49 protein-coding genes and 1 tRNA gene (1 of these 50 only partly in view) are annotated in these 57,236 nt (G+C 65.2%); 25 read left to right on the top strand and 25 right to left on the bottom strand.

From position 1 onward, the window contains the following. Nucleotides 1-38: 38 nt before the first annotated feature. The gene (locus ACH0CP_RS10240; protein ID WP_294441778.1) at nucleotides 39-410 is read right to left on the bottom strand and encodes a dihydroneopterin aldolase; all 372 of its coding nucleotides are present in this window, start codon (nucleotides 408-410) and stop codon (nucleotides 39-41) included. Nucleotides 411-514: 104 nt separating this feature from the next. Between ACH0CP_RS10240 and ACH0CP_RS10235 the strand changes: the two genes are divergently transcribed. From ACH0CP_RS10235 to ACH0CP_RS10220, 4 genes are read left to right on the top strand one after another with little or no spacing between them, the layout of a single operon-like run. After that, the gene (locus ACH0CP_RS10235) at nucleotides 515-1,015 is read left to right on the top strand and encodes a GNAT family N-acetyltransferase (RefSeq protein WP_294441777.1); all 501 of its coding nucleotides are present in this window, start codon (nucleotides 515-517) and stop codon (nucleotides 1,013-1,015) included. A 49-nt stretch (nucleotides 1,016-1,064) separates the two neighbouring features. Continuing rightward, nucleotides 1,065-1,625, top strand: a complete 561-nt coding sequence (locus ACH0CP_RS10230; protein ID WP_294441776.1) for a DUF1285 domain-containing protein — start codon at nucleotides 1,065-1,067, stop codon at nucleotides 1,623-1,625. Then, nucleotides 1,622-2,224: a CoA pyrophosphatase gene (locus ACH0CP_RS10225; protein WP_294441775.1), complete on the top strand. Its 603-nt coding sequence runs from the start codon at nucleotides 1,622-1,624 to the stop codon at nucleotides 2,222-2,224. The genes ACH0CP_RS10230 and ACH0CP_RS10225 overlap by 4 nt, the downstream gene beginning before the upstream one ends. Then, nucleotides 2,212-3,402, top strand: a complete 1,191-nt coding sequence (locus ACH0CP_RS10220) for a CCA tRNA nucleotidyltransferase (RefSeq protein ID WP_294441774.1) — start codon at nucleotides 2,212-2,214, stop codon at nucleotides 3,400-3,402. The genes ACH0CP_RS10225 and ACH0CP_RS10220 overlap by 13 nt, the downstream gene beginning before the upstream one ends. On the opposite strand, the gene ACH0CP_RS10215 is transcribed toward ACH0CP_RS10220, so the two are convergent. Genes ACH0CP_RS10215 through gcvA form a run of 3 tightly spaced genes read right to left on the bottom strand, consistent with a single transcriptional unit; the run spans nucleotide 3,372 to nucleotide 8,273 of the window. Next, nucleotides 3,372-5,057 (bottom strand): putative bifunctional diguanylate cyclase/phosphodiesterase, encoded by a 1,686-nt coding sequence (locus ACH0CP_RS10215; protein ID WP_406875617.1) that lies wholly within the window; start codon nucleotides 5,055-5,057, stop codon nucleotides 3,372-3,374. The two genes, ACH0CP_RS10220 and ACH0CP_RS10215, sit on opposite strands and share 31 nt — an antisense overlap. 53 nt (nucleotides 5,058-5,110) lie before the next feature. Then, nucleotides 5,111-7,351, bottom strand: coding sequence for a DNA topoisomerase IV subunit A (gene parC / locus ACH0CP_RS10210; protein WP_294441772.1), 2,241 nt, complete (start codon nucleotides 7,349-7,351; stop codon nucleotides 5,111-5,113). A 34-nt stretch (nucleotides 7,352-7,385) separates the two neighbouring features. After that, nucleotides 7,386-8,273 (bottom strand): transcriptional regulator GcvA, encoded by an 888-nt coding sequence (gene gcvA, locus ACH0CP_RS10205; protein WP_294441771.1) that lies wholly within the window; start codon nucleotides 8,271-8,273, stop codon nucleotides 7,386-7,388. Between the two features lie 101 nt (nucleotides 8,274-8,374). Here gcvA and ACH0CP_RS10200 point away from each other — a divergent pair, with 101 nt between their 5' ends. From ACH0CP_RS10200 to ACH0CP_RS10175, 6 genes are all read left to right on the top strand, one after another. Then, nucleotides 8,375-8,536, top strand: a complete 162-nt coding sequence (locus ACH0CP_RS10200; protein WP_294441770.1) for a hypothetical protein — start codon at nucleotides 8,375-8,377, stop codon at nucleotides 8,534-8,536. Nucleotides 8,537-8,712: 176 nt separating this feature from the next. Then, a complete protein-coding gene (locus ACH0CP_RS10195) occupies nucleotides 8,713-9,606 on the top strand; it encodes an alpha/beta hydrolase (protein ID WP_294441769.1) in 894 nt (297 codons plus the stop codon). Nucleotides 9,607-9,724: 118 nt separating this feature from the next. After that, complete coding sequence (gene purC / locus ACH0CP_RS10190) at nucleotides 9,725-10,504, top strand: phosphoribosylaminoimidazolesuccinocarboxamide synthase (RefSeq protein WP_294441768.1); 780 nt, start codon at nucleotides 9,725-9,727, stop codon at nucleotides 10,502-10,504. Between the two features lie 80 nt (nucleotides 10,505-10,584). Beyond that, nucleotides 10,585-10,815: a phosphoribosylformylglycinamidine synthase subunit PurS gene (gene purS, locus ACH0CP_RS10185; protein ID WP_294441767.1), complete on the top strand. Its 231-nt coding sequence runs from the start codon at nucleotides 10,585-10,587 to the stop codon at nucleotides 10,813-10,815. Beyond that, entirely contained in the window at nucleotides 10,812-11,477 is a 666-nt protein-coding gene (purQ, locus tag ACH0CP_RS10180) for a phosphoribosylformylglycinamidine synthase subunit PurQ (RefSeq protein WP_294441766.1), read from the top strand. The genes purS and purQ overlap by 4 nt, the downstream gene beginning before the upstream one ends. Next, nucleotides 11,434-12,534: a sulfotransferase gene (locus ACH0CP_RS10175; RefSeq protein WP_294441765.1), complete on the top strand. Its 1,101-nt coding sequence runs from the start codon at nucleotides 11,434-11,436 to the stop codon at nucleotides 12,532-12,534. Before purQ ends, ACH0CP_RS10175 begins: the two co-directional genes overlap by 44 nt. 3 nt (nucleotides 12,535-12,537) lie before the next feature. On the opposite strand, the gene ACH0CP_RS10170 is transcribed toward ACH0CP_RS10175, so the two are convergent. Next, nucleotides 12,538-13,281: a queuosine precursor transporter gene (locus ACH0CP_RS10170; protein WP_294441764.1), complete on the bottom strand. Its 744-nt coding sequence runs from the start codon at nucleotides 13,279-13,281 to the stop codon at nucleotides 12,538-12,540. A gap of 60 nt (nucleotides 13,282-13,341) precedes the next feature. Between ACH0CP_RS10170 and ACH0CP_RS10165 the strand changes: the two genes are divergently transcribed. Beyond that, nucleotides 13,342-13,418 (top strand) — tRNA-Arg (locus ACH0CP_RS10165). 124 nt (nucleotides 13,419-13,542) lie between these two features. After that, nucleotides 13,543-13,971: a response regulator gene (locus ACH0CP_RS10160; RefSeq protein ID WP_294441763.1), complete on the top strand. Its 429-nt coding sequence runs from the start codon at nucleotides 13,543-13,545 to the stop codon at nucleotides 13,969-13,971. Nucleotides 13,972-13,990: 19 nt separating this feature from the next. Here ACH0CP_RS10160 and ACH0CP_RS10155 read toward each other — a convergent pair whose 3' ends face one another. Continuing rightward, nucleotides 13,991-14,260 (bottom strand): hypothetical protein, encoded by a 270-nt coding sequence (locus ACH0CP_RS10155; protein WP_294441762.1) that lies wholly within the window; start codon nucleotides 14,258-14,260, stop codon nucleotides 13,991-13,993. A 248-nt stretch (nucleotides 14,261-14,508) separates the two neighbouring features. On the opposite strand from ACH0CP_RS10155, the gene ACH0CP_RS10150 reads away from it, so the two are divergent. From ACH0CP_RS10150 to ACH0CP_RS10135, 4 genes are read left to right on the top strand one after another with little or no spacing between them, the layout of a single operon-like run. Then, nucleotides 14,509-15,738, top strand: coding sequence for an NAD(P)/FAD-dependent oxidoreductase (locus ACH0CP_RS10150; RefSeq protein WP_294441761.1), 1,230 nt, complete (start codon nucleotides 14,509-14,511; stop codon nucleotides 15,736-15,738). A 3-nt stretch (nucleotides 15,739-15,741) separates the two neighbouring features. Beyond that, nucleotides 15,742-16,089, top strand: a complete 348-nt coding sequence (locus ACH0CP_RS10145) for a nuclear transport factor 2 family protein (RefSeq protein ID WP_294441760.1) — start codon at nucleotides 15,742-15,744, stop codon at nucleotides 16,087-16,089. 11 nt (nucleotides 16,090-16,100) lie between these two features. Next, a complete protein-coding gene (locus ACH0CP_RS10140; RefSeq protein WP_294441759.1) occupies nucleotides 16,101-17,216 on the top strand; it encodes an acyl-CoA dehydrogenase family protein in 1,116 nt (371 codons plus the stop codon). A gap of 48 nt (nucleotides 17,217-17,264) precedes the next feature. Continuing rightward, nucleotides 17,265-18,512: an acyl-CoA dehydrogenase gene (locus tag ACH0CP_RS10135; RefSeq protein ID WP_294441758.1), complete on the top strand. Its 1,248-nt coding sequence runs from the start codon at nucleotides 17,265-17,267 to the stop codon at nucleotides 18,510-18,512. A gap of 24 nt (nucleotides 18,513-18,536) precedes the next feature. Here ACH0CP_RS10135 and ACH0CP_RS10130 read toward each other — a convergent pair whose 3' ends face one another. Beyond that, the gene (locus tag ACH0CP_RS10130) at nucleotides 18,537-18,818 is read right to left on the bottom strand and encodes a hypothetical protein (RefSeq protein WP_406875618.1); all 282 of its coding nucleotides are present in this window, start codon (nucleotides 18,816-18,818) and stop codon (nucleotides 18,537-18,539) included. 395 nt (nucleotides 18,819-19,213) lie between these two features. Here ACH0CP_RS10130 and ACH0CP_RS10125 point away from each other — a divergent pair, with 395 nt between their 5' ends. The 4 genes from ACH0CP_RS10125 to ACH0CP_RS10110 all read left to right on the top strand — a co-directional run bounded on the left by ACH0CP_RS10125 (nucleotide 19,214) and on the right by ACH0CP_RS10110 (nucleotide 23,058). Further along, nucleotides 19,214-20,218: a 2-hydroxyacid dehydrogenase gene (locus ACH0CP_RS10125; RefSeq protein ID WP_294441756.1), complete on the top strand. Its 1,005-nt coding sequence runs from the start codon at nucleotides 19,214-19,216 to the stop codon at nucleotides 20,216-20,218. A 106-nt stretch (nucleotides 20,219-20,324) separates the two neighbouring features. Beyond that, on the top strand, nucleotides 20,325-20,819 hold the full coding sequence (locus ACH0CP_RS10120; protein WP_406875619.1) for an Hsp20 family protein: 495 nt from the start codon (nucleotides 20,325-20,327) through the stop codon (nucleotides 20,817-20,819). A gap of 107 nt (nucleotides 20,820-20,926) precedes the next feature. After that, nucleotides 20,927-21,883 carry a bifunctional enoyl-CoA hydratase/phosphate acetyltransferase gene (locus ACH0CP_RS10115; RefSeq protein ID WP_294445160.1) on the top strand — a complete coding sequence of 319 codons (957 nt, stop codon included), beginning with the start codon at nucleotides 20,927-20,929 and terminating at the stop codon, nucleotides 21,881-21,883. Continuing rightward, nucleotides 21,880-23,058, top strand: a complete 1,179-nt coding sequence (locus ACH0CP_RS10110; RefSeq protein ID WP_294445161.1) for an acetate/propionate family kinase — start codon at nucleotides 21,880-21,882, stop codon at nucleotides 23,056-23,058. Before ACH0CP_RS10115 ends, ACH0CP_RS10110 begins: the two co-directional genes overlap by 4 nt. Nucleotides 23,059-23,130: 72 nt before the next feature. Here ACH0CP_RS10110 and ACH0CP_RS10105 read toward each other — a convergent pair whose 3' ends face one another. From ACH0CP_RS10105 to ACH0CP_RS10085, 5 genes are all read right to left on the bottom strand, one after another. Next, nucleotides 23,131-23,703 (bottom strand): CC0125/CC1285 family lipoprotein, encoded by a 573-nt coding sequence (locus ACH0CP_RS10105; RefSeq protein ID WP_294445162.1) that lies wholly within the window; start codon nucleotides 23,701-23,703, stop codon nucleotides 23,131-23,133. A gap of 161 nt (nucleotides 23,704-23,864) precedes the next feature. Beyond that, nucleotides 23,865-24,671: a universal stress protein gene (locus tag ACH0CP_RS10100; protein ID WP_294445163.1), complete on the bottom strand. Its 807-nt coding sequence runs from the start codon at nucleotides 24,669-24,671 to the stop codon at nucleotides 23,865-23,867. A 124-nt stretch (nucleotides 24,672-24,795) separates the two neighbouring features. Then, the gene (locus tag ACH0CP_RS10095; RefSeq protein WP_406889714.1) at nucleotides 24,796-25,413 is read right to left on the bottom strand and encodes a response regulator transcription factor; all 618 of its coding nucleotides are present in this window, start codon (nucleotides 25,411-25,413) and stop codon (nucleotides 24,796-24,798) included. A 753-nt stretch (nucleotides 25,414-26,166) separates the two neighbouring features. After that, on the bottom strand, nucleotides 26,167-28,827 hold the full coding sequence (locus ACH0CP_RS10090) for a cation-transporting P-type ATPase (RefSeq protein ID WP_294444905.1): 2,661 nt from the start codon (nucleotides 28,825-28,827) through the stop codon (nucleotides 26,167-26,169). 217 nt (nucleotides 28,828-29,044) lie between these two features. Then, entirely contained in the window at nucleotides 29,045-29,341 is a 297-nt protein-coding gene (locus ACH0CP_RS10085; RefSeq protein ID WP_406875621.1) for a hypothetical protein, read from the bottom strand. A gap of 340 nt (nucleotides 29,342-29,681) precedes the next feature. On the opposite strand from ACH0CP_RS10085, the gene ACH0CP_RS10080 reads away from it, so the two are divergent. Further along, complete coding sequence (locus ACH0CP_RS10080; RefSeq protein ID WP_294444907.1) at nucleotides 29,682-30,086, top strand: DUF2147 domain-containing protein; 405 nt, start codon at nucleotides 29,682-29,684, stop codon at nucleotides 30,084-30,086. Nucleotides 30,087-30,096: 10 nt separating this feature from the next. On the opposite strand, the gene ACH0CP_RS10075 is transcribed toward ACH0CP_RS10080, so the two are convergent. The 13 genes from ACH0CP_RS10075 to ACH0CP_RS10015 form a co-directional block, all read right to left on the bottom strand. Continuing rightward, complete coding sequence (locus ACH0CP_RS10075) at nucleotides 30,097-31,206, bottom strand: ABC transporter permease (RefSeq protein WP_294444908.1); 1,110 nt, start codon at nucleotides 31,204-31,206, stop codon at nucleotides 30,097-30,099. After that, nucleotides 31,203-32,330, bottom strand: coding sequence for an ABC transporter permease (locus ACH0CP_RS10070; RefSeq protein ID WP_294444909.1), 1,128 nt, complete (start codon nucleotides 32,328-32,330; stop codon nucleotides 31,203-31,205). Before ACH0CP_RS10070 ends, ACH0CP_RS10075 begins: the two co-directional genes overlap by 4 nt. Continuing rightward, nucleotides 32,327-33,355, bottom strand: coding sequence for an HlyD family secretion protein (locus ACH0CP_RS10065; protein WP_406889712.1), 1,029 nt, complete (start codon nucleotides 33,353-33,355; stop codon nucleotides 32,327-32,329). Before ACH0CP_RS10065 ends, ACH0CP_RS10070 begins: the two co-directional genes overlap by 4 nt. Then, a complete protein-coding gene (locus ACH0CP_RS10060) occupies nucleotides 33,352-34,809 on the bottom strand; it encodes a TolC family protein (RefSeq protein WP_294444912.1) in 1,458 nt (485 codons plus the stop codon). The genes ACH0CP_RS10065 and ACH0CP_RS10060 overlap by 4 nt, the downstream gene beginning before the upstream one ends. Nucleotides 34,810-35,075: 266 nt before the next feature. Further along, the gene (locus ACH0CP_RS10055) at nucleotides 35,076-35,636 is read right to left on the bottom strand and encodes a DUF1269 domain-containing protein (RefSeq protein ID WP_294444911.1); all 561 of its coding nucleotides are present in this window, start codon (nucleotides 35,634-35,636) and stop codon (nucleotides 35,076-35,078) included. A 476-nt stretch (nucleotides 35,637-36,112) separates the two neighbouring features. Beyond that, nucleotides 36,113-37,237 carry an ABC transporter permease gene (locus ACH0CP_RS10050; protein WP_294444794.1) on the bottom strand — a complete coding sequence of 375 codons (1,125 nt, stop codon included), beginning with the start codon at nucleotides 37,235-37,237 and terminating at the stop codon, nucleotides 36,113-36,115. A gap of 3 nt (nucleotides 37,238-37,240) precedes the next feature. Next, a complete protein-coding gene (rbbA, locus tag ACH0CP_RS10045) occupies nucleotides 37,241-40,021 on the bottom strand; it encodes a ribosome-associated ATPase/putative transporter RbbA (protein WP_294444793.1) in 2,781 nt (926 codons plus the stop codon). A 5-nt stretch (nucleotides 40,022-40,026) separates the two neighbouring features. Continuing rightward, nucleotides 40,027-41,103 (bottom strand): HlyD family secretion protein, encoded by a 1,077-nt coding sequence (locus ACH0CP_RS10040; protein ID WP_294444792.1) that lies wholly within the window; start codon nucleotides 41,101-41,103, stop codon nucleotides 40,027-40,029. Continuing rightward, nucleotides 41,100-42,524, bottom strand: a complete 1,425-nt coding sequence (locus ACH0CP_RS10035; RefSeq protein WP_294444791.1) for an efflux transporter outer membrane subunit — start codon at nucleotides 42,522-42,524, stop codon at nucleotides 41,100-41,102. Before ACH0CP_RS10035 ends, ACH0CP_RS10040 begins: the two co-directional genes overlap by 4 nt. Before the next feature lie 126 nt (nucleotides 42,525-42,650). Continuing rightward, nucleotides 42,651-43,550, bottom strand: coding sequence for a hypothetical protein (locus ACH0CP_RS10030; RefSeq protein ID WP_294444789.1), 900 nt, complete (start codon nucleotides 43,548-43,550; stop codon nucleotides 42,651-42,653). Next, complete coding sequence (locus tag ACH0CP_RS10025) at nucleotides 43,547-45,337, bottom strand: glycosyltransferase family 2 protein (RefSeq protein WP_294444788.1); 1,791 nt, start codon at nucleotides 45,335-45,337, stop codon at nucleotides 43,547-43,549. Before ACH0CP_RS10025 ends, ACH0CP_RS10030 begins: the two co-directional genes overlap by 4 nt. Nucleotides 45,338-45,392: 55 nt before the next feature. Further along, the gene (locus ACH0CP_RS10020) at nucleotides 45,393-46,997 is read right to left on the bottom strand and encodes a hypothetical protein (protein WP_294444787.1); all 1,605 of its coding nucleotides are present in this window, start codon (nucleotides 46,995-46,997) and stop codon (nucleotides 45,393-45,395) included. Then, nucleotides 46,994-48,229 carry an NAD-dependent epimerase/dehydratase family protein gene (locus tag ACH0CP_RS10015; protein ID WP_294444786.1) on the bottom strand — a complete coding sequence of 412 codons (1,236 nt, stop codon included), beginning with the start codon at nucleotides 48,227-48,229 and terminating at the stop codon, nucleotides 46,994-46,996. The genes ACH0CP_RS10020 and ACH0CP_RS10015 overlap by 4 nt, the downstream gene beginning before the upstream one ends. 390 nt (nucleotides 48,230-48,619) lie before the next feature. On the opposite strand from ACH0CP_RS10015, the gene ACH0CP_RS10010 reads away from it, so the two are divergent. The 4 genes in view from ACH0CP_RS10010 to narJ are tightly spaced (each overlapping or abutting the next) and all read left to right on the top strand, a layout consistent with a single transcriptional unit that may run on beyond the window. Further along, nucleotides 48,620-51,373, top strand: a complete 2,754-nt coding sequence (locus tag ACH0CP_RS10010) for an MFS transporter (RefSeq protein WP_294444619.1) — start codon at nucleotides 48,620-48,622, stop codon at nucleotides 51,371-51,373. Further along, nucleotides 51,370-55,152, top strand: a complete 3,783-nt coding sequence (locus tag ACH0CP_RS10005; protein WP_294444620.1) for a nitrate reductase subunit alpha — start codon at nucleotides 51,370-51,372, stop codon at nucleotides 55,150-55,152. Before ACH0CP_RS10010 ends, ACH0CP_RS10005 begins: the two co-directional genes overlap by 4 nt. Beyond that, on the top strand, nucleotides 55,149-56,675 hold the full coding sequence (narH, locus tag ACH0CP_RS10000) for a nitrate reductase subunit beta (RefSeq protein ID WP_136451915.1): 1,527 nt from the start codon (nucleotides 55,149-55,151) through the stop codon (nucleotides 56,673-56,675). The genes ACH0CP_RS10005 and narH overlap by 4 nt, the downstream gene beginning before the upstream one ends. After that, nucleotides 56,672-57,236: the 5' portion of a nitrate reductase molybdenum cofactor assembly chaperone gene (gene narJ, locus ACH0CP_RS09995; protein ID WP_294444621.1), read on the top strand. 134 nt of this gene lie beyond the right edge of the window; the window shows 565 of its 699 coding nt (coding positions 1-565); its start codon is at nucleotides 56,672-56,674; its stop codon lies beyond the right edge, outside the window. Before narH ends, narJ begins: the two co-directional genes overlap by 4 nt.

The following is a 57,236-nucleotide window of genomic DNA, read 5'->3' as shown; positions in this document are numbered from 1 at the left end:
CTGCGCCATCGCCGGGCGAGGCGGATACCCGCCGCGCCTTAACGGCGGTGGCGGACCAGCGTGATCCCGATCGATTCGCCCGCCTCGGCGATCGCCAGCTTGACGATCTTCACCTTCACCCGCCGCACCCGCTTGTCCTGCAGGAACAATGTCTCGGCGATATGATCGGCAACGCCCTCGATCAGCGTGAAATGCACACCCGGCGGCAATGCGTCGGTCGCGGCATGCTTCAGGTCGAGATAGTTCTTCGATGCCGTCAGCGGCGTATCCGGCGCGAAATGCGGCAGGGCATCCAGCAGCACCGTCAACGATATCCGCAGCGGCTGCGGCAGGTGCGTCTCCTCTGAATAGACGCCGGTCAGCACCGGCACTTCCAGATCGTGCACTTCGAGTTCGAGCGTGTCTTCCACCCCCGCGCGCTTAGCGGCACTTTCGCCGCGGCGCCATTCCGCTTGCGTTCAGGCCTGCAGGGTCTAAGGCGCGCCACCCCCTGATTCTGGGGCGGGAGGCAGGCATGATCGAGCTCGTGGGGCTGGAAACGGTGGAATCGCAGGCGGTGGAGCAATTGCTCGATCGTGCCTTCGGCGCCGACCGCCACGGCCGCACCGCCTATCGCCTTCGCGACGGAGTCGCCGCCCTCACCGGCCCCAGCCTTGCTGCGGTTGACGATGGCGCGTTGGTCGGCTCGATCCAGCTCTGGCCGGTGCAATTCACCGGCGATGACGGGCGCTGCGTGCCCATGGCGCTGGTCGGCCCGGTGGCGGTGGAGCCCGCCCGGCAACGTGACGGCATCGGCCGGATGCTGGTCGCCGCGGCGCTGGAACGGATGGGTGATGCGCCGCTGATGCTCATCGGCGATCCCGAATATTACGGCCGCTTTTTCGGCTTCTCCGCCGATCGCACCGGCGAATGGCGCCTGCCCGGCCCGTTCGAGCAGCGGCGCCTCCTCGCCCGCGGCGCCGGGGTGCCTGCGGGCGCCGGGACGATCGGCCCGCGCGTCGCGGCGCTGGCGTGATCGTGGGCGGCATCTTTACCCGGATGCCGCGCTTCCCTACCTCGGGCTCATGCCAATGGCGCCTCCCCCCGAATTCAGCACGCTGACGATCGCCGACATCGCGCGGCTGACCGAAGCGGATCGTCTGCCGCCCGTCGATCTGTGGAACCCGGCGCATTGCGGGCACAGCGATATGCGGATCGCGCGTGACGGCACCTGGTTTCACGAAGGCTCTCCGATCGGCCGCATGGCGATGGTGCGCGCGTTCAGCCGCATCCTGCGCCGCGAGCCCGATGGCGGCTATGTCCTCGTCACCCCGGTCGAGAAGCTCGATATCGAGGTGGAGGACGCGCCCTTCGTCGCGGTGGAGATGAAGACCGAGGGCGAAGGCCGCGAGTCGCAGATCGCCTTCCGGCTCAACACGGGTGAGATGGTGACGGTATCGGCCGATCATCCGCTGCGCTTCGAAGAACGCGAGGACGGCCCCCACCCTTACGTCCACGTGCGGGGCGGGCTGGAGGCGCTGATCTCGCGGCCGCTCTTTTACGAGCTTGCGGAACGCGCCCTGTCGGGTGACGACGAGCCGCCCGGCATCTGGAGCGGCGGGGCCTTCTTCCCGATCGAATCATGACCGCACTCATTGACCGGCTCGGCCGCGCGCTCACCGCCGGCATGGGCCAGGAGACGGTCCTCTTGGCCGGCGACCATGTCGATCTGCCGCGCGCGTCGGACGGCAGCCTCAAGCCCGCCGCCGTGCTGGTGCCAGTGACCGATCGGGCCCGCCCCGGCGTGATCCTCACCCAGCGCACCGAGACACTGCGCAGCCACGCCGGCCAGGTGGCGTTCCCCGGCGGTCGGCTTGATCCGGGCGAAGATGCCGTCACCGCTGCATTGCGCGAGGCGGACGAAGAAATCGCGCTGCCGCCGAGCGCCGTGACCGTGCTTGGCGAGGCCGATCGCTACCGCACCGTCACCGGCTATGCCGTGACGCCCATCGTCGGCGTGGTGCCGCCCGATCTGCCGCTCCGCCCCTCGGAGGCGGAGGTCGCCAGCGTGTTCGAAGTGCCGCTCGATTTCCTCCTCGATCCCAAGAATCAGATCGAGGCGAGCGTTGAGTGGAATGGCCGCCAGCGGCGCTATTACGAGATCCTCTGGGAGGATCGCCGAATTTGGGGAGCGACTGCCGCCATGATCGTCAACCTGTCGCGGCGGCTGCGATGGACCGCGTGATGCTGCCCGACGCCGCCTGGCGTCATCGCGCTGGCCTTGGTCGTCTCGCTGAGGCGCTGGACGCGGCCGACGGCGGCGCGCGCTATGTCGGCGGCGCGGTACGCGACACCCTGCTCGGACATGACGTGTCCGATCTCGATCTTGCGACCCCGCATTCGCCGCAGGACGTGATCGCACGGCTGGAGGGTGCCGGGATAAAGGCAATCCCGACTGGTATCGCCCACGGCACTGTCACCGCCGTGTCGCAAGGCACGGTGGTGGAGGTGACGACGCTGCGGCGCGACGTCTCCACCGATGGCCGGCACGCCGTGGTCGCCTTCACCGATGACTGGCGCGAGGATGCGGCGCGGCGCGATTTCACCATGAACGCGCTTTACGCCGATCCGGTCTCCGGCGAGGTGTTCGACTGGTTCGACGGGCTCGCCGATCTTCAGGCGCGGCACGTGCGCTTCATCGGCGATCCCTATCGTCGAATCGCGGAGGATCATTTGCGGATCCTGCGCTTCTTCCGTTTTCACGCGCGCTTCGGCGACGTGATCGACTCCTCCGGGCTCGATGCCTGCACCGATCGCGCCAACGATCTCATGGCCTTGTCGCGCGAGCGAATCGCGGCAGAATTGCTGAAGCTCCTCGTCGCGCCGCGCGCCGTGCCGGTCGTGCGCCTGATGGTAGAGCGCGGCATCTTCCGCCCCGTCCTCCCTGAGATCGCCGATGTGACGGCGCTCGAGGATCTCGCCGCCGCCGAAGCCGCTGCTGGCCTCGCCCCCGATCCGATCCGCCGCCTCGCCGCGCTCATCCCCGCCGCCAGCGCCGAGTCGGTCGGTGCGCGGCTTCGCCTGTCCAACGCCGATCGCAAGCGCCTGATCGCGGCCAGCGACGGCCCCGGCAGCGAAGGCCCGCGCGGGCTCGCCTTCCGCGTCGGTCGCGAGATCGCGATCGATCGCCTGCTGCTTGCCGGCCAAAGCATCGATGCGCTGGCGGACTGGACGCCCCCGCGGCTCCCGATCTCCGGCGGCGATCTCGTCGCGCGCGGCATTGCCCGCGGCCCTGAAGTCGCCCGTGCGCTGCGCCAGGTCGAAAGCCAGTGGATTGCTGAAGGCTTTCCGGATGCCACCCGCGTCGCCGAGATCGCTGACGCGGTGACGGCTCAGCTGTTGGTCGACACCAGCAGCCGGTAAGCTTCCTCCGCCGGCAGCGGTCGCGAATAGGCGTAGCCTTGGCCGTAGGTGCAGCCGAGCGCGGCCAGCGTCTGCCCCAGTTCCTGTCCCTCGATCCCTTCCGCGATCGTCTCCATGCCCAGCGCCTGGGCGAGGCTCAGGATCGCGCGGACGATGGCGATCTTGTCGCGGTCGCCCAGCATCCCGGTCACGAAGCTGCGGTCGATCTTCAATATGTCGATCGGCAGCCGCTGGAGATAGGCGAGGTTGGAATAGCCGGTGCCGAAATCGTCCATCGCGATCGTCGCGCCCGTCGCCTTCAGCGCGCGCAGGATCTCGGCATTGCCGTCCGGATCGGCGATCAGCGCGCTTTCGGTCAGCTCCAGCTTCAGCCGGTCGCCGCTCAGCCGATGCTGCGCCAGCGCCTCGGCCACCACGGGTGCGATCCGGTCGCGCTGCAGCTGGATCGGCGACAGGTTCACCGCCACCTTGACGCCGCATGTTCCGCCCGACCGCTGGTCCCATTGCGCCAGCGTGCGGATCGCCTCGTCGATCGCCCACCGGCCCAGCGGCACGATCAGGCCCGATTCCTCGGCGACGGGGATGAAATCGTTGGGCGGTATGTCGACGCCGTTCTCGCCCGGCCAGCGCGCCAGCGATTCGAACGCCACGATCCGCCCGGTGCCCAGGTCGCAGATCGGCTGGTAATGAAGCTCCAGCCGGTTCGCCTCGATCGCACGGCGAAGCGCGGTCTCCATCACGAATTGCTCGCGTGCCCGGTCCAGGGCCCGCGTCTGATAGGCTTCGGCCTGCCCCGTCTCCTTGGATCGGCGCACGGCGAATTGCGCATGGCGGATCACGTCCTCCGCATCGCCCGTAGCCTCGCTGCCGAAGGCAATACCGATCGCGCAGGAAATGCGGATCTCCAGTTCACTCAGCCGGAACGGCGTCGACAGCACCGCCCTGATCCGCTGCGCCGCCCGGTCGGTTTCGCTCCGATCCGAATCGATCGCCAGCAGGATGCCGAATTCGTCCCCGCCGATCCGGCCGAGCACGTCGTTCGTCCGCAGCGCACCCTTGATCCGCCTTGCGACGGTGATGAGCAATTCGTCACCCGCCATGCTGCCAAGGCAGGAATTCACGCGGCCGAAGCGGTCGAGATCGATCACCAGCACCGCGTAATCGCGCGCTCCGGCCTCGATCATCGCCTCCAGCCGGTCACTGAACCCGGCGCGGTTCGGCAGCCCGGTCAGGCTGTCGGTGCTCATCTCGCGCCGCAGGCTCAGCTCCGTGCGCACTTCGCCGGTATGATCGATCAGCGTGACGAGGCAGCGCGCCCGCGTGCCATCATCGAGCCGCGCCAGCGTCACGTCGAAATGGCGCTGCTCCACCGCATTGCCCGTCCGCCACGGCAGCTGGTCGCGTACCGCGCCACCGCCGAGGAAAGCGATGATCCGCCCACCCAGATCGCGCGCCAATGGGGAGGTGACCGGGTCCATGCCGAGGCCCAGGCTGCGGAATACCGCATTGGGCAGGTCGAAGGTCAGTTTGCCCTCGACCAGCGTCGCCACCACCGCCGCGATCGGCAGCAGCTCTAGCGCGCGTTCGGACGCCGAGAGCCCGTCGGGCGTGGCGAACGCGTCATGGTCCGGTCGTGCTGCGGCGGTGAAGCGCATCGGCCGACGCCTAAGGCTCTGCGGTAAAGTTTGGCTTAACCGCGAAAAGCTTGTCAGGCGAAGCGGTTGTCGCGCGGGAAGCCGGTCGGCGGCATCCGCCCGGCCGCGCCGCGCGCGGTGCGCCATGGCGACAGGTCCGCCTCGGTCCGCGTCCGCCCGCTGTCGCCGCCCATCGGCCAGCTCAGCCCGTCGCTGAACTTGAACGTGATGGCGTCGCTCAGGCCACCGTCGCGATAGCGCTGCAGCTGCGATCCCTGCCCGCGCGTCATCTCGGCCAGCTCCGCCAGCGGGAAGACGACCATCTTGCGATTGTCACCGATCGCAGCGACGTAATCGTCGTCCTTCGCCACCGGCCGCACCACCGCCAGCTTCGCGCCGGTGCGCGGCGTCACCACCGTCTTGCCCTTGCGAGTCTCGGCCAGCACCTCGTTCACCGGCACGATGAAGCCGCGCCCGTCGCTCGCCGCTACCAGCAGCTTGCCGTCGCGCTCCGCCTTCAGCAGCCGAACGATGCCGATCCCGCCATCGAGGTCGATCGTCGCGCGCACCGGCTCGCCGAAGCCGCGTCCGCCCGGCAGCTTGTCCGCCGCCAGCGTGTAGAAACGCCCGTTCTCCGCCGCGAGCAGCAGCTTGTCCGTCGTCTGCGCGTGGAAGGCAAAGGCGGGTCCATCGCCTTCCTTGAACTTCAGCGTCTCGGCGGAGGCCAGCTCGACATGCCCCTTCATCGCCCGGATCCAGCCGCGCTGCGACAGGATGACGGTGATCGGCTCGCGCTCGATCATCGCCTCCAGCGGGATGTCGCGCGCCGGCGCGGCTTCCTCGATCGTCGTGCGCCGTTTGCCCAGCGCTGTCTCCGGGCCATAGCGGTCGCGGATCTTCTCCAGATCCTTCTTCATCCGCGTCCGCTGGCGCGCGTCCGATCCCAGCAGCAGCTGAAGGCTCGCCTGCTCCTTCTCCAGGGCCACCTGTTCGCGCTTCAGCTCCATTTCCTCAAGCTTGCGCAAGCTGCGCAGCCGCATGTTGAGGATCGCCTCGGCCTGCCGGTCGGTCAGGTCGAACTCAGCGATCATCACCGCCTTGGGCTCGTCCTCGGTGCGGATGATCTCGATCACCCGGTCGAGGTTGAGGAAGGCGGTGATATAGCCCTTCACCAGCTCAAGCCGGTCGGCGATCTTGTTCAGCCGATGCTCGGTGCGGCGGCGAAGCACGATGAACTGATGTTCCAGCCACGACGCCAGCGCCTGCGCCAGGCTCATCACCCGCGGCGTGCGCTGCGCATCCAGCACGTTGAGGTTGAGCGGCACGCGCGTCTCGAGATCGGACAGGCGATAGAGCCCGTCCATCAGCACTTGCGGATCGACCGTCCGGCTGCGCGGCTCCAGCACCAGGCGGATCTCCGCGTCGGATTCGTCGCGCACATCGGCCAGGATCGGCAGCTTCTTGTCGTTCACCAGGCCGGCGATCTGCTCGATCAGCTTGCCCTTCTGCACGCCGTACGGGATCTCGCTGACGATGATCTGCCAGCCCCCGCCCTTCTCCCGCTCCACGCTCCAGCGGCAGCGCACGCGGAACGATCCGCGCCCCGTGGCATAGGCCTCGCGGATGATCGCCGGCGGATCGACCAAGAGGCCGCCCGTCGGGAAGTCCGGCCCCTGAACGAACGCGAGCGGATCGGCGGCGGGATCGTCGATCAGCGCGATCGCCGCGTCCAGCAGCTCGGCCGCATTGTGCGGCGGAATGCTGGTCGCCATGCCCACGGCAATGCCGCTCGCGCCATTTGCCAGCAGGTTGGGGAACAGGCCCGGGAACAGTTCGGGCTCCTGGTCCTCGCCATTGTACGTCGGGCGGAAGGCGACGGCATCCTCGTCCAGCCCGTCCATCAGGTCGATTGCGACCTGCGTCAGCCGCGCCTCGGTGTAGCGGTAGGCCGCAGCATTATCGCCGTCGATGTTGCCGAAATTGCCCTGCCCGTCGACAAGCGGATAACGCAGCGCGAAATCCTGCGCGAGGCGGACCATCGCGTCATAGACCGACTGGTCGCCGTGCGGGTGGTATTTACCGATCACGTCGCCGACGACGCGGGCGCACTTCTTGTAGCCCTGCGTCGGATCGAGCCGCAGCAGCCGCATCGCCCACAACAAGCGGCGATGCACCGGCTTCAGCCCATCACGGACATCGGGCAGCGATCGCGCGGTGATCGTCGACAGCGCATAGACGAGATAGCGTTCGGAAAGCGCGGAATCGAACGGCGCGTCCAGCACGCCGATCGGGGGGTCATCACGAAGATCGGTCATTGTCGCCGACGATAGCAGCGGGTGCGGGGCGCGGCTATCGCCCGCTTGCGATCTCCGCCAGCAGCCATTCCCGGAAACGCGCGATCTTGGGCACGCGCCGGCGATGCTCCTGGCAGACCAGCCAGTAGCTGAGGCCAAGCTCCGATACCTGGGCGAACGGCTGCACCAGCCGGCCGGTCGCGATCTCGCCTTGCCACAGCTTCGGCGTCAGCATCGCGATGCCGTGCCCGGCCATCGCCGCCTGCCCCTCGCTCGACTGGGAATCGTAACGAATGGCCGGGCGTAGCGATGCGGCGGCAAAGTCCACCCCCGCATCGCGCAGCCATTGCTCGATCCAGGGATCGTCCGGGCTGATCAGCGGCAGCCGCAGCAGATCGGCCGGCACCTTCGGCCCGCCGTGGCGCTCGAAGAACTCGGGGCTGCACATCGGCGTGAAGTCGACCGCCATCAGCCGTTCCTGCGTCAGCCCCGGCCAGCCGCCCGTGCCACTGCGGATCGCCAGATCCACCTCCGCGGTCGCGAAATCGATCATCGTGTTGGTCGTCTGGATGCGCACTTCCAGATCGGGGTGCGCCGCCTGAAACCCGCCGATCCGCCGCGCCAGCCACGTCGAGCCGAAGGTATTGGTCGTGGTGATCGACAGCACCCCGGCATCCTCCGCCCGTACCATCGCGAAGGCGGCGTCGATCGCATCGAACGCCGGGATCAGCTGCGCAGCGACCCGAGAACCGATATCGGTGAGCGCGACGCGGCGCTTTTCCCTGCGAAACAAGGTAGTTGCAAGCCGTTCTTCCAGCACCTTGATCTGATAGCTGACGGCCGCCTGGGTCATGCCCAGCTCCTGCGCGGCCGCGGTGAAATTCTGGTGCCGCGCCGCCGCCTCGAACACCCGAACGGCAGCAAGGGACGGCAGGCGTCGCATGGCCGAAGATGATAAGCTCCGCTTATCGAAATGGTCCAGCGATTTGTTGGCCGCGCGGGGCGGCAAGCGTCATCTTCTTCTCGTCACGAGAGGAGGCAACAATGCGCGACGATTTCCTTAGCCGCGACTGGGCCGAGCACCACAGCAGCATGTCGAGCGGGATCGGCCGGCTGATCGATAACACGATGGCCGCCTTCGCCCGGCTGCGTGCCAGGCAGTTCGACGCCCCCTGGAAGACGGCGCGGCGCGAGCGCTGCGGCTGATGCGAGGATTACGACAGCCGGTACGAACAACACACATTCCGGCTTGTCGAATGCCCGCCGCCCTGCCCCGCGGCATACGGGCCGATGCGGCCGGCACTTCGACAAGCCCGGTTACGAAACACACCAGCGCGCACTTCTTCATAGTATCGACGGAAAAGCCGACGTAGCGTAGCCGCGTGATCGCCCTGCTCCTGCCGCTGCTGCTCGCCGCCATGCCCGAACCCGAAGCCAAACTCCTCACCTGGCCCGATCTGCTGTCGCGTGCCCGGCCCAGCGCCGACGCGACGATCGTCTACGGGCCGGACCCGTATCAGAAGGTGGATCTGTGGCGCCCCGCCGGCCCCGGTCCCCACCCCGTCGTGGTGATGGTCCACGGCGGCTGCTGGCAGACCAGCATCGCCGATCGAACGATCATGGACTGGATTGCAGACGACCTGCGCGGTGCCGGGATCGCGGTGTGGAATATCGATTACCGCGGCGTGGATCGTGCGGGTGGCGGCTATCCCGGCACCTTCATAGACGCCGCGAAAGCTGCCGATCAACTCGCGGCAAACGCACGGAAATATAATCTCGACACCAGCCGTGTCGTCGCCGTCGGCCACTCCGCGGGCGGGCACCTCGCGCTGTGGCTCGCCGCCCGCGGCAAATTGCCGGCGACCAGCCCGCTCTACACGGCCGCACCGCTCAAGATCGCGCATGTCATCAGCCTCGGCGGCCTCCCGGATCTCGAAGCCACCGCATCAAGCCCGGACAATGGCTGCGGCACCGAGGTGGTGGGCAAGCTCGTCGGCACCGATCGCTCCGATCCGTATGCCGACACGTCCGTGCCCCGCCTCTTCCCGCTCCGCGTCTCGCAAACGCTGGTCAATGGGCGCGAGGATCGCATCATCCCGTTTCGCATGGCAACCGACTATGTTGCCCGCGCGAGGAACGCCGGGGACGCGGTTGAACTCATCGAGGTGCCCGCCACCGGCCATGTCGAACTCGTGACGCCGGATACCGGCGCCTGGGCTGGGACACGCCAGTTGATCCAGTCGTTCTTCGCTGGCTCCCCGGCGACGCGCCACTGATCTTCAGGCCCGCCGTGATTGCGCCATCGGCACCCTTGGCCTATACGCGCCCCCATTCCCGCCCCGGCCGCGCCGCTTCCGTCGCGTCGCCGGGGCTGTCCATTTCAGGGGTGATGCGATGGCGCGGCGCCGGCAGATTTACGAAGGCAAGGCGAAGATCCTGTACGAGGGTCCCGAACCCGGCACCTTGATCCAGTATTTCAAGGACGACGCGACGGCGTTCAATGCCCAGAAGAAGGGCACGATCAACGGCAAGGGCGTCCTCAACAACCGCATCAGCGAGCACATCTTCACGCTGCTCGATGCGATCGGCGTCCCGACGCACTTCATCCGCCGTCTCAACATGCGCGAACAACTTATTCGCCAGGTTGAGATCGTGCCGATCGAGGTGGTGGTGCGCAACGTCGCCGCGGGTTCGCTGACGAAGCGGCTCGGGATCGAGGAAGGCACCAAGCTGCCGCGCACGATCATCGAATATTATTACAAGGACGATGCGCTCGGCGATCCGATGATCTCCGACGAGCATATCGCCGCCTTCGGCTGGGCCAGCCAGGAAGAGATGCACGACATCGCCGATCTGGCGATTCGGGTGAACGATTTCCTCTCCGGCCTGTTCGCTGGCGTCGGCATCCGCCTTGTCGACTTCAAGCTCGAATTCGGTCGCATCTGGGATAACGACTACGGCCGCATCATCCTCGCGGACGAGATCAGCCCCGATGGCTGCCGCCTGTGGGACATGACCACCAACGAGAAGCTCGACAAGGATCGCTTCCGCCGCGATCTCGGCGGCGAAGTCGAGGCCTATCAAGAGGTTGCACGTCGCCTTGGCCTTCTCCCCGAAGGTGGCGAGACGGCCGTGCTCGACATGGCCGAACACCGCGAGAAGCGCGGAAAGTAACGACGAACAGGCTCTCGGATCGTAGCCGGAGCGATGCTCCGACGGTTGCGATCCGACAGCGCATCGAATAGCGGACCGCCATGAAATTGCGCATCCATGTCACGCTCAAGCCCGGCGTCCTCGATCCCCAGGGCAAGGCGATCGAACACGCTTTGACCGGGCTCGGCTTTGCCGGTGTCGAAGGCGTCCGCGTCGGCAAGCTGATCGAGCTCGACGTCGCCGATAATGTTGACGATGCGCAGGTCGACGCCATGTGCCGCCAGCTCCTCGCCAACACGGTGATCGAGAATTATCGGATCGAACGGGCATGAAAACCGCCGTTGTCGTCTTTCCGGGCTCGAATTGCGATCGCGACATCGCCGTCGCGCTCGAGGACGTCACCGGCCGCGCGCCGGAGATGGTCTGGCACCGCGATACCGAGCTGCCCGACGGCGTTGGCCTCGTCGCGGTTCCCGGCGGTTTCTCCTACGGCGATTACCTGCGCTCCGGCGCCCTCGCCGCGCGCTCGCCGATCCTGCGCGCGGTCGCCGAACAGGCGAATCGCGGCCTGCCGGTGCTTGGCGTCTGCAACGGCTTCCAGATCCTCACCGAATCCGGCCTCCTGCCCGGCGCCTTGATGCGCAACGCCGGCCTCAACTTCGTCTGCCGCGATGTCGCGCTGACGGTCGAGAATGCGCAGAGCAGCTTCACCAGCCGCTATAATGCCGGCGAGACGATCGAGATCCCCGTCGCCCACCACGACGGCAATTACGTCGCCGACGCCGAGACGCTCGACCGGCTCGAAGGCGAAGGCCGCGTCGCCTTCCGCTATGCCGAGGAAGTGAACGGCTCCGCGCGGCGGATCGCCGGCATCCTCAATTCGGCCGGCAACGTGCTCGGCATGATGCCGCACCCCGAACGCCGCATCGGCCCGGCCCATGGCGGCGACGATGGCCGTCGGCTCTTCGAAGGGCTGCTGGAACTGGTCGCATGATCCCCGCCGCCACGCTCCCGATGGAGTGTGGCGGCGTTCCGATTGCCCGGCCCGGTCGGTGAGCGCCGCCGCTACGGTTCGCGTCGGCATCATCCTCTATGTGAACCGCTCGGGCTCGACGCTCCTGTCGCGGCTCCTCGCCGAATCGCTGGAGGACACCTTCGTCTTCCCCGAACTGCGCTTCACGCTCGACGTGCTCGTGGCGCTCCGCCGTGGCCGCACGATCCCGCCACCGGAGTTGCTCCGCCTGATGCGCGAGGACGTTCGCCTCGCCAGCCTCGGTCTCGCCGACGAGCAGATGGCCGCCGCCGCCCGCGATCACGGCGCCAGAGATCTTCGCGGCCTCCTCACCGCGCTCGCCACCGCCGCTTCCGGCCGGCGCCCGAAAGCGATGATCCTTAAGCTCGAGCCCTATATTGGCTTCATCCCGGAACTGGACACGGCTCTGACCACGCCACTCCTCATCCACGCGCTCCGCGATCCCCGCGCCGTCGCGCGATCGATGCTCGAAACGCCAGTCCCGGAAAAGCCCGGCTTCGATATGGCCCGCGGCAGCATCGTCTACGCCGCCCGCCACTGGCGCGACAATATAAGGCGCATCGACCGGCTCGCCGTCACCCGGGATGTCGTCACGATCCGCTACGAGCGCCTAACCGATCCCAACGCTCTACCATTGACGGCCATCGCTGATCGTCTGGGAACCAAGATCGCGCAAAACGCACCATCCGCATTCCAAATCGCGCCATTGGACACCGCGATACACCCGCATGTGCACGCCCCTTTCGATGCCGCTCGCGCCGATCAATGGCAGCATGACCTTCCCACTTCGGACGTCGCCTTGATTGAGACGATCTGCGCCACTGAGATGGATCGCGCAGGCTACAAGCGTACTACCCCGTCCCTCGGCCCTGCCGCGCTGACCATCGCTCACCTCCGCCATTGTCGCGCGATGACCCGGCATCTCTTGCGAACCGGCAGGATCTACGCAGAGCGCCCCGATTCCCTCCGTCGCCTCGCTGCCCGGCTCCAGCTCGCCCGAAGCGCGGGCGAATTGTGACGCCTACACCTGTGCACGGAATGGCGTGAAATCAGTGCCTTCGTCGTAAACGTCGATGCCCTCCGCCCGCTTCAGCCACCCGACAACGAGGTAGGTGACGGGGGTCAGCAGCACCTCCCAGCCAACCTTCAGCACCCATTGCGTGAACAATACGGTGATTACCAACTGCGTCGTCCATCCTTCCGCGCCAAGGAACGCGAGCGGGTAGAAGATCAGGCTGTCCACCCCCTGACCCGCGATGGTCGAACCGATGGTGCGCATCCACAGATGCTTCCCCTCCGTCATCACCTTCATGCGGGCGAGCACGTAGGAGTTCACGAACTCCCCGGCCCAAAACGCGCAGATGCTGGCAAACACGATCCGCGGCACCTGGCCGAACACCGCCTCATACGCCGCCTGGTTGGTCCAGTCTGGCGCCGGGGGCAGCGCGACGACGACCCAGGCCATGAAGGCCATGAAGATCGTCGCGGCGAACCCTGCCCAGATCACCCGCCGCGCGCGGGCATAGCCATAGACCTCGGTCAGCACGTCTCCGATGACATAGCCGACGGGAAAGAAGAGAATGCCGGCGCCGAACGGCCAATATCCGATCCCCGGCAACCACACCTGTGCAACTTTGCCTGCGCCCAGAACATTGGACAACAACAGGATGGCAACGAACGCTGCCATCACATAGTCGTAGTAGCGCAGGCTCTTCCCGTGCAGCGCAGCCGCTGCGACACGGTTCGGCAATTCCTCGTCCCTCATGGCCAGGCATCATGACGACGGTTTCCCGAGCCCGCAATCCACGCTAACAGCCCTTTGGTGGCGCCCGTAGCTCAGTTGGATAGAGCACGAGCCTTCTAAGCTTGGGGCCGCTGGTTCGAATCCAGCCGGGCGCGCCATCAGATGTTGTGACTCACCCGCGCAGAGAGAGGCGGGCTTACTCAGGCCGCGTGCCACTTCGGTCGCGCAAACGAAAATCTCTGCGCTTGGTGAACGATCCTCCTTGATCTGCATTAAGGTTTGATGCCGGATCAACATGCTCCCTTTGCAGTTGTCGTCGACGACGAACCCCTCATCCGCCTCGATGCATGCGACATCCTTGATCGAGCAGGCTTCCGCTGCCTTGACGCAGCGAACGCGGAAGAGGCGATCGACATCCTGGAGCGGCATGGCGGCCAGGTTGCCTTGCTGTTCAGCGACGTTGATCTCGGGAGCGGCATGAACGGCTTCGCGCTGGCGACAATCGTTAGCGAGCGCTGGCCGGACGTCGGCATTCTCGTCGCATCGGGCGCTTCGGTGCCTGATGAGGGGCAGCTTCCGGAAGGCGCCGTCTTCATCCGCAAGCCATTCTCCGCGGAGGTGGTGCATGATCGCGTGGCCGAAATTCTACCGGACGGCAAGAAACCCGCGCCGCTGCGTCGTGAACAATCCGAGGCGCGGCCGGCCCGCTAGCTTATCGCGTCTGGGTCACTCACGCGGCGCGCGCAGCAACCGCGACCGACAGTGCTGCACATAGCTCGTCCAGCCGCTTCGCCTGAAGGGCCATCACCTCGGGGATGGCACCCTCACATGTAAGCGGAAGCAGCATGTTCTGGTGCAGATACTCCAGGCACTCCTTTGACAGAAGGCCGCCTCCTGCCATTGCTGCTGCGAGTGCGAAGACGCCGTTGAAAGCCGACTGGCTAAGCGCGATTGCCGTCTGCGCCGCTTCGGCAATGCTCGCCTCGAATTTCTCGTTCACACTCGGAACTCCTGTCGCATCGGGCAACCTTGCGATGGTTGCTCCCTGCACACGCGACCAGCCGAGAATTGGCCAAGGCCGGATCGAACCGCAATCGGGGTTTCCCGTAGTTTCGGGCGCCAAAGATGGCGGCCGCATCGCCATTGACTCATTGTGCAACTCACTCGTACCTGTCGCAGATTAGGTCGGTCGACTTAATTGAGCTGATCCTCTGTCCACGATGACGGCGGGCGGTCTGGAGAGCGGGCATGGCGTACGACATCATCGTGATCGGCGGCGGGATCGGCGGGTCAGCGCTGGCCGCGGTGATGGCGCGAGCGGGACGGTCCGTTCTGCTGCTCGAAAAGACCACCGTTTACGAAGACAAGGTCCGCGGAGAGTGGATCGCGCCTTGGGGCGTGACGGAAACGAAGCGGCTGGGCCTGTACGACACCTTGGTCGCCGCCGGCGGCCATCACTTGACCAGCCATGTCACGTACGACGAGACGCGCGATCCGGCCGAGGCGGAGGCGCGCACCCTGCCACTTGGCATGTTCGCACCGGATGTGCCGGGTCCCTTGTGCATCCGGCACCCGGTGCACTGCCAGACCTTGTTCGACACGGCCGCCGCATCAGGCGCGACCGCACTGCGCGGCGTCGAGGTAAAGCAGATCGAACTCGGCGCCTCCCCCCGCGTCACCTATGCCCATGATGGCGCGGAGCATGTCGCGCGCGCATCGCTCGTGGTCGGCGCCGAGGGCCGCCAGTCGGCGGTGAGGCGCGCGGCCCGCATCGCGCTCCATCAGGACAAGCCGCATCACTGGTTCGCTGGCCTCCTCGTCGACGACGTGAAGGGCTGGGACGATCGCCGCCAGGCCATCGGCACCGAAGACGATTTTGCCTTTCTTGCCTTCCCGCAGGGCGGCCATCGGGTGCGCGTTTATGGTGGATGGTCTCTCGCCGACGCAAAGCGCTTCGCCGGGCCGGAGGGGCCGGCACGTTTCATACAGGCGTTCCGCATGCAGTCCGCGCCGCACAATGAAGCGATCGCTTCCGGCACGCCCGCCGGCCCGCTGTTCGCCTACCACAACAATTGCAGTGCCGCGGAGCGCCCGTTCGCCCCCGGCGCAGTGCTGGTGGGGGATGCGGCTGGATGGAACGATCCTATCCTGGGCCTTGGGCTGTCCATAACGTACCGGGACGTCCGGTTCGTCAGCGACATTCTGACAGAAACCCCGACCGGCGCTGCACCGGATTTCCGGCCCTACGCCGAAGAGCGCGCCGAGCGGATGCGGCGGCTGCGCATCGCGTCGGAAATGCAGGCGACGCTCGACATGGAGTTCGGCGAGGAGGCGCGCACCCGCCGGCGACGCTATCACGAGGCAAGCGCGGCGGATCCGATGCTCGGCCTCCACGGTGTCGCAACCTTGGCGGGGCCAGAGGCCGTGCCGCCCGAGGTTTTCGAACCAGCGCATGTCGCCCGCGTGATCGGAGCCTGATCGATGGATATTGCCCGCTACAATGCTGACTGGCTTGCTGCCTGGACAGCCAAGGACGTGGAAACGCTACTCGGCTTCTACGCCGAGGACTGCCGCTATTTCGATCCGCAGACCGCGGCCGGCATCATCGGCCACGATGGGCTGCGCAACTATCTGACGCAGCTATTCGCCGCGACGCCCGCCATGACCTACACGCCCGACGAGACGTGGCCGATCCCGGGCGGCTTTTGTGGTCGCTGGTATTGCGACGTGGCCGGTGGCGGGCGCCTGCGCGGTTTCGACATGGTGCTGCTGGACGGCGACCGGATTTCCCACAACGAAGTGTACGTTCACCAGCTTCCTCAGGAATAGGAGAGGAATCGATGCAGTTCGATTTCAGCGAACAACAGAATGAGTTCCGCGCCGAGGCTCGTCGTTTCCTCGCGGCGGAATGCTCGACGGAGCGAGTACGCAAGGTTCTGGAAGGCGGCGGCTTTGATCGCGCGCTATGGAACGGCGTTGCCGAAATGGGCTTTCTCGGGATCGCGGTTCCGGAGGAGCATGGCGGTCTCGGCCTTGGCTATCTCGAGCTCTGCGCCGTCGCGGAGGAGTTTGGCCGCGCCCTTGCGCCGCTGCCGATCCTCTCGTCGGTCTACCTTGCGGCCGAGGCCATCAAGTCGTTCGGCAACGCGCAGCAACAGAGCGAATGGCTGCCAAAGATCGCCGCCGGCGCGGCGGTCGGCTGCCTCGCCACCGCCGAAGGGGAGCGGCTGACGGAGAAGACGGTCCGGGCCACCTTCGCCAACGGCGTGCTGAACGGAAGAAAGGCGCCGGTGCTCGACGGCGATATCGCCGACGTGGCGATCGTACTGGCGAAGGAAGGAGACGCGCTGAGCCTCGTGCTCGTCGATCTGTCGCAGGATGCCGTCACCCGCCGGTCGGTCGAAACGATCGATCCGACCCGCGGCCAAGCGCATCTCACCTTCGATAATGCCGCCGCCGAACGGCTCGGGGAGCGCGGCGAAGGCTGGGCGAACCTGCAGATCCTGCTTGATCGTGCGGCCGTTCTCGTCGCCTTCGAACAGATCGGCGGCGCGGATCGGGCGCTGGAGATGGGACGCGACTATGCGCTGGAACGCATGGCGTTCGGCCGCCAGATCGGCAGCTTCCAAGCGATCAAGCACATGCTGGCCGACATGTATGTGTCGGCGACGCTGGCGCGCTCCAACGCTTATTACGGGGCTTGGGCACTTTCCACGGGCGCGGCCGAGTTGCCACGTGCCGCGGCCACGGCGCGCGTCTCGGCGACCAACGCCTTCCGCCACTGCGCCAAGAACAACATTCAGGTGCACGGCGGGATGGGCTTCACGTGGCAGATGGATTGCCACCTCTTCTATCGCCGCGCGAACCAACTGGCGCTGGCGCTCGGCAGCCTGCCGGACTGGGAAGAAAAGCTGGTCACCCGCCTCGCCGCGGCAAACGAGCCACTCGCGGCGTGATGTCGGCCACCTCCCCCTACAGCTAACCATCATCGGAGGCCTAGAGCCATGAACTTCGACGATACTCCCGAAGAAGCCACCTTCCGTGCCGAGGCCCGCGCCTGGATTGACGCGAATGCGCCCAAGCACCTTTATCCGCTACTGTCGGGCTCCGGTCATGGTACGGCAGGCGACATCGCGGATTTTGACATGCTTGCCGAGAGCAAGGCGTGGCAGAAGAAGAAATATGATGCCGGATGGGCCTGCCTTCACTGGCCCAAGGAGTACGGTGGCCGGGGCGCGACGCCGATGCAGCGCGTCATCTGGAACCAGGAGGAAGGCGTCTATGCCCAGCTCTCCTTCACCTTCATCATCGGCCAGGGAATGTGCGGCCCGACGGTGATGGCGTGGGGTAGCGAGGAAGACAAACAGGCGCTTCTTCCACCGCTTGCCGCGGGCGAGGACATCTGGTGCCAGATGTTTTCCGAGCCCTCCGCCGGCTCAGACCTGGCGGGTTTGCGTACACGCGCGGTCAAAGATGGTGACGAATGGGTCATCAATGGTTCGAAAATATGGACCTCTGGTGCCCATATCTCGCAATATGGCATCCTCCTGACCCGCACTGATCCGAGCGTCGCGAAGCACAAGGGGCTGACGATGTTCTGGGTCGACATGCGCTCGCCCGGCATCGAGGTGAGGCCGATCCTGCAAGCGCACGGCCAGTCGGGCTTCAACGAGGTGTTCTTCACCGATTTGCGCATCCCGGACAGCCAACGCCTGGGCGGCGTCGGCCAGGGATGGACGGTGTCGCTGACGACACTGATGAACGAGCGGCTTTCGATCGGGTCGGGCATGTCGACCGGGTTCGAGACCTTGCTTGATTATGCGGTGCGGGCGCCGGGTGCCGATGGGGGCCGGCTGGTGGACGATCCCGCGATCCGCTCCAAACTGGCGGACTGGGCGACGAAGGCAAGCGGACTCAAATACACCTCGATGCGCGCGCTCACTGCCCTGTCAAAAGGCCAGGAGCCAGGACCGGAGAATTCGATCGGCAAGCTGGTAGCCGGCGCGACGAGCCAGGAAATCGCCACCTTCGCGATCGACCTGCAGGGAGAGGCCGGCGTGTTCACCGATCCGGCACAGGCGGCGCACGCCGCACGCTTCCAGGCGACGCTGATGCGAAGCCCCGCGACACGGATCGAAGGCGGCACGGACGAGATCCTGCGCAACATCATCGCCGAACGCGTGCTTGGCCTGCCGGGCGACGTGCGCGTCGACAAGGACGTGCCGTTCGAGAAGATTCCTACCCGCGCCTGAGACGCAGCAAGTGGCGGGGCGCCCTCAGGCGAGCGGCGCCCCGAGATCCGGGTCAGCAGGCAAGATCGCATCCGGCAGGGCGATCACATCCCGCAACCTCGATCCGATCATGAACGGGCGCGTGTCAATCTCGTTGCCGGCGCGACTATCGGGCAAGCGAAACATCGCGATCTCGTGCTGCATCGCAAGTTCGAGATGGGCTCGGCGTGCACGTTCGTCGATCGCATGAGCAGCAGCTCTTCGCTCGCTGAGCGCACGTTGGCGATGATATATAGCGGTAGCGCCGTCGAATTCGCTGCCTCGCATTCGCCTCCGCCCTTCCTGACATTATCTCCTGGAAAACAAAGATCACTGCTGACGCTTAACGATTTGCTGTTGAAACTGGTTAACTCCCTTCCGCGAAGGATCTCGATTTCTATTCTTGGCGCTTTCGGCGAAGTGGCAGTGACGAACATGCTCGGCGGGTAATTGATGCGCAGATCTCTACATGCATTTGCTGTGCTTCAACTATGCGATGGGGCTCGCTGTCGGGTGCATTGCTGCACCGCGATCCGGTGCCGCGTTGCAGGTGATACCCTCAGTTCTCCCCCCGTGGCCCCTTCCCCGGCGCGGATCTGGCGTTAGGTTCGTTTCGCACGTCCAATGCCACGCCTTCACAAAGGGCGCGTGAGCATGCCGCGATCCAGGGGAAACGACAGCGAATGAAGGTGACCGTCTTCAGCACCAAAAGCTATGATCGCCGGTTCCTGGAAGCAGCCAATCAGGACAAGGCACATGCCCTCGTCTTCATCGAGGCTCGGTTGAACCAACACACCGCTGCGCTTGCCGCCGGGTCCGAGGCGATCTGCGCCTTCGTCAACGATCAGCTGGATCGCGAGACGCTGATCCAATTGGCAGACGGCGGCTGTCGGCTCGTGGCGCTGCGCAGCGCGGGCTTCAACAATGTCGATCTTGCGGCCGCCCGGGATCTTGGCATGACCATCGCGCGCGTGCCGGCATATTCGCCAAGCGCGATCGCCGAACATACCGTCGCGCTGATCCTGTCGCTCAATCGCAGGATCCACCGCGCCTATGCACGCGTGCGCGAAGGCAATTTCGCGCTGGACGGCCTGCTGGGCTTCGGCATGCGCGGGCGCACGGTCGGGATCGTCGGGACAGGCGAGATCGGGATCGAGGTGGCTCGCATCCTCGACGGCTTTGGCTGCCGCCTGATCGGCAGCGATCCCCTTGAGAGCGAGGAGTTCGTTCGCCTTGGCGGCAGCTACCTGCCGCTGGAGACGGTGTTTGCCGAAAGCGACATCATCACGCTGCATTGCCCGCTGACACCGGCCACCCGTCACCTGATCGATGATGCCGCCATCGCGACGATGAAGCCAGGCGTCATGCTGATCAACACCAGCCGCGGCACGGTAGTGGACACGCGGGCCGCGATCGAGGGGCTCAAGTCCGGCCGCATCGGCTACCTTGGCCTCGACGTCTATGAGGAAGAGGAAGAGCTCTTCTTCGAGAACCTGTCCGACCAGATGATCCGGGACGATCTGTTCGCGCGGCTGCTGACCTTTCCGAACGTGCTGATCACCGGCCACCAGGGCTTTTTCACGACGGAAGCACTGACCGCCATCGCGGAAACGACGATCGCCAATATCAGCGCCTTTGCCGCCACTGGTCGGCCGCTCCATGCTGTCTCCACGGAACGCCTGGCCTGACGCAATAAAGCCACCGGAACCGCGCATCCGGCCGCGGGGAGATACGTATTCCCCCACTTTCTGACCAAAGCTACGCCTCCGGCAAGCAATATGACAGGAGGTCTCCGTGGCTCGTGATATGGCTGTTCTCCCCTCCCAGAAGCGACAAACTCCGAACATCCAGGTTCTGGCGCCGCTCGCGCGGCTGCGTGAGGAAATGGATCAATGGCTCGGCGACTTGCCGCAGTTGATGCAACATCTTCAGTCTGGGAAGTTCCGCCTCCCCCTCGCCGCCCCTGCGGTAGACATGAAGGAAACGGAAACCGGGTATCAACTCACCGCCGAAGTACCGGGCATCGACGCGAAGGATGTCGAGGTGTCGGTGGTGGACGGGATGATCAGGATCGCTGGCGAGAAGAAGGAAGAGCGCCAGGAGAAGGACCGGGACTATACCTATTCGGAGCGTTCCTATGGCACCTTCGAACGCCAGATCGCAGCGCCGCCTGACGCTGATCTCCAAAAGATCAAGGCGAAGGTGAAGAAGGGCGTGCTGGAAATCACCTTGCCCAAGGACAAGAGTGCCGAGGATCGCAAACGGCAAATTCCGGTGGAGGCTGAATAACCCCTGCCGGAGCGGCGGGACGGTTGCGCCGCCGCGCGCTGCTTCGACGATCTCGCTACCCAATGATCGGCCCCGGTCCAGCGAGACGGGGCACCAAAAGGATCAGGATGCAACGCAGTCACGCAGCCTATACACGGCTGGTCGATGCCGCCGCGTCCTCGGGCGAGCCGTTGCGCACGGCAGTGGCGCATCCATGCAGCGCCGGCGCACTTCAGGCGGTGGCAGAAGCATCAGGGGCGGGGCTGATCGATCCGATACTGGTCGGGCCGTCCGCGCGCATTGAAGCGGCAGCGCGGGAAGCCGGGCTTCGCCTCGACGAATTCACGATCATGCCGGCACCGCACAGCCACGCGGCGGCAGCGGAAGCGGTGAGCCTGGCGGCCCGCGGAGACGCCGCGCTGCTGATGAAAGGCTCGCTCCACACCGATGAGTTGATGCACGCAGTGTTGGACAGGGGAACCGGCCTGCGCACCGAACGCCGGATCAGCCACTGTTATCTGATGGACGTCGAAGTTTACCCGGCGCCGCTCATCATCACCGACGCCGCGATCAATATCGCCCCGGGCCTGCTCGAGAAGGCGGACATCGTCCGCAATGCGATCCACCTTGCCCATGTGCTGGGGATTGCAGAGCCGCGCGTCGCGATCCTTTCCGCCGTCGAGACGATCAACCCTGCCCTTCAATCCACGATCGACGCGGCTGCCCTGTGCAAGATGGCGGATCGCGGCCAGATCACCGGTGGGTTGCTGGACGGCCCGCTCGCGTTCGACAATGCGGTGAACGCCGAAGCAGCGCGGGACAAGGGCATCATCTCGCCCGTCGCGGGCCGGGCGCAGATCCTGGTCGTGCCCAACATCGAGGCAGGTAACATGCTGGCCAAGCAACTCACCTTCCTGGGCGGTGCGGATGCCGCCGGAATCGTCCTTGGCGCACGAGTGCCGATCGTGCTCACCAGTCGCGCGGACGCCGTTCGTACCCGGCTCGCTTCCTGTGCCGTGGGCGTGTTGCTGGCACGCGCGTCCGCCGTGAAAACACCGGGTTCACCGACGGGCGCTATCGCATGAGCGGCGCAATCCTCAGCCTCAACTCCGGCTCGTCCAGCATCAAGTTCGGGCTGTTCACGATCGAGCCCGACGGGCCGTGCCGCACCGTGCACGGCAAGATCGAGGGGATCGGAACCGCGCCACACCTCGTCGTGCGCGAGACCGGCGGCACGATCCTGATCGATCGGGCCCTGAGCGCGGGAAATACGCACGATTCCCTGCTGGGCTTGCTGATCGATCTCGCCATCGAACAGTTGCCGCAGCACAGGCTGGCCGCGGTCGGGCATCGCGTCGTTCATGGCGGCCCTGACTTCAGCCAGCCGCAGGTGGTGGACGATGCCCTGCTCGACGCGCTTGACGCACTGTCTCGTCTCGCGCCGCTGCATCAACCGCACAATGTCGCCGCGATCCGCGCCCTTCGCGCGCGCCGACCCGATGTGCCGCAGATCGCCTGTTTCGACACCGAGTTTCACACCCGCCGCCCCGCGGTGGCCAAGCGCTATGCCGTGCCGGCCAATTGGGAGGCGCGTGGCATCATGAGCTACGGCTTTCATGGCATCTCGTACGAACACATCGCACGGACGCTTGCGCTTGAGGAGCCGGAACTGGCGCGCGGGCGTGTTCTCGTCGCTCACCTCGGCAACGGGGCCAGTCTCTGCGCGATGGTCGACGGACGAAGCGTCGACACGACGATGGGATTCAGCGTCCTTGACGGACTGGTGATGGCGACGCGCTGCGGATCCCTCGATCCCGGCGTCGTCCTTCACATGATTCGTGAGGAGGGCCTGTCGCCCGACGAGGTGCAGGCAACGCTATATACGAAGTCAGGCCTGCTCGGCGTCTCCGGCATATCGAGCGACATGCGGGTGCTCCAGGCCAGCAGCGAGCAAGGCGCGGCAGATGCAATCGCTCTGTTCCTGTGGCGGATCGTCCGAGAGCTTGGCGCGCTGGTGGCGGCGATGGGCGGGCTGGATGCGATCGTCTTCACCGGCGGCATCGGGGAGAATGACGCGATGATCCGAAGCGCCATCTGCGAGCGGCTGGCGTGGCTCGGGGTGCGTCTGGATGCGGCAGCCAATGAGGAAGGCAGCCGGATCATCGATACGCCGAGCAGCGCGGTGGACGTGCGCATCATCCCGGCCGACGAGGAGCAGATGATCGCGATCCACTGCCAGCGGCTGCTGGCGCTTACCTGACAGCGGAAAATGATACGGCCAGCCGTGATCGTCACCCCGGGCGCCGCGCCCGGGGTGACGAACAGAAGGCCGTTACTGCTTGGGCATCTGGATCGTCGGGCCAAGGTTGGCGAGCACCTGGCGAGCGTCGAACGTCGTCCGGTCGTTCGGCGTCGTGCCCTTGCTCATCTTGATCTCGGCCGTCGCCTCATATTTGCTGACGGTCGAGATATCGATGTTGTCCGCCCAGAACGGGCCGCCGTACCACGGATCCCACGAGCGCCAGCCGAAGCCGCCGTAATAGCGCCAGCTCGGCCGCCACCAGCCATAGGGGCCTGCAAAGGCAGGATCGGTGTTGATGCGGGTTTCCACATTCCGGTCCGTCGCCCGGTTGACGATGGTGAAGCTGTCATAGCCCTGCTGAACCGTCAGCTGCGCGGCGCGATAGAGCAGATAATTCTCCACCGTCTGGCGCGAGGTCAGCGTGTTGCCGACGAAGGTGACGCGCCAAATGTCTGAAGTGATCTGCTGATCGGAATAGCCGCCGCTTGCGCCGGTGCCGCGGGCGCCCAGCGGCTGATAGGGCGTTGCCGTTTCGCACCCGGCCAGCATCGCCGTGGCTGAGGCCATTGCAGCTACGATTGTCGCCTTTTGGAACCGGTTCATGGGAGACACCTATCCTTGAAACTGAAGAAGATCCGACTTCCGGCGCGCCGGCAATCAGGGCGGCTCGTCGCGCGTCGTGCCACCGCGGCGCGCGCCCGGCGGCCCGGTCGGCCCCGGGATTTCAGGCGCGGTTGGAGGGCATGGAGGCACGATCCACCTCGTCAGTGCGACATGAACAGGCTGCACGGGCTGTGCTGCGAAAAATCGAGGGTCACCCCGCCGAACATCCGTTCGCGAAGGTGGGGGCGGCCATAGGCGCCCATCACGATGTAATTGGCCTCGAGCTCCAGCGCGGCGCGGCGCAGCGCGTCATGCACCATCTCATCGTCGCGCGGCTGCTCGCGTATTTCTGACTTGATGTCGTGATAGCTGAGATACTGCGCGGCATCGACCAGCGGACGACCTGCACGGTCCTCCGCAATGCGCACGATCGTGACGTTGCGGGCGAACTTCAGCAGCGGCACGGCGTGGCGCAAGGCGCGGCTGACTTCGGGCGAGCCGTTCCACGCCACCATGACATTACCGCCGACGTCGATCCGCGGCCCGTCCGATGCGACCGCGAGGATGGGCGTGTCGGTGCGGGTTGCGAGCTTTGCCGCAGCCGGTGCGTGATCCGGGAGATCCCCCTCGCCGCCGGTGCTGACCACCGCGAGGTCCATGAGATCCATGCGATCGAGCGCGGCGCCCTGCGGATCGCCGTTCTCGTTGATCCAGGTCCATGATGCGCCAGCCCGTTCGAGCCGGGCCTGCAGCTCATTCTGGTTTTCGATCTCGCGCTCGCGGATGTCGGCGAGCATCTCCGCCATGCCATAGACGCCGCCAAACGGGTCCATGACAACGAAGTTGTTGTAAGGAGTTACCTGAAGACAGTGAATATGGCTGTTAAATGCAGCTGCGACAGTGAGCGCCACCTCAAGCCGGTCGATCGTGCCAGCATCACGATTCGCGTAAAGCAGAACCGACCTCATATTCCACAGTCTTTCTAAGTGGTTTCACTGTTGAAGATGGTGGACTTCAGATCGGTTATATATACGTAACGATCCCTACGCTTGATAATGACCACGCTAAATCATCGTTCTACCAAGCGAGCGTTCAGGCATCCTCTTCCTTGTTCAAGTCCCATTCGGCATCGTAGACGATGCGCAGCAACTCAGAGAGACTGTGCACGTTAAGCTTCGACATCAGGTGAGCACGGTGTATCTCCACGGTCCGTGAACTGATGCCCAGATCGTGGCCGATCGTCTTGTTCGGAAAGCCGCGCGCCAGGCCGAGAAGAACATCACGCTCACGCGGCGTGAGACATGATAGTTTTCGCTCCGCCTCGGCCGGCACATCGTGCCGCCAAGCGCCTTTCTTCAAGACGACTTCGCTTTGCTCAATCGCGGACGCGAGTGCTTCCGTCTGCGGCGGCTTGATGAGGACGTCGAGCGCCCCAAGCTTCATTGCCCGAACAACGGCACCGATGTCGCTGAGCCCCGTGATGATCACAACGGGAAATGTCGAACGGCGGTCGTAGAGCTGTTCAAGGATTTCTATGCCGCTACCGTCCGGCATGCACAGGTCAAGCAGAATGCAGCCTGGCTCTAGGGTGCCTTCCTCAACTAGGCTTCTACCTGAAGTGAAGTATTTCACATTGTAGCCCAGGCGCTGAACCGTCATTCCGATGGCTCTTCTGCTGACACTGTCATCGTCAACGATATACACGATCATGTGTCTTACTCCGTATCCGTGCAGCGTCACGCAAGGCGCGACCAGTTAGCTATTTCAAGACCATCCCTTTTCATTCCAATGGAGAAGGCAGTTATCGTTTGTAACAACGCCCGTTAGTGCCCCTTCATGAAAACACCGCGAAGCACCGCATAACAATGTTGGCGATTTAGATAGGTTCCGTTTGAGACCAATCTGCAATGCTGATCTTAAAAAATAAAGAATCGTCAATGACTTGGGCGACACCCAAGTCACCGGCGCAAGTGGACAATCCTTCTCGGCGTTGCAAGGAAGACGCACTCGGATCGCTCGTTAACCATTGCTTGCACGCGAACCATGGGCGGGACATGACAGGTTGGCGCCCGCCCGACACTGAAGGGGCCAGCCCGATGATCAATGTTTGAAGCCGAGACGACTTAGCGCCAAATAACGTCGGGCCAGTTCAAGGTGAATGACCCGAGCCTCGATACATCGCGCTCGCGCCGCCATCCGTGTTTCGGAGCGTGCTCGCTCCCGGGCATATTCCGTGTCCATCATCATGCAGCCCCCTGCAGAAAATGAGACCCACCGTATGATAGCAACAATTCGACGCAATTACGTAGTTTCACGTAAAGCACTGATCGTTCTCGTCAAAATCCGCCAACATCAGCGGCAGAAACATCGAAGAAGTCCGATCCGGCGGAGGTAAATCGCACATTTGCTCGCGTTTCAGCAGCTTCCGTTACGGAACCGGGACAACTTTGGGGAAACTTCGCCTCACGACTCGGAGGTAGGGGACGGCCAGTTGTCGATTCGCTGATCCCCCCGACGCCGCAACATTCGCTTGGCGATCTCCGCAGCGACAGCAGTGACGACGGCGCCGCCCAGGCAGGCGATCAGGCTGTCACTGTCCGGCATCCGTATACCCAGCAGCTTCTCGACCGGCGGAAACGTCATTGCGAACACCTGCAGCCCAAGGGCGGCGCCCACACCGCCAATGAGCCAAGCGATCCCCCCCGGCGGGCGGTCCCACAGAGGTCGTCGGTCGTTCCACAGGGCGAGGACGAACATGTTCTCGAACAGGATCACGCCGACGAGCACGCTGTTGCGCGCTGTTTCCAGGCTTTCGCCACGAGCAAGCTCCCAGCCGAACAGCGCGGCCAGGAACGCAGACATGGCAACCGCCGGGATCGCCATCAGAAGCAGCGCGGATCCATCGATCAATCGCCGGTCCGCGGCGCGGGGCGGGCGACGAAGCTCGTCGCCCCTGCCCCGCCCCATGGCCAGCGCGACCGCCTGCGGCGTTTCAGTAATGAGATTGCTCCACAGCAGCTGAACCGCCGTCAGGGGCGGCGGAAGGCCAGCCGCTATCGCCAGCAGGAAGAGCGCGATCTCCGCAATGCCGGTGCCAAGCAGGAAGATCGCTATCTTCCGCAGATTGCCGAATGTGATGCGTCCTTCTTCGATCCCAGAGACAATCGACGCGAAGTTGTCGTCGACGATGATGAGGTCGGCCGCACCACGCGCAACATCCGTCCCAGCCTCGCCCATCGCAACACCGATGTTCGCCGCATGGAGCGCCGGACCGTCGTTCACCCCGTCGCCCGTCACGGCAACGATGTGCCCGCTATTGCGCAAGGTCTCGACAATCAGCAGCTTCTGCGCCGGATCGGTACGCGCGAATACTTTTGCCTGCCCAATCGCTTCCGCCTGAGCCTCACGTTGACCCGAGAGCGCAGACAATGCCGCACCCGACAGGACATCAGCTTGCGAGTGGGCAAGGCCAAGCTGGCGCCCGATGGTGAGCGCGGTTGCCGCGTGATCGCCAGTGATCATCCGCACCTCGATCCCCGCGTCCCGACACGCCGCGACCGCGGCAGCGGCTTCAGGGCGCAGCGGATCGAGTAACCCGACGCAGCCGAGGCACCGCAGCCGCGCCGGGTGGGCGAGATCAACCATCTCAAGGTCCGGCACCGAGCGTTCGGCGAGAGCAAGAACGCGGTATCCGTCTGACGCGAGACCATCGGCAGCGCCGAGGAGCGACGGATCGGGTTCCGCGCACATCGCAACAATCGTCTCGACGGCGCCCTTCGCGACGACGCGCACCTCATCGTCGGCCTCGATCCCAACGCTCGAAAAGCGGTTTACCGGTTCGTAGGCGAAAAGGCCGATCCGCGGGTGATCCTCGATCTGCTCCATGTCTTCGGCGAAGCGTAAAAGCGCGACGTCGACACTGTCGCCAATCACTTCGCCCCCGGCGACGCGGTTCGCCTCGTTGCAGATCGCCCCTGCACGCGCCAGACGCCTGACTGCGGCTAAGTCATCCTTCCACTCGCCCGCGTTCAGCCGACGCCCATCGGGGGTGATGATTGCGCCCACGGACAACCGGTTGACGGTGAGCGTGCCCGTCTTGTCCGTCGCGATGATCGTACAAGCGCCGAGCCCCTCCACGGCCGGCAGGCTTCGCACGATGACGTTGCGCTCCGCCATTCGGCGTGTCGCCACCGCGAGCCCGACCGTGACCGCGACCGGAAGCGCCTCCGGAATTGCGGACACGGCCAGCGCCACGGCAACGATCAGGATCTCCGCCGGCGCAGCCCCCCTCACCAACAGGAGTAGCGCCAGCACGGCCACCAAGGCGGCCATCCCGACGGAGATCTGCTTCGACAAACGCTCCAGATACTGGATCAACGGCGGCGGGGTAGGCTCAGTCTCACGCAGCGAAACGCCGATCCTGCCCAGTTCGGTGCGCTCACCGGTCGCGACTACCACCCCTCTGGCACGGCCGGCGAGCAATGTGGTGCCGGCGTGCAGCATCGTGGTGCGGTCGCCGAGCGGCACGTCGACATCCAGCGCGGCATCAGCGCTTTTGGCGACCGGCAGCGCTTCCCCCGTCAGCAATGACTCGTCGGCCTGAACGTCTGAAGCCGCAAGCAGCCGAGTATCCGCAGGAATTTCCGCACCCGGCTCCAGCAAGATGATGTCTCCGGGCACCAGATCGGCTGCGTCCAGCTCGCGCACCGCCCCATCCCGTTCGACGCGGGCCGTGTGCTTCACCATTTGCTGCAACGCGTCGGCGCTGGCGCCAGCGCGCCCCTCCTGGACAGCTCCGATGACCGCGTTCAGCACAAGGACCGCGACGATGAACAGCGCATCCGTCCGTTCGCCCATCCACAGCGACAAAGCCGCCGCCCCCAGCAGCAGGTAGATCAGCGGGCTGCGGAACTGGCGAACGAAAAGCTCGGGCCAGGAGGCGCGGCGATGGCGCGGGAGTTCGTTGCGGCCCCAGTGCTGGCGGCGCTCGACGACTTGCCGCTCGGTCAGTCCCTCCGGATCCGCGCCAAGCCTGGCAAGACACTCCTTGCCGGAAAGCGCAAACCACGGCGTTGTCGCCGCCGCCGTGCCTCCGGCTGGCGGTTTGACGAGATTACGGGGCATGGCGAAGTTCTTGCTGGCGACCGGGCGAAATGGCGCTGCTGTTGAAGCAGGCCCGTGCCGGATCGCCGACGTAGGTCACAGCGCCGGATGGGGCACGGCCCTCCGGTGTCGTTCGAAGCGCGATCGCTGAGATCCGTTGCTTGCCGGCCGGGGGCTCATCTATGGCGCTTCGCTGAACTTCTGCATCGTCGAAAGACCTCGTTCGATCCCTTGGCGCTCAACGCTCGGTTCGACTGACGACCAGCGCGGTACCGTTCGGATCCACCGTGATAAGGTGATAGGTACCATTGTCGCAGCGCGCGCGCCATTCAGGCCTGGCCGGGTTCGTGTTGATGAGTTGTGCGCCGGTGACGCTCTGGCACGGCAGGCCGGCATCACGAATGGCGCGGAACAAGGCGATCTCGCGGGATTGCTGGGGTAATGCCAGCATCTGGGCAGCGAAATTCGTGGTGGGTTGGTCGACCACGGTCACGTTCTTCGTATCGCTCGGCTTCCCGCAGCCTGCGATCAGCATCAGGACAAGGAGATATCCCTTTTTCATCCGCATGCTCCCCAAGAGCGCACCACGTTTCGCTTCCAGAAGGAATAGGTTCCAGGCATATCATCGGTAATCCGGGATACTACGGATGCTGACCAGATTGCTTGATCAAGAAGCACGGAGATTGTGGCTTTTCGTACAATTTTTCGAATGAGATGGGCCGCGAGCAATAAAGAAAGCCGCGCGAGATCATCGCCTCAGCAGTAGTCATACCTATTCTATATATCACCATTGGCGTTCATTCTTGCCTCAATTATCCGACGCCTGCCGTAAGGGGCAGGGGTGTCATTCAGTGTTGTCGCGTAAGGTGACCGTCATGTACCGGACGCTTTGTCTTGCATCAGCCGCGATCGGCTGCCTCGTCGCAACCACCGCAGCAGCACAGGATGGCCTGATCGGAACATGGCAGGATCCGAAGGACAGCGTCCACGTCCGAACGCAGCCGTGCGGAAATGCAATCTGCGGGGTCGTCATCTGGGCAACCGATCAGGCGAAAGAGCGCGCTCGTCGCGGCGGCACGCAGCAACTGATTGGCACCACGGTGTTCCGCGATTTCCGGCAACAAAAGACGAACCAGTGGCGCGGGCGCGTGTTCGTGCCCGATCAGAACACCACCTTTTCCGGCACGATCACATTGGTCGACCCGAACACGATCCGCGGCACGGGATGCCTCATCGGCCGGATCATCTGCAAAAGCCGGACGTGGCATCGAGTGCCATAGGTCCTGGTCGTCACGCAGGCGTCGCCGGTTCACGGTTGAGCCGGCGCACCCGAAGCAGGAAGCCTGCGGTGTAGCATGCGGCAAGCACTGCCATCACACAGAACGGCCCCCATGCCTCCGCCAAGCTGGCCCCCATCTGGTTGAAGCGGATGAAGAGATGTGTCGCCGGCGTTGCCGGGGAGAACCAGGCGATGGTCGCAAGCCATTGCGGCATGGCGTAGAGTGGCCAGGCGAAGCCGCCGAGGAACAGCAGCGGCAGCGACGTAGGAAGGATTACCTTCAAGGCATCGTCACCGGTGGGAAACAGGCTGCCGAGCAACTGGCCGAGGCTTGACACGGCGACCGCAAACAGCGGGATCGCGAGCAGCAGCCCCGGCATGTTGCCGCCGCGTGGCACGCCCTGGGCCCAGTAGACGAAGCCGAAGTAGAATCCCGCGGCCAGCGCGCCGACAAGGGCAGCAGCGGTCACCATCCCCAGCGCCTCCGCCCGGCGCATCACCGTCCATCCGCGCTGGCGCCGATCCGCCACCAGACGCGCCGAGGCGGCGAGCAACGTCTGCTGCAGAATGATGTTCGCAACAGCAGGAAAAACGTAATCGCGGTATCCGCCCGTTGTGAAGATCGGCTGCACCAGCACCTCGGGCGCGCGCTGCCGTGCAACCGCGGGCACGGTATCCGCCAGCTCGTTCACCGCGTCGAGCGCCACCTCGGCCAGCGTCTCCCCGATCGCCTCCGCGCGAACGAAATAGGCGCCGTTCAGCCACAGCGCGATCCCCGTCCCTGTACCGCGCGAAAGGACGCGCTGTTGCAGGTGCGGGGCGAGGTACACGACGCCATCAGCCTTGCGCGCACGCACCAACTCCCGTGCCTCGCCCAGATTGCCTGTTTCCACCACGACGAAGACGGCGCGGGTATCCGACAGATGACGCACCAGCGCGCGCGACAAGGGCGAGCGATCCGCATCCACCACCACCAGCGCAATGTCGGTCGCGGTCTGTTGCTGGTACGGTGCAGGGTAATAGAAAGCGTAGAAGAGCACGGAGATGATCGCGAGCATCAGCAACTCGCGCGTGCGGAGGATCGTCAGCAGTGTCTGCTCGATCGCGCCGATGAAGCTCATGCCGGGCGCTTCGATCGCAGGATCAGCACCATGCCGGTGACGCCGCCGATCAGCGGATAGAGCAGCAGCGCGATCATCGGCGTCAGATCGGCCCGCGCGGTGACGCCGATCAACTGATCCATCTGCAGTATGATGAAGTGAGTGAGCGGCAGCACCTTGCTCCAGTCCTGTGCGAACCACAGCCCGCCGCTGAGCGGAAGCGTTGCCCCGGAGTACGCAAGCGCCGAGCCGGCAACGATGACGGCGCCGGAGAAGGAGGTGCCGACTTCCTTCGTCACCGCGATGAACAACAGGCCGATCGCCGCGCTCGCTACGAACAGGAGGACGAAGCCAACGACGATCAGGGCAACGCTTCCTTCAGCACGATAGCCGCGCGCCAACGTCATCCAGAGCAGCCAGGCGATCGCCCAGAGGATGCCTGCCAGAACATGAACCGCCAACCGCCCCGACAGCGCCGCCACCGGCGCCTGCGTCTCGCGAACGTAGGCGCCGAACGACTTGTCCCGCATCAGCAGCCCGAGCGAGCCGATGCACGAGATGGCGATCACCAGATGGAGGATGCTCGGCCCGATCAGCATGCCCAGGAACCACTCCAGGCTGAGCGTCGGATTGCCGAGCAGCGTGATCTGGATCGTCGGCAAGGTGCGGTCCGCGACTGATGCGCCAGCGACGCCGAGGTTGCGCGGCGTCTGCCGAAGCAGGGTCGCCGTGGTCACGAGCCGCAGATAGGTGGAGGCGACCGAGCCGGTCGACAGGAACACCGCCTCGTAGAACACCGTTACGGGCGGGGAACTCGACGAGCGGGCGCTGATGCCCTTGGGAATGACCATGAAGGCCACGGCCTGTTCGCGGCGAACCATGGCCAATGCCTCGGCCCGCTGCGGCGTCTGCGCCACCACCTCCAGATAAGGCGTCGCGTCGATGTTGCGCGTAATCGTGCGGGCCAGCGCACCGCCGTCCTGATCGACGATAACGACCGGCAAGTTGGTCAGCGTGCCGCCCCATATCATCGCCGCCATCGATCCCAGCATCACAAGCGGAAACAGCGTCAGCAGCAGAAGGTCGACCGGGGTGCGGGCGATCCGTACGGCTTCCTGCCAGAAGGACGCCGCGAACACCCTCATTGCGGCCAATCGAACAGGACGCTCATCCCCGGCCGGAGCCCAGTGGCGCGCTGCATCGGCTCCAGCTTCACGGCAAAGGCGTGGACATCGTAACCGGTCGACTGCCGCGTCGCGCGAAACGTGGCGTAGCTTCCTTGCGGTGCGATGTTCGTCACGCGGAAATCGATCGTCCTTCCCAGTGCCGGCACCTCCCCGCGCAGCACCATGCCCTGCTTCATGCCCTTGTAATCGTCTTCCTGGCCGTTGACCGTCACCCACGGCCGATCGATCGCGATCAGCTGGATCGCGGGAAGAATGGGGCTGACGATCTCGCCGGGCTGCACCAGCCGCCGGGACACTTCGCCGTCGATCGGCGACACGAGCTCGGTCTCGCGTTGCATAGCCGTGGCAGCGGCAACCAAGGCTTGCGCCGAGCGGACCTGAGCGGCCGCGACCTCCTTGCTTTCCGGTCGTGTACCGGAAGCGAGCTTCTCATACTCCAGCCGCGCCGCTTCCGCGATGCGCGCCGTCGAGATCTGGGCCGCGCGTGCTTCGTCGCGACGCTGCGCGGAAACGACGCCCTGCGCGTACAGGCTGTCGGTTCGCCGCCTGGTCACCTGCGCCAGGTTGGCCGTCGCCTTCGCCGCTTCCCAATTGGCACGCAGAGCAGCGACGTCCTGTTCACGGGCGCCCTTGTCGGCGATCTCCTGCAGCGCCCGGGCACTTTGCAGGGCGGCATCGGCCTGTTGCGCGCCGCTCTCCACCTCCGGCGCGTTCAGGATGGCGAGCACTTCACCACGCCGCACGCGATCACCTTCGCTGACCTTGATCTCGGCGAGGCGTGACAGAGCCTTCGTGGCGACGTTGACCTCCTCCGCCTCCACCTCACCTTGCAGCGGCGGCGCGGCGGGGCGGCTCGCCAGCCACAAGCCGATCGCAACCCCGATTGCGACGATCGCGATGCCGCCCCATAGAAGCAACCGCGCGCGTCGCGACGGCGGTCGATCGGCGCCGATCGCCGGGTCGTGGCGCGCCGCGTCCGTCACGGCTTGGCCGATACCGGGATACGTACATTCGCCTGCGCCAGATACTGCGGGAAGCTCTCCAGCCGACCAGCAGCCGTGAGCAGCGCGGCAAGCGCCAGATCGTACTCATAGGCCACCGCCACGCGCTGCGTCCGCGCCGCGGCTAGCGCCGCCTCTGCCCCGGTCACCGCCGTCACCGTCCCCTCCCCTTCGCGGAAACTGATCTGCTGAACGCGCAGGTTCTCGGTCGCGGCGGCAAGGCTGCTGTCGAGCGAAACGAACGAGCTACGAGCGCTTTCGACGAGGTTCCACGCCCGCAACGTCGTGGAACGGCTGGTCTGCCGCGCGCCCCGTGCGGCCTCGTCAGCGGCGGCCTCCTGTTCCCGCGCCGCAGCCACCGCGCGCGAACGGCCGATATTGGAGATCAGGGTGTAGCGAACGCCGACGCCGACGATCCAGTCCGGCTCGACCGGCAAGGCATTGGAGCGATTGGCGTTATATTCCCCGAAGGCGAACGCCTGCGGGCGCTGCTGGGACTTCGCCAGATCGACCGACGCACGCGCGATCGACTTTGCTGCATCGGCTTCGCGCGTCTGCGGCAAATTCTCCTCGCCGCCGACGAACTCGCTCGACGGTGGCAAGGGCGCAGTCTGGACGAACAACGGCGTGGTCGGCGTTACCGCGTCCACCTCAAGCAGGCTCGCCAGATCTGTCCGCGCGCTGTCATGCGCCAGTACCGCGCGTTCGTGCTCACGCTCCGCCGCGTCACGGGCTACCTGCGCCTCCAAGCGGCGCGCGCGCGGAATGAGACCGCCCATTTCCAGCTTGATCGCGTCCGACAGCAGGCTGTCGAGCGCCTCCAGCGACTCACGGGTAGAATCCTCGAGCGAGGCGGCGGCCAGTTGACCGAAATAGGCACGGATCAGGTTCACCTGCGTCAAATCGCGTGCCGATCGCGCCCGCGCTTCGCTCAGGGCCGTTCCCGCCTCAGCACCGCGCTTGATCGCGGAGATCGCCCCCCCGGTATAGATCGGCAGAATACCCTGGATGGTCGGGCGGAACACGTCCTGGCGGAAGCGATAGGACAAGTCGCTCGGCAAGGCAGCGAACAGCCCCGGCAGTGCCTGGGAAATCCGCCCGACGATGTCGCTTGCGATCGCCTGGAAGGCCGGGGCGACCGAGCCGGGAATGGAATTGAGGAAGCTGTTGGTGCTGTCGAGCGCATCCTGCCGCGGCCCCCTGAGGTCCAAGGACAGCGTCTTCTGATACTCGACATATTGCGCGGAGACGGTGACGATCGGCCGGTTGAGCGTCGACAGCGACTCTTCCGTCAGCCGCGCGGCATTTTCGCTGTGCTTCGCCGCGGCAAGCGCCGGCGCGACACGATCCGATCGCTCGAGCGCTGCGCTGAAGCTCATCGCGACGGGCTGACCGGCAGCGGGGGACGGAGCGCAGAGGGTAGCCGCGGTGGCCATCGCCACCCAGAAACTCTCTCCCCAGCTTGCGCCTCGACCGTGCCCCTCACCGCTTTGGGGTGGCAAGTCGAAGCCGCGGGGAGATCCTCTCCACATCAGCTTAGCCTACCCCTCTTCATGGCTGATTGCCAGTTGAAGCAAAGTGGCGCCGCGGAACATGAGTGGGATCCAGAAGAGCTGACGAAACAGCCATAGTCACCGCCGATCCGGAGACCGGCAGGTGACTGGCCGTGCGCCTCGACAGTGCCACTTCTGCCGCTTCGCTCCTAGATCTTGTCACCGTTGGCAGCCGCAGTGGACGAAGACGCGCCGCTGTTCGTCGCAGAGGACAATGCAGCCTGCAGCTTGGCCTCCTGTTCCGACGAGAGCGAGGTCCGCAAGACCTTCCCGTGCACGCCGGAAAGCTCCGCAAGAACCTTTTCCGGCTGCGCCTTGCGCACCAGGACGAACAGCGCAGACGTATTCGGCTGCAGGGTTTCCGCCAGTTCCTTGATGAAGGAATCGTTGATCCCGTAATCGATCAGCGATCCCGAAAGCGCGCCGGTACCGGCCCCGATCGCACCGCCGATCGCCATGCCGGCGACAGGGTTGAGGAACAGCAGGCCGACCAACGTGCCCCACAGGACCCCCGAGAGGCCCCCCGAGGCGGCGCCAGTGCCGACCATGCTGACGCTCTGCTTCAGGTTCACCTTGCCGTCCGGCTGGCGGATCGCGACCACGGCGTCCTCGAGATCGATGAGATACTCGCGCTGCATCAAGTTCAGCTTGCTGAGCACGCGATCCGCTTCCTGTGGATCATCGAAGCCGACCACCACCAAGTCTGCCATTGCCACTCTCCTTCATGCCTGTCGAAAGCGCGAGCGACCGCCGGCGGTATGGCCGCTCAAGGGCATCGCCGCCTGCCCTCGCGCGCCGCCGCAGCGCTCATCGATAGTCTTGAGGATCACCCAAAGAAGTCGCCCCGTCGCGCCGGCTAGGGCGCGGCGGGGCGAAGTTCCCCGTCTTTCCTTCTTGGGGGGAGGGAGGAGGTGCGGCGGGGATACGGGAGATCCTTGAGATGTTAATCGTCAGCTGCCAATCTGGCGATGTCGCCTAATAGTCGCCTCGCATCGGTGACTACTTACATCGGTGTTATCGGGATACCATCCGCTAACAACTTGCTTTTACCGCCCTTCATACTGGCAATTCGATACGCAATTTTCCGTATCGTTTCATAAATTTGATGAAGCAACTCTGGACACTGTCGCCGTTCGCGACAGACTCTAGGCAACCGTGCGCCACGCATAGGCGCATCCACCCGAAATCACGCCATCGTCACCAACACTTTGCGGAACCGGGCCAGCGCAGTGAGGTAGAAGACCGAACCGATCACCATCAGCGCAAGGAACTGCGGCCATACGGCGTCAAGGCCCGCCCCCCTGAACAGGATCGCCTGGCCAAGCTCGACGAAGTGGGTCGTCGGCGCAGCAAGCATCACATCCTGCACCACCTCGGGCATGCTCTCGCGCGGGGTGATGCCGCCCGACAGCATCTCGAGCGGCAGCAGGACAAGCACGGTCAACATGCCGAACTGCGGCATGTTGCGCGCGACCGTCGCCATGAAAATGCCGATCGATGTCATCGCGAACATCGACAGCGCTGCAGCGATGAAGAACAGCAGCAAAGATCCCGCGATGGGTACGTGCAATAATCCCCGGACGACGAGCTGGATCGACAGAAAGGAAGCGAGCAGCACGACGAGGCTCATCGACCACACCTTGCTGGCCATGATCTCGAACGGCCGCACCGGCATGACGAGCAAATGTTCGATCGTCCCACGCTCGCGCTCCCGGATCAGCGCGGCGCCGGTGAGGATGATCGACAGCAGGGTGATCTGGTTGATCACTTGGGTCAGCGCGCCGAACCATATCCGGTCCAGCGTCGGGTTGAACCGGGCCCGCAGCTCGAGTTCAACCGGCAGGCCGCCCTGCCCCTGGCGCCGCGCGACGAACGCCGTCACCTCCCCCAGCGCGATCTGCTGGATGTAGGCGCTGCCGGAGAAAGCCTGCGTCATGCGTGTGGCGTCGGTATTGAGCTGGATCTCCGCCGGCCGGCCGGCCAGAACGTCGCGCTGAAAGCCTTCGGGGATCTGCAGCACGAATGTGTAGCGGCCCGCATCCATGCCGGGATCGATCTGCGTGCTGTTTATCATCACCGGGGGCGCGAACAGCGGCGGATAGAAAGCGTCCGTGATCCGCTGTGACAAGGGCGAGCGATCTTCGTCCACGATTGCGATCGACGCCATGTTCAACGTCTCCGGCATTGCCTTGGCTGACGTGTAGATGACACCGGTGAAGGTGAAGAGGATCAGCACCAGCATGATCGGATCGCGCCACAGGCTCCACAGTTCCTTGACGCCCAGCCGATAGATCGCGGAGACGGCGCGCACCGATCAATGCTCCTGCTTGCGCAGCGTGAGGATCGCCACCCCGGTGATCACCGGCCACGTCACCAGCAGCGGCCACAGCGATGGCCACAATTCGTGGAAGCCCAGCGCCTTGTTGAACACGCCGCGGGTGATCGTGATCATATAGGCGGACGGATAAAGCTCCCCGAAGATACGGGCGCCGCCCTGCAGCGACGTGACCGGATCGATCATCCCGCCATACGTGAGCGTCGGGATCAGGGTGCCGATCATGGCAAGGAACATCGCGGCGATCTGGCTTCGCGTGACCGCGGAGGCGAGCAGACCCATGCCGGTCGCGATGAAGGAGAAGACCAGCGCGCCGACCGTAAGAGCCGCGAAGCTGCCCGTAATCGGCACGCGGAACACCCACTCGGCCAACGCCACCATGACGAGGTAGTTGATCATCGCTATGCCGACATAGGGAAGCTGTTTGCCCAGGAGGAATTCGGTGCGCGTCACTGGCGTCACGTAGAAATTGATGATCGAGCCGGTCTCCTTCTCGCGCACCACGGCCATCGCTGCGAGCATGGCGGGGAGGACGAGGAGCAGCAGCGGAATCACGCTCGGCACCATCGCCAGCAAGCTGCGCACCTCGGGATTGTAGCGATAGCGGTTCTCGATCGAGACAGTGGCGCCCGCGCCTGCGCGCGGCCCGCCGGTCAGGCCGGCCGCGCGCATTTCCTGGCTCAACCAGCGCTGGTGCATACCCTGAATGTAGCCGCGCACCGTTTCGGCGCGAATCGGCATGGCGCCATTGAACCAGGCGGCGATCGGCTGCGGCCGCCCGCGGCGAAGATCGCGGCCGAACCCGGGTGGAATCTCGATCGCGAGCGTCAGCTCGCCGCTGCGCAGCCGCTGGTCCATGTCGGCGTAATCGGTGATCGGCCGTTCCCGGATGAAATAGCGTGAGCCGGACAGTTCGAGCTCGTAGCGCTGGCTGGCGCTGCTCTGATCGCGGTCGAGCACGGCGAAGCGGATGTCGTTGACGTCGAAACTGATGCCGTAGCCAATCACGAACAGCAGCACGACGGACCCGGCGAGCGCGAGCGCCCCGCGCACCGGATCGCGCTGCAGCTCCAGCACCTCGCGCCACAGATAGCTGTACATCCGCCGGAGGCTGAACGGGCGGCGGCGGCCGGCGCCGGCCGTCTCCTCCGGGTCCTCAGCCGGAAAGGCGATGGTATCCGCCGCCCCGTCCTCGCCCCCCGCCTCGACCAGATAGGAGATGAAGGCTTCTTCCAGCGTCGCCGTCCCGCGCTTCTCGATCAGCCGCTCCGGCGTGTCACTGTCCAGCACCTTGCCGGCATGCATCATCGAGATGCGATCGCAGCGCTCAGCCTCGTTCATGAAATGCGTCGAGATGAAGATCGTGACCCGGTCACGCCGGGAAAGCTCGATCAGCAGGCGCCAGAAGGTGTCGCGGGCGACGGGATCGACGCCGGAGGTCGGCTCGTCGAGGATCAGCATCTCCGGCCGGTGCACCATCGCCACGGCGAGCGAGAGGCGCTGGCGGGCGCCAAGGGGCATGCCGGGCGGGAGGCTCTCGGCGGCGCTTTCCAGGCCGAAACGATCGATCATCTCTGCGACGCGCCCGGGGATCTCGTGCGCGGCCACCTGGAACAGTCGCGCATGAAGCTCGAGGTTCTGGCGGACTGTCAACTCGCTGTAGAGCGAGAAGGCCTGGCTCATATAGCCGACGCGGCGCCGCACCGCGATGTCGTGCGGGTCGATCGGCTTGCCGAACAGCAGCGCCTCCCCCTCCGTCGGGGGAAGCAGCCCGGTCAGCATCTTCATCGTCGTGGTCTTGCCGCAGCCGTTCGAGCCGAGAAACCCGAAGATCTCGCCGCGCCTGATCCGGAAACTGACCTGGTCGACCGCGGTGAAATCGCCGAACCGCATGGTCAGATCACGGGCTTCAATGGCGATATCTGTATCGTCGTTGGTCAGCGGTGGCTTGGTCGGCGGCGTGTGATCGCGCCGCTTCTCCTCCGGTAGCAGGGCGATGAAGGCGTCGTCGAGCGACGTGCTGCCGGTCCGCTCCAGCAACTCCTGCGGCGTGCCGGTGGCGAGCACCGCGCCGTCGTCCATCGCCACGAGCCAGTCGAAGCGCTGCGCCTCGTCCATGTAAGCGGTGGCGACGATCACGCTCATGCCCGGGTTCTGCTGCCGGATGCGCGCGATCAGCTCCCAGAAACGCGCGCGGGCGAGCGGGTCGACGCCGGTGGTCGGTTCGTCGAGGATCAGCAGCCGCGGTTCGTGAATGAGCGCGCAGCATAGCCCCAGCTTCTGCTTCATCCCGCCCGAAAGCTTTCCCGCGGGGCGGCCGGTGAAGTCGTAGAGCCCGGTGCTGCGCGTCAGATCGTCGATCCGTTCACGCCGCTCGGCCGCATCCTGGCCGAACAGCCGGGCGAAGAACTGCAGGTTCTCCTCTACCGAAAGCGTGGGGTAGAGGTTTTTGCCCAACCCCTGCGGCATGTAGGCGATGCGCGGGCACACGGCGTTGCGATGCGCGCGATCCGCCATGCTGCCGCCCAGCACATAGACCGAGCCTTCCTGCACCGCGCGCGATCCGGCGACGAGCGAGAAGAGGCTCGATTTGCCAACCCCGTCCGGCCCGATGAGGCCGACCATCCGCCCCGCCGGCACATCGAGATCGAGCCCGCGCAGTGCCTGAGTCCGCCCGTAATGCAGCGTGACACCGGACAGCTGGACCACCGGCTCCGCGGCAGGAGCGGGTTCTGGCTGAGCAAAGGCACCGGGCTTCACCCGTGCTACTCCGAAATGACGTTCGACAGGTTCTTCGGCCAGGGAATGGCGGGATCGAGACGCAGGTAGGCGGTGCCAGGAAGCCCCGTCTTCACCAGCGTGATGTGCCGGCGAAGGAGCGCGGGATCGATTCGAGCCTTCACCCGGAACATCAGCTTCTGGCGCTCGCTTTGCGTCTCCACCGTCTTCGGCGTGAACTGCGCCACGTCAGCAACGAAGCTGACCCGCGCGGGGATGACGCGACCGGCCAAAGCATCCAGCACGATGCGCACCTCACTGCCCAGCGCCACGCGGCCCGCGACGGTTTCCGGCAGGAAGAACACCATCGATACGTCGGAGAGATCGAGCATCGTCAGCACGCGGCCGCCAGCGCCCACCACTTCACCCGGCTGCGCGACGCGATACTGGATCCGCCCGCTGCGCGGCGCTCGAAGGTCGGCGTCATTGATATCGGCCATGATCCGCTGAACGGTGGCCCGGGCGGCCTCGACGTTCGTCCCCGCACCCGCAACCTGGCTGCGCGTCGCGGCGATGCCCGCCGTCACGGCCGCAACCTGCGCCCGCGCCGCCTGCACCGCAGCGGACGCGCCTTCCACGGCGGCCTGATCATTATCGCGCTCCTGCACGGGTGTCGCGCCCTCGCGCGCCAGCGTGGTCGAGCGCGCGAGCCGCTTCTGTGCGGCGTTGAGCTCGGCAACACGCTGGCGGACGGTCGCTTCCGCGAATGCGCGGTCGCTCTCGCGCTGCGCCACCTGGGATTCGTTTGTCCTCACCGCATTCAGCGCCTGCGCCAGCCGCGCCTGCGCCTCCGCGAGTTGCGCGACTAGCGTGTCGGTATCCATTTGCGCCACGACTTGCCCGGCCTTGACGAACTCTCCCTCGCTGACGGTGATGTCGCGAATCCGCCCCGGCATCTTGGCCGCGATATCGACCTCAACTGCCTCGATCCGGCCGTTGCCACTGACGATCCCCTCCGGCATCCCAGAGGGGCGAAGAAAGAACCACGCGAGCGCGGCGGCGATGACGATCGCCACTGCCACCAAGATACGGTTGCGCCATTGGGGCGTCAGCGTTTGCGTCATGGCTCAGGCGCCCTTCGGTTTTCGCGCGGATCGGAATCGAACACCGTCGGCGGCGTGAACCCGCCCCCCAGCGCAGCGTAGAGCGCAACCGCGCTGGCCAGATCGGCGCGGCGCAGCTGAACGAGCAGCTGCTCCGTTTCAAACAGGTCACGCTGCGCTTCGAGCACCTCGAGATAGGTGGAGCGGCCATATTCGAAGCGAAGATTGGCGAGGCGGGCGCGCTCGGTGAGCGCATCGAGCACCTGCCGGGTCGTATCGATCTGCCGCGCGAGCTGCTGGCGGCGCACTAATGCATCCGCCACGTCGCGGAAGGCGACCTGGATGGTGCGTTCATATTCCGCCACCGATCGCACCTGCCGCGCGCGTGCGACATCAAGGTTCGATCGCAGCCGCCCGCCGTTGAAGATCGGGACGCTAATCGTCGGCGCGAAGCTCCAGATCGTCACTGGATCGCTGAACAGATCCCCCAGCTCCACGCTGCCGATCCCGAGTTCGCCGTTGGAAACACCGACCCCGCCGGTGAGCCTGATGTTCGGGAAGAAGGCAGCGCGGGCCGCACCGATATTGGCGTTTGCGGCGCGCAGCTGGCGTTCAGCCGCGATGATGTCCGGCCGATTGACCAGCAGCTCGGAGGGAAGCCCGGGCGGAAGCTGGATATCTTCCGAAATCGCCGCCAGCCTGCGGTTGGAGGACGCGACGGTCACTGGGCGACCGACCAGCAGCGCCAGCGCATTGCGATTCACCGCCTGATCCTGCTCCAGCGCGTAAAGGGCCGTCTGCGCCTGGCCCAGGAGCGTCTGCGCCTGTGTCATGTCCAGCTTCGAGCCGGATCCCACCTCGAAGCGACGGCGAATGATCCTGAGCGATTCCTGCCGCGTGCGGATCGACGATTGCGCGAGCGCGGCGCGCTCTTCGTATTCGCGTTCGAGCAAATACCCGTTGGCCACTTGGGCGACGAGCTGGGTGGCGACGCCGCGCCGCGCCTCTTCCGACGCAAGATATTGCCAGCGCGCGGCGTCCCGCAGGTTGCGCAGCCGCCCCCAGAAATCGATCTCCCACCCCGCCCCCACCTCGACGTTGATCAGCCGAACGTCGAGCGGGACACTGCGGGCAAGCGGCAGGTCGACCTCCGTGCGTCCGAACTGCCCGCTCGCGGCAACGTTCAGCTGCGGATACAGTGATGCGCCCTCGATCCGCCAAGCTGCGCGCGCTTCCTGCACGCGCGCGGCGGCAATGCGAATGTCGCGATTATTCTCCAGCGCCAGCGCAATCAGCCGGCGCAACTCCGGATCGCGGAAGAAATCCTGCCAGCCGAGCCGGGCCACCGACTCCCCAGCCGGCACGGCGCCCGGGTACTGCGCCGGTACCGGCAGCTCAGGCTGAACATAGGCCGGCGCAAAGGAGCAGCCGGCCAGCAGCAACGCCGGCCACCCCCTCCACAGAGGTCCCGTGACGCGCGTGGAACAAAACGGGCCGAGATACGGCTTCGGCTTCGCCTGGCACTGCCCGCGTCGCGATTGTGACGCGCCGGCCACCACCCTGCCCGCCTATTGCCGAAACAGGATGCCGATGCGGCCGACGAAGCCATCGTACCGCCGCGTCGGAACGTTCGATTTGTTGCGCGCATAGCCTGCCTCGCCGAACAGACTGAAGCGCTGGTCCAGGCTCTTCTCCAGCCCGCCCGTCAGCCGCAACTGCGTGTCCTTCCTCTTGTAGGGATAGAGCGTCGAGAACTGTGCCTTGTAATCGCGGTGCACGAGATACAGGCGGCCATAGGCCTCCAGCCCCTCGCTGAGCGGCGTACGCGCGGTCAGGAGCGTACCGTAGCCGTTGTAGCTGAAGCGGTTCGCCTCAGCGTCTGCGAAAAGACCAAGCAGCGAGGCGTTGATCCGCGTTGGCCCCCCGCCGGGGCGCCAGAAATGGCGGAGTTCGGTGAGCCATTCGCTCTGGTCATAGCCCGAGAAGCGCCGCTCGGTCTGATTGCGGTAGCCGTAGCGCACCCGGAAGGTAGTGATGTTCGACGGATTGTGTCGGTGGATGAGCTGCGCATCGAGCCGCAGCCGATCGAACACGCGGCCGTCATCGCCGAATACATATTCGTAGCTCGGCAGCAGCCGCAGCCTCGTCCGCCGATCCTTCGACAATGGCACATCGAAGCGCGCACCGATCGTCAGCGGGTAGCGGTTGTAATCGCTTTCCGAGGGGAAGACGCGGGCACCTGCCGACGCGCGGACAACGGCTGGACCGATGTCGTAGGAGACCCCGAACTCGCCCTCCAACATGCCGCGGATGCGATCCTGATCGGGCGAGGTATCGACAACGTCCGGCGGCACGACGTCGAGCCCGTAAGCCAACAGTCCGTCAAGACTGAGGCGCTTGTCCTGTGCCCAGGCGTATTGCGGTATCGTCACGCAGGCGGCCACCGCCACCAAGGCTATCCTGTTCATACGGCCTCCGTGATGCGTGGCCTCGGCGGCGTTTTCGGCCAAGGCTGGCGCCCGATCTGGATCCGGGTCGACGTCGAGGTGATCGGGATGCTGAGGGTCGATTCCAGCGTGTACCAGGAGCGCAGGGCGCGGAAGAGGATGTACGCCGGCAACGATAACAGCGCGCCCGGTCGCCCGTTCACCAGGATGGCGAAGGTCGCTGCCAGCATCGGCGAGCCGACCAGGACCGCGGCGACCGCCTGCCAATGCGGCAGCGCGATCGTGCCGGAGGTAACCAGAAGCTCCAGCAGACCGAACACGACCAGCGGGATCATCATCGCGCGCCGGGCGGTGTTCAGCAGCATGTACGGCAGCACCAGCTTGCCGCGAACGCTGAAGTTGGGCGAGCTGATCAGCGAGTGGGCGCGCGCGCTGACATGATAGACCGATCGGAACCAGCGGAGCCGTTGTTCGCGCAAATGTGCAAAGCTGGCCGGCACTTCCGAAACGAAGGTAATGCGCTGATCGACCAGGGTACGGTAACCGCGCTCGGCGATCCGCAGCGACACGTCGGTATCCTCGCCATTCATCCCGCTGGCGAAGGTGCCGACGGCATGAAGCGCCTCGGCGCGGTAGACGACGAACATGCCGGGAATGCCCACGAGCCCCGAGGCCGCACCAAGCGCTGGCGAGTAATAGCCGTGCTTGACGATCACCTCGATCAGCCGACCGGCGTCGAACATCGCGCCGCCGGGAGGCAGTGGCACGCCACCAACCGCACCGACGTCAGGATCACCGAAACTCTGCATGGCGAGGGTCAGATTGTCTTCGCCTACCAGCGTATCCGCATCGATCCGCACGATGAAATCGTGGCTCGCCTCAACTACCCCGCGGTTCAGGGCCTCGGCCTTGCCACCGGATGCGACCGTGATGATCCGGACGCTGATCGAGTGGCAGATGGTGGTAACCGCTTGCACCGTCTCGACCGTCTCGTCGGTTGAGGCATCGTCGACGACAATCACCTCGACGGGCGCGCCATAGTGCGCGGCGGCACGATCGATGTACCGGATCGTGTGGCCGATCACATATTCCTCATTGTAGGCGGGAATGACGACCGACAGCGGCGGCCGGAAATCCTCACGCGATCGACGGCGGCGCTCGACAATCCCGATGATGTAAAGCTGCGCGAAGAGCACCAGGAGAAAGAGGATGACGCCCGGCCCAAGGCCGCCCAGCAGCGCCAGGCGGCGCAGTTCGTCGAAGAGCGGGATCTGAGACACAGCCGCCCAGGTGGACGCAACCAGTGCGACCGTTCCCGTTACGCCGAGCCGTAGGAAGGCACGCAGTTGCGGCTGGGTGCCACGCACCACTTCCTCCGGCGACGGCATGGCACCGCGCCGGATGATGACAAAGGCAAAGACGCCCATCCCCGCGAAACCCGCCATCACCTGGATCGCGACCATCGGGAATGGCCTGCCGGTGTAGGTGTACAGCGCGATGCTGCCGGCATCGAGGATGCCGCAGAGCAGGATGAAGCGGAAGCACAGATCAAGACAGAACAGGGTGCGGGCCTTGGCGGTGCCCGAAGTGAAGATCGAGAAAGCGATGAAAAACGACAGCATGAACGTACGGATCGACACCGCACTGATCCCGGTGTGCGGCCCGGCCACGTAATCCCCGACGCTGAAGATCCTGTTGAAATAGCCCAGCTGGAACGCTGAAAGCTGAAGCAGCGACAGGATCGAGAAGGTCAGAAGAAGCGCCGGTGCCTGCAACAGCGACACCGGGTCGGCGAGCCCGCCGGCCAAGCTGTCGGATGATCCGAAACTTGCGCGCTTCCGATCAGATTCCGCTGGCGAGGCATTATCGCGCAGCATCGGCTGTGGCGCGGGGCCGGGCGGTCGCAGACGCGGTCGGCGAGGGTGCTGGAGCGGGCTGAACAATTGCCGGCCGGTTGATCGTGACCAGCAAGGCGACATCGGTATCGCCGAGCGCGGGGCGGGAAGAGAATGGTACCACCCATGCGCCCTCGCGCTCGTCCGTCGGGAAGTACATCAGCCACTGTTGGCCGGTCGGCTGGACGCGACGGATCGCCGCATCCAGGTCACCGGTGATCGCCTGCACCGTGGCGACGGGTTGCGCCCCGCCGAACGTCAGCCCGTCGGGGTGCAGATCAGCCAGCAGCAGCGCAACACTATGAGCTTGCGGGGCGCTGAGTTCGCCCGTCCTGAAGGCAACCGCTGCCTTCGGACCGAGTGCAGCACGCAGCCGCGCAGCCTCCGTCACCAGGCGCTCACCGCCGCCGCGAAGGACGCTGTCGGGGAGCATCTCGGCCGCGATCAACCGCATCGCGCCGCACCGTGTTTCGTCCTCCAGCCGCGACGTCAGCGTAATCTCAAGCTCGTTACGGTCGAGATGGTCGGCTGCCGGCAGCGCCAGCGAGTTGGCAAAGCGCTCATCCGTGTCTCCAAGGGCGCGGGTGAGCAGCAGATGGTTGTTGAGCGTCACGAACAGCGAGGTGCGCGTGCCGGCGACCGGGCCCAGCATCATGCGCAGGTCGACCGCGGAGGGAAGCTCGCCGTTGGGAAGCTGCGACGCATTGTAGCGGAAGCGCCACGTCGTCTCACGATCGAACCGCCGCGCGCCCGCGTTTTCCACCTGGGAGACCAGTGAAATCGGGTAGGTCAGCTGCGGCAGACCATCGACGCGCAGCGGCGCGCCTTTGGTGATGTCGGCGAGAGAAGCAGCCGAAAAACCACCGTCGCCGAAGTAAAGCCCATAGCCGCGTTCCGCGAGCCGGGCCGCATTGAGCAACGTTCCGGTATCAGCCGCCTTTTCACCATTCCACTTCACCGGGATCAGATCACCCCAGAGTGCCAGGCGATCCCGGATGCTCTCCGGCGACTTGTCGAGCCGCAGGCGCAGGCCGGTCTCGGGGAGCACCGTCAGCACAGCTGCGATCGCCTGGTTCGGCGTGCATTCGGCCATCGGCCCCTGCCCCACCAGCGCCAGCCGCACGTCGAGCTCTCCTGCCGCCAGCTCGGTCGGCGTCAGTTCGACTCGAACGCGCTGACGGAAGGTGCCGTGCTGCAGCACGGTTTCAGCGCGCTTGATGCCGTTGATGGTGATCCGAAGCGCACCCTCTGCGCCATTCACCGCATCCGCCGCGAAGCTGATGTCATACGTGCCGCTCTCCGGTCGACTGTCGACCGGCAGGCGGAACTTGGTGCTGGCGTAGGACGGGAAGCCGGTGAGGATTTGCGGGCTGTTCGGATGGATCTGCGCCACGAACACGCTCTTGCCATCAGCATCGACGAACGGGATCGAACCGCGCTCATAATCCTGGAAGATCGGCGCGTTGTTGCGCACGTTACGGCCTGTGACCGTGTCGAAAAGCCCGCTTTGCTCCACCGCGACCAGCAGGCCGACCAGCAGTAGCGCCAACAGACATAGCACCCATAGTCTCATATGCGCGCTCCCTCCGATTTTGCGCTGCGTTCGGCGGTCTGCCGGTCGAGCCCGGCCTGCTGCGTCCGGTTCCAGGCCGAGCGGGCGAGGATGTGGCTGCGATCGACGCGATCGGCGTAGCGCGCGGCGATCTCCAACGTTTCCGTCGTCAGGCCGTCGGACAGGCGGATCGGCTCAAGGCCCAGCCCGCGGAACGTGGCGTTGCGCATCTCCAGTTCGTTTTCGGCGGCCTCGTTGCGCGGGTTCGCCACATGGTCGATCGTCGCGCCGGTTACGCGCGCCACCAGTTCCGCGAGGTCCTGCACCCGCAGCGTTTCGGCCACCTGGTTGATGATCTTCACCCGGTCGCCGCGCCGCGGCGGATTGTCGAGCGCCAGTTCGACGCAGCGGACGGTATCCTCGATGTTGATGAAGGCCCGGGTCTGGCCGCCCGTGCCGTGCACGGTCAGCGGGTAGCCGATGGTCGCCTGAACCAGGAAGCGGTTCAGCACCGTTCCGTATTCGCCTTCATAGTCGAAGCGGTTGATCAGCGCCGGGTGCAGCCGGGTTTCCTGCGTCTGCGTACCCCAGACGATGCCCTGGTGCAGATCGGTGATCCGCAGGCGATCGTTCTCGGCGTAATATTGAAACAGCAGCTGATCGATCGACTTCGTCGTATGATAGACGCTGCCTGGCTTGGTCGGATAAAGGATCTCGCGTTCATGGATCGTGCCATGCTCGTCCTTGACCATGACGGGCAAATAGCCTTCGGGGATCTCGAAACCCGCGCCGGCATAGCCATAGACGCCAGTCGTCCCGAGATGGACGACATGGCAGTCGAGATCGGCCTCCACCAGTGAAACCAGCAGATTGTGCGTGCCGCGCACATTGTTATCGACGGTGTAGCGTTTCTCGACCTGGCTTCGCATTGAATACGGCGCGGACCGCTGTTCGGCAAAGTGCACCACCACGTCCGGCCGTTCCTCTGCGATCAGCGCCGCGAGCCGCGCGTATTCCTGCGCGATATCGATGTACTGGTAACGGATCTCCTTGCCGCTGGCTTCGCGCCAGGCCTGAAGCCGCATGTCGATCGGGGTGATCGGCGTCAGGCTGCGCACGCCCATCTCGGCGTCGATCCGGCGGCGGGAGAGATTGTCGACGATCAGCACGTCGTGGCCCAGCGCAGACAGGTGAAGTGAGGTGGGCCATCCGCAGAAGCCATCCCCACCAAGAACGAAAATCTTCTTTGCCATCAACTGGTCCTCACCCGCTCGCGACGAGCTCGGCCGACGACCAAGCAGCCTGATTGGAGCAACTGAGTTTTGCGTTGTGCAGCGGTTATGAATATAAGGAATTGTACGCACTTAGCGCGCAGACCACGTCTCGTTCCTTGTACATCCGGGGTTTGAGACCTGTCTAAGTCAACAGGATAATTGCGCCGCTTTCACCTTTCTCGACTTCCTCCGCGGCATGAACTTCCGGTTTTCCGATACCGGCATCAGGGACTGATCCGCTTTGCTAGTTCCAGACAGCCGTAGCAGCCAAAATCGCCCCTAAGGAACATTACTGACTGTATTCACAAGTTAAAGCGCGGATGACGACGGCTGTCGGAGACCTTTCGACGGCTGGGGATGATGACATCCATGTCGGAGGATATTGCACGAGCGAAAGAAGGCGCGGGTCGTGCGCTCTGGACAAGCACGATTGCCTTCACCGTCTGCTTTGCAGTCTGGACCATCTTCTCCATCGTCGGGCTCGGCGTGAAAGAGGAACTGGGCCTTTCGGACACGCAATTCGGCCTGTTGACCGGCACACCGATCCTCACCGGATCGCTGGTGCGCGTGTTCCTGGGCGTCTGGTCGGACCAGATCGGCGGGCGGCGGGTGTTCGCCGCGGTCATGGTGCTGTCGGGCATCGCGACGTTCCTGATGTCGTACGCCCACACCTATACCTGGCTGCTGATCGCGGCGCTGGGCGTCGGGTTGGCGGGCGGCTCCTTCTCGGTCGGCGTCGCCTATGTCTCCAAATTCTATCCCGCCGAGCGGCAGGGCACCGCGCTCGGCATCTTTGGCGCGGGCAATATTGGCGCCGCGGTGACCAAGTTCCTCGCCCCGTTCGTGATGGTGGCGATGGGCTGGGAAATGGTGGCGAAGATCTGGGCCGCGGCGATCATCCTGATGGGGGTGATCTTCCTGTTCGTCACGCCAGAGGACCCAGACCAGCACGCCCGCGAACGCGGCGGCCAGAAGGCCGAGAGCATGGCGAGCCAGCTGAAAGTGCTGCGCAACGTCCAGGTGTGGCGGTTCTCGCTCTATTATTTCTTCGTGTTCGGCGGGTTCGTCGCGCTGGCGATGTGGCTGCCGCGCTACCTGATCGGGGTCTATGGCCTCGACATTCGCACGGCCGGGATGCTCGCGGCCTTTTACTCGGTCCCGGCGAGCCTGTTCCGCATCTATGGCGGCACGCTGTCGGACCGCTACGGCGCGCGCAAGGTGATGTACGCGACCTTCATCGTGTCGGTGGCGTGCACGTTCCTCTTGTCCTACCCGCCAACGTCCTACGTCATCGAGGGGGTCGACGGGCCGATCACCTTCAGCACCTCGATGGGGCTGGTGCCGTTCCTGATCGTCATCTTCCTGCTCGGCTTCTTCATGAGCCTGGGCAAGGCGGCGGTCTACAAGCACATCCCGGTCTATTACCCCAACCATGTCGGCGCGGTCGGCGGGCTGGTCGGGATGATCGGCGGGCTGGGCGGGTTCATCCTGCCGCTGGCCTTTGGCGCGTTGCTTGACCTCACGGGCATCTGGACGAGCAGCTTTGCGCTCCTGTTCCTGATCGTGCTCGTCTCGCTGTTGTGGATGCACGGCGCGATCCAGCACATGGAGCGCGACGCGGCGGTGGTGGCGAACGTGCCGCAAAGCCCCGAGCTGCCCGAGTTCCGCGGCATGGGCGAACCCGGCGCGAAGCGCCCGGTGGTGCGCGCCGGGCCGATCGCCGACTGGCGCCCCGAGGACCCGGAATTCTGGGAGGCGACCGGGCGGCCGATCGCCAAGCGGAACCTGTGGATCTCCACCTACTGCCTGCTGCTGTCCTTCGCCGTGTGGATGGTGTGGAGCGTGGTCGTCGCGCGGCTGCCCAGCATCGGTTACACCTTCACCACCGACCAATTGTTCTGGCTGGCCGCGGTGCCCGGCATTTCGGGCGCGACGCTGCGCATCTTCTACGCCTTTCTGGTGCCGATCTTCGGCGGGCGACTGTGGACCACGCTGTCGACCGCATCGCTGCTGATCCCCGCCTTTGGCATCGGCTATGCCGTGCAGAACCCGGGGACGCCGTTCTTCATCTTCCTGGTGCTGGCGCTGCTGTGCGGCTTTGGCGGCGGCAATTTCGCCTCATCGGTCGCCAATATCAGTTTCTTCTACCCCGCGGCCGAGAAGGGCCGCGCGCTGGCGATCAATTCCGGGATCGGCAACCTTGGCGTCAGCGTGATGCAGCTCGTCGTCCCGGTGGCGATCACCATGAGCCTGTTCGGCGCGCTGGGCGGACAGGCGCAGGTGGCGAACGACGGCACGAGCCTGTGGCTGCAGAATGCCGGCTTCATCTGGGTGCCGCCGGTGATGCTGGGGACGGTGCTGGCCTGGTTCGGGATGAACGACATCCTGAGCGCCAAATCCTCCTTCGCCGACCAGGCGACGATCTTTGGCCGGCGCGACAATTGGATCATGTGCTGGCTGTACACCGGCACGTTCGGGACGTTCATCGGCATGTCGGCGGGCTTCCCGCTGTTGTGCAAGCTGGTCTTTCCGGAGATCGACGCGCTGCATTATGCCTTTGTCGGCCCATTGGTCGGCGCGCTGGCGCGGGCCGGGAGCGGCGGCCTGTCGGACCGGATCGGCGGCGCGAAAGTCAGCTTCTGGGTGTTCATCGTCCAGGCGATCGCGATTGCCGGCATGATCTGGTCGCTCGACGCGCGCAGTTTCGGCGGCTTCTTCGGGATGACGGTGCTGCTGTTCTTCGTCAGCGGCGTCGGCAATGCCTCCACCTTCCAGATGGTGCCGGCGATCATGCGCCGGGTGTTCGACGCGGAACATGCCGACATGCCCGCTGACGAGCGGCGGCTGCATGCCGATCGCGAGGCGGCGGCGATCGTTGGCTTCATCTCGGCGATCGCGGCCTATGGCGCCTTCTACATCCCCAAGGCCTATGGCTGGTCGATCAGCAGCAGCGGATCCGCCGATGCCGCGCTGTGGGCGTTCTTCGTCTTCTACCTCAGCTGCGCGGCGATCACCTGGGTCGCCTACAGCGGCCCGCGCGGCATGTTCGGATCGCGCCCCCGGCTTGGCACCCCCCCTTCCGGCGCTGGCAAGCGCAACCTGACCAGCGGAGCCTATACATGAGCCATTTCCTCGACCGCCTGACGTATTTCCGCCGAGCGCAGGAGAAGTTCTCCGATGGCCTCGGCATCACCACCGATGAGACGCGGGCGTGGGAGGATGCGTACCGCAAGCGCTGGGCGGCGGACAAGATCGTGCGGTCGACGCATGGCGTGAACTGCACCGGATCCTGTTCGTGGAAGATCTACGTCAAGGGCGGGATCGTCACCTGGGAGACGCAGCAGACCGATTATCCGCGCACCCGGCCCGACCTGCCCAATCACGAGCCGCGCGGCTGCCCGCGCGGCGCCAGCTACAGCTGGTATCTCTATTCCGGCACCCGCATCAAATACCCGCTCGTCCGCGCGCGGCTCGTCCGCCACTGGCGCGAGGCGCGCAAGACGATGGCGCCGGTCGCGGCCTGGCAGTCGATCGTGCAGGATGGCGACAAGCGGCGCGACTGGGTGTCGAAGCGCGGGCGCGGCGGCTTCGTGCGGATCGGCTGGGACGAGGCGACCGAGATCATCGCGGCGGCCAACGCCTATACGATCAAGGAATATGGGCCGGACCGGATCGCAGGATTTTCCCCGATCCCCGCCATGTCGATGATCTCCTATGCCGCGGGCAGCCGCTATCTGTCGCTGATCGGCGGCACGCTCTTGAGCTTCTACGATTGGTATTGCGATCTGCCGCCATCGTCGCCGCAGACCTGGGGCGAGCAGACCGACGTTCCCGAAAGCGCCGACTGGTACAATGCGGGGTTCCTGCTGGTCTGGGGATCGAACATCCCGATGACGCGGGCGCCCGACGCGCATTTCTATTCGGAGGTTCGCTATCGCGGCGCCAAGAGCGTCGTCATCGCGCCCGATTATAACGAGGCGGCGAAATTCTCCGACATGTGGCTCCACCCCAAACAGGGGACCGATGCCGCGCTCGCGCTGGCGCTTGGCCATGTCGTGCTGAAGGAATTCTACGTCGATCGGCAGGTCGAATATTTCGCCGATTACACGCGGCAATATTCTGACTTCCCGTTCCTCGTCCGGCTGGTCGAGCGCGACGGGCGGCTGGTGCCCGATCGCCTGCTGCGCGCGGCCGATCTCGACGGCGCGCTGGGCGAGCTCAACAACACCGACTGGAAGCCGGTGGCGATCGACGACGCCAATGGCGAACTGGTCGCGCCGCGCGGCACGATCGGGTTCCGCTGGGGTGAGGTCGGCAAGTGGAACCTCGAGGAAAAGGACGCCGAGGGTAACCAGGTGCGGCTGCGCACCACGCTGGCGGCGCATAATGACGGCGTCGAGCCGGTCGCCTTCCCCTATTTCGGCTCCACCGCGCCGCACGATTTCGTCGCCACCAACCATGACGAGGTGCTGCTGCGCAACCTGCCGGTGCGGCGCATCACGCTGGCCGGCGGCGTCAGCGCGACGGTGACCACCGTGTTCGACCTGATGTGCGGCAATTACGGCGTCGACCGCGGCTTCGGCGGCGGCAACGTCGGCTCAAGCTTCGACGACGACGTGCCCTTCACTCCCGCCTGGGCGGAAAAGGTGACGGGCGTGCCGCGCCAGGCAATCATCCAGGTGGCTCGCGAATTCGCCGCCAATGCCGAGGCGACCAGTGGCCGCTCGATGGTGATCCTCGGCGCCGGGCTGAACCATTGGTACCATATGGACATGAGCTATCGCGGGATCATCGCGTTGCTCGTGATGTGCGGCTGCGTCGGCCAGTCGGGCGGCGGATGGTCGCATTATGTGGGGCAGGAGAAGCTGCGCCCGCAGACCGGCTGGCTGCCGCTGGCCTTCGCGCTCGACTGGGCGCGCCCGCCGCGCCAGATGAACGGCACCAGCTTCTTCTACGCACATACCGATCAGTGGCGGTACGAGACGCTGCGCATGTCGGAGATCCTGTCGCCGCTGGCGCCCGAAGGCGACTGGTCGGGCAGCATGCTGGATTACAACGCCAAGGCGGAGCGGATGGGCTGGCTCCCCTCCTCGCCCCAGCTTCAGATGAACCCCCTGGATCTCGGTCGCCGGCTGCACGAGAGCCAGACCGATCCGGGCGCTGCCGTGGCCGATGGGTGGAAGACCGGCGTCATCAAGCCGGCCAGCCTCGACCCCGACAATCCGCAGAACTGGCCGCGAAACATGTTCTTCTGGCGGTCCAACGTGCTGGGCGCCAGTGGCAAGGGCCACGAATATTTCCTGAAGCACCTGGTCGGGTCGCTGCACGGCATCGTCGGGACCGATACCGACATCGACCAGATCGACCGGCCGCGCGACGTCACGTGGCGCGACGAGGCGCCGGTCGGCAAGCTCGACCTGATGGTCAACATCGATTTCCGCATGTCGACCACCAGCATGTATTCGGACATCGTGCTCCCGACAGCGACCTGGTACGAGAAGCACGACCTCAACACGTCGGACATGCACCCCTTCATCCACCCGCTGACCGCCGCGGTCGATCCGGCGTGGGAGAGCCGGAGCGACTGGAACATCTTCCGCTCGATCGCCGAGAAATTCTCGGAGATCTGCCCCGAGGTGCTGGGGGTCGAACATGACGTCGTCCTCTCCCCGATCCAGCACGACAGCCCCGGCGAACTGGCACAGCCCTATGAGCCGCAGGATTGGCTGAAGGGCGAATGCGACCCCATTCCCGGCAAGACCATGCCCAACGTGCAGATCGTCGAGCGCAATTATCCCGAGACGTTCGCGCGCTTCACCGCGCTCGGCCCGCTGCTCGAGAAGCTGGGCAATGGCGGCAAGGGGATCAGCTGGGACACGGCGCACGAGGTGGAGCTGCTCGGCAACCTCAACGGGCGGGTGCCCGGCGGGCTGACCGAGGGACGGCCGCGGATCAATACCGATATCGACGCCTGCGAGACGATCCTGATGCTCGCGCCCGAGACCAATGGCGAAGTCGCGCTGAAGGCGTGGGAGGCGCTGGGCCATACCACCGGGCGCGATCACCGGCATCTGGCGGAGGGCAAGGAGGAGGAGAAAATCCGCTTCCGCGATGTCGCCGCGCAGCCGCGCAAGATCATCTCCTCGCCGATCTGGTCGGGGCTGGAAAGCGAGAAGGTCTGCTACAACGCCGGCTATACCAACGTCCATGAACGCATCCCGTGGCGAACGCTGACCGGGCGGCAATCGCTGTACCAGGACCATCATTGGATGCGCGCGTTCGGCGAAAGCCTGGTCACCTGGCGACCGCCGATCGACACCAAGACGGTGCATGATGTCGTCGGGCAATTGCCCAACGGCAACAAGGAAATCCTGCTCAACATCCTCACCCCGCACCAGAAATGGGGCATCCATTCGACCTATTCGGAAAACCTCCTGCTGCTGAGCCTCAGCCGCGGCGGGCCGACGGTGTGGATCAGCGAGGATGATGCGACCGCCGCGGGGATCGAGGACAATGACTGGATCGAGGTGTTCAACATCAACGGCGCGGTGACCGCGCGGGCGATCGTGTCGCAGCGGATCATGCCCGGATCGGCGATCATGTATCACGCGCAAGAGAAGCTCGTGAACACCGTGGGGTCCGAAATCACCGGCCAGCGCGGCGGGGTGCATAACTCCATCACGCGGATCAACATGAAGCCGACGCACATGATCGGCGGCTACGCCCAGCTTGCCTATGGCTTCAATTATTACGGCACCGTCGGCGCGAACCGCGACGAATTCGTGATCGTGCGCAAGATGAGCCAGGTGAACTGGTTCGACAAGCGCGCCGACGATGCCGCCAATGTCACCGGCGGCACGGCCGACTGGGGCACCGGATCAAGCGTGGAGGCCGCAGAATGAAAGTCCGCGCACAAATCGCCATGGTGCTCAATCTCGACAAGTGCATCGGCTGTCACACCTGTTCGATCACGTGCAAGAACGTGTGGACCAACCGCGAGGGCGTCGAATACGCCTGGTTCAACAATGTCGAGACGAAACCCGGCATCGGCTATCCGAAGGACTGGGAGAACCAGAAACGCTGGAAGGGCGGCTGGATCCGCAAGAAGAACGGCAGCATCCAGCCGCGCCAGGGATCGAAATGGCGCATCCTGTCGAAGATCTTCGCCAATCCGCATTTGCCGGAGATCGACGATTTCTACGAACCCTATACGTTCGAATATGAATGGCTGCAGGCCGCGCCCGAGCTTCAGGCGCAGCCCACCGCCCGCCCCCGCTCGCTGCTGACCGGCGAGGCGCTCAACAAGATCGAATGGAGCGGCAATTGGGAGGACATGCTTGGCGGCGAATTCGCCAAGCGCAGCCAGGATCAGAATTTCGACGGGGTGGAAAAGGAGATCTACGGCCAGTTCGAACAGACGTTCATGATGTACCTGCCGCGTCTGTGCGAACATTGCCTCAACCCGGCCTGCCTCGCCTCCTGCCCGTCGGGCGCGATCTACAAGCGCGCGGAGGACGGCATCGTCCTGATCGATCAGGAGAAATGCCGAGGCTGGCGGATGTGCGTGTCGGGCTGCCCGTACAAGAAGATCTATTACAATTGGTCGACCGGAAAGTCGGAGAAGTGCATCTTCTGCTATCCCCGGATCGAGACGGGGCAGCCCACCGTCTGCTCCGAAACCTGCGTCGGGCGGATCCGCTATCTCGGCGTGGTCCTGTATGACGCCGACCGGATCGAGGCCGCCGCCTCAGTCGAGGATCCGCAGGACCTGTACGAGGCGCAGCTTGGCGTGTTCCTCGATCCCAACGACCTCGCCGTACAGGAAGCCGCGCGGCGCGACGGGGTGCCCGAATTGTGGCTGGAGGCGGCCACCCGCTCGCCGGTGTACAAGATGGCGGTGGAATGGCGCGTCGCCTTCCCGCTCCACCCCGAATATCGCACACTGCCGATGGTCTGGTACGTGCCGCCATTGTCGCCGATCCAGTCGGCGGCGGAGGCGGGCAAGATGTCCTCGCGCGACGGGATGCCCGACGTGCGCAGCCTGCGCATCCCGCTTCGCTACCTCGCCAACCTGCTGACCGCGGGGAAGGAGGAACCGATCGCGCTGGCGCTCGAACGGATGCTGGCGATGCGCGCCTATATGCGGGCGAAATCGATCGACGGCCGCATCGACACCGCCATTCCCGAACGTGTCGGGCTGACCCGCGCGCTGGTGGAGGACATGTACCGCATCATGGCGCTCGCCGCCTATGAGGACCGCTACGTCATCCCGACCACCCACCGCGAGCTGGAGGAGGACGCCTATGTCCTGCGCGGCAACAGCGGCTTCGGCTTCCGCGAGGACAGCAACGGCTCGACCAAGGTGAACCTGTTCGGCGGGGCGAAGCGAACGCCGCGCAAACGCTATATGGATGCCCCGACATGAGGATGACGCTGAAGGCGCTGGCCGCCCTGCTCGACTATCCCTCCGCCGAGCTGCAGGAAAATGCCGCCGCGATCGGCGCGCTGCTGCGCGAGGAAGGCGCGCTGCGCAAGCCGGTGCTGGCGCGGCTCCAGCCGCTGCTCGATGCGATGACGAACGACGATCTGCTCGACCTGCAGATCACCTATAGCGACCTGTTCGACCGTTCGCGCCGGCTGTCGCTCCACCTGTTCGAACATGTCCATGGCGACGGGCGCGAACGCGGCCAGGCGATGATTGACCTCGGGCAGCAATATGCCGCCAGCGGGCTGCTGCTCGACACGCGCGAACTGCCCGATTTCGTACCGGTGTTCCTGGAATATGCGTCCAACCTGCCGCCCGGCGAGGCGCGCGACTTCCTGGGCCAGCCGGCGCATGTCTTCGCCGCGCTGGCCGAGCGGCTGGACGAGCGCGAGGCGCCTTATGCCAGCATCTTCCACGCGCTGCTCGCGCTGGCCGGGGTGAAGCCCGATGCCGGCGCGCTGGCGGAGCTCAAGGAACGGCAACCGTCCGAGGATCCGGCAA

The organism is Sphingomonas sp. 179-I 2A4 NHS, assembly GCF_045369135.1.
In the GTDB taxonomy this organism is placed as follows: domain Bacteria; phylum Pseudomonadota; class Alphaproteobacteria; order Sphingomonadales; family Sphingomonadaceae; genus Sphingomonas.
Note: the sequence above shows the minus strand (reverse complement) of the source record. Positions and strands in the feature narration are given on the sequence as shown.

Bases quoted from the DNA above. Each gene is read 5' to 3' on its own strand.
- ACH0CP_RS10235 (WP_294441777.1), top strand. From the start codon at position 515: ATGATCGAGCTCGTGGGGCTGGAAACGGTGGAATCGCAGGCGGTGGAG.
- ACH0CP_RS10230 (WP_294441776.1), top strand. From the start codon at position 1,065: ATGCCAATGGCGCCTCCCCCCGAATTCAGCACGCTGACGATCGCCGAC.
- ACH0CP_RS10225 (WP_294441775.1), top strand. From the start codon at position 1,622: ATGACCGCACTCATTGACCGGCTCGGCCGCGCGCTCACCGCCGGCATG.
- ACH0CP_RS10220 (WP_294441774.1), top strand. From the start codon at position 2,212: ATGGACCGCGTGATGCTGCCCGACGCCGCCTGGCGTCATCGCGCTGGC.
- ACH0CP_RS10215 (WP_406875617.1), bottom strand. From the start codon at position 5,057: ATGCGCTTCACCGCCGCAGCACGACCGGACCATGACGCGTTCGCCACG.
- parC (WP_294441772.1), bottom strand. From the start codon at position 7,351: ATGACCGATCTTCGTGATGACCCCCCGATCGGCGTGCTGGACGCGCCG.
- gcvA (WP_294441771.1), bottom strand. From the start codon at position 8,273: ATGCGACGCCTGCCGTCCCTTGCTGCCGTTCGGGTGTTCGAGGCGGCG.
- ACH0CP_RS10200 (WP_294441770.1), top strand. From the start codon at position 8,375: ATGCGCGACGATTTCCTTAGCCGCGACTGGGCCGAGCACCACAGCAGC.
- purC (WP_294441768.1), top strand. From the start codon at position 9,725: ATGGCGCGGCGCCGGCAGATTTACGAAGGCAAGGCGAAGATCCTGTAC.
- purS (WP_294441767.1), top strand. From the start codon at position 10,585: ATGAAATTGCGCATCCATGTCACGCTCAAGCCCGGCGTCCTCGATCCC.
- purQ (WP_294441766.1), top strand. From the start codon at position 10,812: ATGAAAACCGCCGTTGTCGTCTTTCCGGGCTCGAATTGCGATCGCGAC.
- ACH0CP_RS10175 (WP_294441765.1), top strand. From the start codon at position 11,434: ATGGCCGTCGGCTCTTCGAAGGGCTGCTGGAACTGGTCGCATGATCCC.
- ACH0CP_RS10170 (WP_294441764.1), bottom strand. From the start codon at position 13,281: ATGAGGGACGAGGAATTGCCGAACCGTGTCGCAGCGGCTGCGCTGCAC.
- ACH0CP_RS10160 (WP_294441763.1), top strand. From the start codon at position 13,543: ATGCCGGATCAACATGCTCCCTTTGCAGTTGTCGTCGACGACGAACCC.
- ACH0CP_RS10150 (WP_294441761.1), top strand. From the start codon at position 14,509: ATGGCGTACGACATCATCGTGATCGGCGGCGGGATCGGCGGGTCAGCG.
- ACH0CP_RS10145 (WP_294441760.1), top strand. From the start codon at position 15,742: ATGGATATTGCCCGCTACAATGCTGACTGGCTTGCTGCCTGGACAGCC.
- ACH0CP_RS10140 (WP_294441759.1), top strand. From the start codon at position 16,101: ATGCAGTTCGATTTCAGCGAACAACAGAATGAGTTCCGCGCCGAGGCT.
- ACH0CP_RS10135 (WP_294441758.1), top strand. From the start codon at position 17,265: ATGAACTTCGACGATACTCCCGAAGAAGCCACCTTCCGTGCCGAGGCC.
- ACH0CP_RS10130 (WP_406875618.1), bottom strand. From the start codon at position 18,818: ATGCGAGGCAGCGAATTCGACGGCGCTACCGCTATATATCATCGCCAA.
- ACH0CP_RS10125 (WP_294441756.1), top strand. From the start codon at position 19,214: ATGAAGGTGACCGTCTTCAGCACCAAAAGCTATGATCGCCGGTTCCTG.
- ACH0CP_RS10115 (WP_294445160.1), top strand. From the start codon at position 20,927: ATGCAACGCAGTCACGCAGCCTATACACGGCTGGTCGATGCCGCCGCG.
- ACH0CP_RS10110 (WP_294445161.1), top strand. From the start codon at position 21,880: ATGAGCGGCGCAATCCTCAGCCTCAACTCCGGCTCGTCCAGCATCAAG.
- ACH0CP_RS10105 (WP_294445162.1), bottom strand. From the start codon at position 23,703: ATGAACCGGTTCCAAAAGGCGACAATCGTAGCTGCAATGGCCTCAGCC.
- ACH0CP_RS10100 (WP_294445163.1), bottom strand. From the start codon at position 24,671: ATGAGGTCGGTTCTGCTTTACGCGAATCGTGATGCTGGCACGATCGAC.
- ACH0CP_RS10095 (WP_406889714.1), bottom strand. From the start codon at position 25,413: ATGATCGTGTATATCGTTGACGATGACAGTGTCAGCAGAAGAGCCATC.
- ACH0CP_RS10090 (WP_294444905.1), bottom strand. From the start codon at position 28,827: ATGCCCCGTAATCTCGTCAAACCGCCAGCCGGAGGCACGGCGGCGGCG.
- ACH0CP_RS10085 (WP_406875621.1), bottom strand. From the start codon at position 29,341: ATGCTGATCGCAGGCTGCGGGAAGCCGAGCGATACGAAGAACGTGACC.
- ACH0CP_RS10080 (WP_294444907.1), top strand. From the start codon at position 29,682: ATGTACCGGACGCTTTGTCTTGCATCAGCCGCGATCGGCTGCCTCGTC.
- ACH0CP_RS10075 (WP_294444908.1), bottom strand. From the start codon at position 31,206: ATGAGCTTCATCGGCGCGATCGAGCAGACACTGCTGACGATCCTCCGC.
- ACH0CP_RS10070 (WP_294444909.1), bottom strand. From the start codon at position 32,330: ATGAGGGTGTTCGCGGCGTCCTTCTGGCAGGAAGCCGTACGGATCGCC.
- ACH0CP_RS10060 (WP_294444912.1), bottom strand. From the start codon at position 34,809: ATGGCCACCGCGGCTACCCTCTGCGCTCCGTCCCCCGCTGCCGGTCAG.
- ACH0CP_RS10055 (WP_294444911.1), bottom strand. From the start codon at position 35,636: ATGGCAGACTTGGTGGTGGTCGGCTTCGATGATCCACAGGAAGCGGAT.
- ACH0CP_RS10040 (WP_294444792.1), bottom strand. From the start codon at position 41,103: ATGACGCAAACGCTGACGCCCCAATGGCGCAACCGTATCTTGGTGGCA.
- ACH0CP_RS10030 (WP_294444789.1), bottom strand. From the start codon at position 43,550: ATGAACAGGATAGCCTTGGTGGCGGTGGCCGCCTGCGTGACGATACCG.
- ACH0CP_RS10020 (WP_294444787.1), bottom strand. From the start codon at position 46,997: ATGAGACTATGGGTGCTATGTCTGTTGGCGCTACTGCTGGTCGGCCTG.
- ACH0CP_RS10015 (WP_294444786.1), bottom strand. From the start codon at position 48,229: ATGGCAAAGAAGATTTTCGTTCTTGGTGGGGATGGCTTCTGCGGATGG.
- ACH0CP_RS10010 (WP_294444619.1), top strand. From the start codon at position 48,620: ATGTCGGAGGATATTGCACGAGCGAAAGAAGGCGCGGGTCGTGCGCTC.
- ACH0CP_RS10005 (WP_294444620.1), top strand. From the start codon at position 51,370: ATGAGCCATTTCCTCGACCGCCTGACGTATTTCCGCCGAGCGCAGGAG.
- narH (WP_136451915.1), top strand. From the start codon at position 55,149: ATGAAAGTCCGCGCACAAATCGCCATGGTGCTCAATCTCGACAAGTGC.